Here is a 55,897-nt window from a genome sequence, read left to right on the forward strand (position 1 = left end):
CTACACCTATTAAGTCGTCGGCAGCGTCAGATGGGTATAAGAGACAGGGCGGGGGCGGCGGCGGGTCGAACGACGCCATCTCCCACCGCTGGTACGCGGTGAGGGTGCCCACGCGATCGCTCGCCGAATCAGACATACGCGTCTTCCGCCTTGCCGCCGATCGCGATCTGGCCGCTCTCGGCGAGGTTGCGCACGATCTGCAGGATGCGGCGCTGCTGCGTCTCGACTTCGGACACGCGCACCGGGCCGCGCGCGTCGAGATCCTCGGCGAGCAGTTCGGCCGCGCGCTGCGACATGTTCGCGAGGAACTTCTGGCGCAACGCGGGCGGCGCGCCCTTCAGCGCGACGATCAGCGTTTCCGACTCGACTTCCTTGAGCACCATCTGGATCGCGCGGTCCTCGAGGTCGAGCAGGTTCTCGAACACGAACATCTGGTCGATGATCTTCTGCGCGAGATCGGCGTCGTACTGGCGCACGCTTTCGAGCACGCCTTCCTCGTGCACGCTCGTCATGAAGTTCAGGATCTCGGCCGCGGTGCGGATGCCGCCCATCGGGCTGCGCTTCAGGTTGTCGCTGCCGGACAGCAGGCCCGTCAGCACGTCGTCGAGTTCGCGCAGCGCGGCCGGCTGGATGCCGTCGAGCGTCGCGATCCGCAGCAGCACGTCGTTACGCAGCCGTTCGGTGAAGCACGACGCGATCTCCGAGGCCTGGTCGCGGTCGAGGTGCACGAGGATCGTCGCGATGATCTGCGGATGCTCGTTCTTGATCAGCTCGGCCACCGCGCCCGAATCCATCCACTTCAGGCCCTCGATGCCGCTCGTGTCGCTGCCCTGCAGGATGCGGTCGATCAGCACGCCGGCCTTGTCTTCGCCGAGCGCCTTCGTCAGCACCGAGCGGATGTACTCGCTCGAATCGAGCGACAGCGCGGTGTGCTGCTCGGCTTCCTTCACGAAGTCCTGCAGCACGTCCTCGACCTGCTCGCGCGTGACGTTCTTCAGCGCGGCCATCGCGGCGCCGATCTTCTGGACCTCGCGCGGCGCGAGGAACTTGAATACCTGCGCGGCCTCTTCCTCGCCGATCGACATCAGCAGCAGCGCGCTCTTGGTCAAGCCTTCAGCGTTCATCGGACACCCAGTTCTTCACGACGGTGGCGACGATCTTCGGATCCTGGCGGGCGATCGTGCGCGCGTAGTCGAGGTTGCGTTCGTAGCGGTTCTTCTCGTTTTCGAAGCCGAGCAGCAGCGGGTCCGGTTCCTCCGCCGCCTTGTCCGGCGCTGGCAGGCCGTCGAGCGCGACCGCGTCTTCCGGCGCCGCGAGCGCCGGCGCGGCCGGCTCGGGCGGCGGGAACGCGCGGCGCATCGCCGGGCGCACGAACATGAAGTACAGCGCCGCCGCGGCCGCCGCGATGCCGAGCCACTTCGCGGCTTCCTTCGCCATCGCGATCATGTCGGGCTGGCGCCACCACGGCAGGTCGGCGTACGGGTCGCTCACGGTCGAGAACGCGCTGTTCACGACGTTCACCGAGTCGCCGCGCTTCTCGTCGTAGCCCATCGCGTCCTTCACGAGCTGCTCGACCTGCGCGAGCTTCGCGGGCGGCAGCGGCTGCATCGTCACGTGGCCCTTCGCGTCGGCGACCGGCTGGTAGTTGACGACGACCGCGACCGACAGCCGCTTCACGCTGCCCATCGGCTGTTCGGTATGGCGGATCGTCTTGTCGAGCTCGTAGTTGGTCGTCTGGTCCTTGCGGTCGCTGACCGGCGTGGTCTGCGGCGCGTTTTGGCCGTTGCCGGCGACGATCGGCGCGGAGGCCGGCTGCGGCGGCGTGTTCGACAGCGCGCCCGGCACGCCCGACGCGCCGCCCTGCGCGAGCTCGGTCGCGCTGCTGGTCTGCTGGCTGCGGATCGCGGCTTGCTGCGGCGTGCCGTTCGGGCCGTAGCTTTCCGACGTCTGCTCGATCTTCGAGAAATCGAGATCGGCGCTGACCTGCGAGCGCGCGTTGCCGGCGCCGAAGATCGGCGCGAGGATCGCGTCGATGCGCTTCTGCGTGTTGTGCTCGACCTGCTGCACATACTTGAGCTGGCTCGCGTCGAGGCCGGAAGCGGACGCGGTCTGGGTCAGCAGGTTGCCGTCCTGGTCGACGATCGTCACGTTCTTGGCCGGCATGTCGGGCACGCCGGACGACACCATCCGCGTGATCGCCTGCACCTGGCCCTCGTCGAGCACGCGGCCCGGGTAGAGGTCGACGAACACCGACGCGCTCGGCGCTTCCTTGTCGCGCACGAACACCGACGGCTTCGGGATCGCGAGATGCACGCGCGCGCCGCGCACGGCGTTGATCGATTCGATGGTGCGCTGCAGCTCGCCTTCGAGCGCGCGCTGGTAGTTGATCTGCTCGGCGAACTGGCTGATGCCGAATTTCTGGTTGTCCATCAGCTCGAAGCCGACCGAGCCGCCCTTCGGCAGCCCCATCGCGGCGAGCTTCAGGCGCGTCTCGTGCACCTGGTTCGACGGCACGAGGATCGCGCCGCCGGCATCGGCGAACTTGTAGGGAACGTTTGCCTGCTGGAGCGCGGCGATGATCGCGCCGCCGTCGCGGTCCGACAGGTTGCTGTACAGCACGCGGTAGTCGGGCGCGCGGCTCCACAGCACGAGCGCGGTGATCGCGGCGATCGCGAACGCGACGGCGATCACGAACGGCAGCTTCGGGTTGCCCTTCATCCGCGAGATGCCGGGAATGCGTTCCGCGAAGCCGCCCAGCCCGAAGTCCGCGCCTGCGCCACCCGCGCCCGGCAACGCGGCGGCCGCGGCGGCGCCGGGCGCCGGGCTGAGGCCCGCGCGGGCGTCTGGGTTGATCAGCGAGTTGGCCTGCGAATCCATGCGTCGAGTTTCTCCGGAGCGGGACGACTGAGCTCGCTCGGACGAGCGGGCGGACAATGACACGATGCGATTATCGTGACCGGGGGCGCACTCCGATCGACCGAAAAGAGCGGGGTTTCCCCCGTACTTTCGCGGCTTTGACGCGCGCCGCGCTGCTATCCTTTTTCGCGATCCGGCATGGTGCGCGTGGTGCGGCGCCGGCGGGTCGCCCGGTGCGTCCGGGTCTCTTCTCTATGTCTGGGGACAGCATGACTGCGAACGTCAGCGGAATCGGTTCGGTGTTGCAACAGATGCAGTCGATGGCCGCGCAGGCGTCCGGCGGCGTCGCGAGCCCGACGGCGGCGCTGGCCGGCTCGGGCGCGGCGACGGCCGGCACGTTCGCGAGCGCGATGAAGGCATCGCTCGACAAGATCAGCGGCGACCAGCAGCACGCGCTCGGCGAGGCGAAGGCGTTCGAGGTCGGCGCGCCGAACATCTCGCTGAACGACGTGATGGTCGACATGCAGAAAGCCAATATCGGCTTCCAGTTCGGGCTCCAGGTCCGCAACAAGCTAGTGAGCGCTTACAACGACATCATGCAGATGTCGGTGTGAGGGGACGGCCATCCGGCGACGCGCATCCGGGGTCATCCGCGGACGGTTCAGGGCCTGCCGAACGAGTCCGGCGAGCCGGCATCGCAGGCCCGGCGGCGGCCCCCCGCACCTAAAGCTTTTCAAATCCCTTCCGATAACTCCGGTGAAGGCCGCGCCGTGCAACGCACGGCGGCGGCTCCCGTATAGCAGGCAATAACAAGGAGAAGCGCATGTTTTCCCCAGGACACGCTGGAGCCAGTGCGTACGCGCGTGTCGGCGTCGAGACCGGGGTGATGGGCGCCTCCCCGCACCGGCTGATCGCGATGCTGTACCAGGGCGCGCGGCAGGCGATCGCGCTGGCGCGCATGCATCTGCAGCAGGACAACGTGGCCGGGCGCGGCGAGGCGATCGGCAAGGCGATCCGGATCGTCGAGAGCGGCCTGCAGGCGTCGCTGAACCGCGACGCGGGCGGCGAGATCGCCGACCGGCTCAATGCGCTGTACGCGTATATCGGCCGGCGCCTGCTGGAAGCGAACGCGCAGGCGAGCGACGCGATGCTGGTCGAGGTCGACGGCTTGCTCGCGACGCTCGAGGAAGCATGGACGGGCATCGCCCCGGAAGTCGCGCGGATGGCCGCGCAACAGGTAGCGGAAGCATCACGATGAATCACAAGGCCGAATACTTCGCGCGTTACGAGGCGCTCGCCGCCGTGTCGGGCCGGATGCTGTGCGCCGCGCGCGGCGCCGACTGGAGCGCGTTGCCGGGGTTGCAGGCCGAATTCATGCAGCTTGTCGACGGGTTGAAGGAGGCCGATCCGGGCGTCGCGCTCGACGAATCGGATCTCGGCCGCAAGCTCGACCTGATCCGCCGCATCCTGGCCGACGACGCCGCGATCCGCGATCTCGCGAGCCCGGACGTCGCGCGGCTGTCCGCGCTGTTCGAGGCGCGGCGCTCGACCCAGGTATTGACCGATCTCTACCGCGCGCGCGGGTAGGGCCGGGTTCCGGGAGACGGGTGCGAAGCGTCCGGGCCCGGTGCCGCACGCGGCGCGCGCTGTTCCCGCAGCGGCACCTGCGTGCCGCACCCGGATTCGCAACGATGTGGCTGATATAAGCAGGCTCCGATCATGACCGGTATCGACTCCGTTGCGGCCGCGCTGCTGGCGAGCCGCCTCGACAGCCTGCTGACCGGCACCGTTTCGGCGCCCGCCGGCGGCGGCGCCACCGCGCAGGTCGGCACGCCGGGCGCCGGCGCATCGTCCGCGCCGCCGGCCGGCAGCCCGCCCGCCGCGCCGCCGGCTTCCACGCAGACCGCGCTGTCCGAGGTCGGGCGCGTGCTCGACGCGATCTCGCGCTCGGGCGGCGATGCGACACCGGCGATCGTCGGCCGGCTGCCGCTGCTGGCCGATCCCGCCGTGCTGCTCACCGATACGCCCGTGCCGGCGCGTGCGCCGGCGGCGTCCGGTCCCGCCGCGCCTGCCACGCCGGCTTCGGCTCAAGCGTCGTCCGCCGCGGCCGCGCGCGATGCGCTCGCGCCGCCGGTCGCGGCGCTGCGTGCGGCGCTCGCGCAGGCCGTGAGCGAAAGCGGCCTGTTCTACGAATCCCATCTCGCACAGTGGCTGGCCGGCCAGCGTCCGCTCGCGGCGCTGATGCGGGAGCCGCAGGCACGCCTCGCGACCGCGCTCGCGCCGGTCGACCCGGAAGCCGTCCCGCACGCATCGCCCGACGTGCTCGATGAACTGCTCGCGCAGCGCCCGCTGCTGCCGGCCGCCGCGCGGGCAAGCGCGCAACCGCCGGCGCAGGGCGGCGCACCCGCGCGCGAGCCCGCGCAGCCCGCACTTGCGGCGGCCCGGCAGGGCGCGTCGCTGCCGTCCGACCCGGCCGATCCGCTGGCTGCGCACGCCGATGCGCGCTGGACGCCCGCGCGTGCCGAGCTGGCTGCCGCGTCGCCCGATCCGCAGCCGCCGCTCGCGACCGTGCATCCGGCCGCCGTGCCGCTCGTTCGGCAACAGCTCGACGCGCTCGCGACCGACCAGTTTCGCTGGACCGGCGAGGCGTGGCCCGGCGCGCGGCTCGACTGGACGATCGAACCCGACGAGCGCGGCCACCGTGCGCCGCGCGGCGGCGGGGACGACGACGCGGGCGACGGCATCGCGTGGCGCACGCGCCTGACGCTGACGCTGCCGTCGCTCGGCACGGTCGATGCCGAGCTGGTGCTGAACGGCGCGCAACTCGTCGCGCGGCTGCGCGCGAACCAGACGGGCGCCGACCGTCTCACGCGTAACGAAGCCGCGCTGCGGCAGCGGCTCGAAGGCTCGGGGCTCAAGGTAGGCGGGCTGTCGATCCGTGCGGTCGACGACGGGCCGGACGGCTTCGACCTGTTCGCCGCGCAGGCGGCCGCCGCCGCGTATGCGCGCGGCGCGGCCGGCGGCGCCGACGTGCGGGTGCCGGGTGACGATGACGAGGCGCTGCCATGAGCACGACGTCCCGCAAGCGTGCGGCCGCGCTCGTCTACGACCCGAAAGGCGGCGATGCGGCGCCGCGCGTGGTCGCGAAGGGCTACGGCGTGCTCGCCGAGATGATCGTCGCGCGCGCGCACGATGCGGGGCTGTACGTGCATACGGCGCCGGAGATGGTGTCGCTGCTGATGCAGGTCGATCTCGACGACCGGATTCCGCCGCAGCTTTATCAGGCGGTCGCTGACCTGCTCGCGTGGCTGTACGCGCTCGATCGCGCCGAACCCGCGCCGGATGACGCCGCGCCGCGTTTCCCGCTGCCGCCGTTGCGCTGAACGGCCCGCCGACGGGCGGCTTATTACGAAATGCTGTCCGATGCTTGCGGGATCATTCTGTCGGTATCTGCCTTCGATCGATCGTCATCGCAAGGCAACGCACGCCTTTCCTTCTCGTTCTCGCGCGCCCCCGGCCTTGTCGCTTCGTATGCATACGGATTGAGCCGGCGGTCGATTTATGTAATGATATCCATTCTCATTTTCATGCTGCCCGGGCGGCGCGCACTCCCTGCGCGCCGCCCGTCGTTTTGAACGAATGGATACTTTCGCGTGAACGCGCCCGAAACGATCGACCCGCCCAAGACGGGCATGCCGCGCGCCGGCGTCACCGTGCTGCACCCGGCGGGCCGCCCGCTGAGCGACGACGAACTGGCCGCGCGCCGCCAGCGCTCGCGTCGTGCGACCTTCATCAAGTGGCTGCGCAAGGTGCACGGCTGGGTCGGGCTGTGGGGCGCGGTGCTCGGGCTGTTGTTCGGCGTGACCGGCGTGCTGCTGAACCATCGCGCGCCGCCGCTGAAGATTTCGACCGGCGAGCCGCAGGTCGAGGAGATGCAGATCGCGCTGCCCGATCCGGTGCCGAAGACGCCCGCCGCGATGACGAAGTGGCTGCAGCAGGAGCTGCATTTCGACGGCAAGCCGGGCCGCATGCGCAAGGAGCCCGCGCAGGCCGTCGCATGGGGCGACAAGCGCGTGATGCAGCCCGAGCACTGGCAATTCGGCGTGTTCGGGCCGCACCAGAACCTGCAGGCCGAGTATTGGGTCGGCAACGGCTACGTGTCGGTGAAGCGCACCGGCAACACGTTTCTGACGACGCTGAACAACCTGCATCGCGGTGTCGGGATGAATCTCGGCTGGGTGCTGCTGATGGATACGATCGCGGGCTCGCTGATCCTGCTGTCGCTGACCGGCGTGCTGCTGTGGACCGAGCTGAACAAGCGCCGCACGGTCGGCGTCGTGCTGGTGGTCGGTTCGGTTGCCGCGGCGCTGGCCGCCAGCCTGACCTGAGCGTGGTTCGCGCCGGGGTAGCGGCCGGCGGGCGTGATCGCCCGCCGCCGCCGCGGGTCAGAGGCCGCAGGCCGCGCCGCTGTTCGCCGCGATTTCGCGCGCGGCCTTCGCGCCTTCGACCTGCAGGATCGTCGGCAGCGACACGTTGTTCTTCGCGGCGGTGATCTCCGCGAGGATCGAGATCGCGATTTCCGGCGGCGTCCGGCTGCCGATGTAGATGCCGGCCGGCCCGTGCAGCCGGGCCAGTTCCACTTCGTTCAGATCGAATTCGCGCAGGCGCTCGCGCCGCGCCGCGTTGTTGCGCCGCGAGCCGAGCGCGCCCACGTAGAACGCGGGGGTCTTCAGCGCCTCCATCAGCGCGAGATCGTCGAGCTTCGGGTCGTGCGTGAGCGCGATCACCGCCGAACGCGCATCGAGCTTCATGTCGAGCACCGTGTCGTCGGGCATCGTGTGCACGACGCGCGTGCCCGGCACGTCCCACGCATCCGTGTATTCGTCGCGCGGATCGCAGACCGTCACCTGGTAGTCGAGCCCGACCGCGATCTGGCACAGATAGCGCGACAACTGGCCGGCGCCGATCACGAGCATCCGGTAGCGCGGCCCGTGGATCGTCACGAGGCGTTCGCCGTCGAACGCGAGCCCGTCGGTCGCCTGCGCGGGCGACAGCGACGCGCGGCCGGTCGCGAGCGTCATCGTGCGCGTGACGAGGCGGCCGGCCTCGACTTCCGCGCACAGTGCGGCGATCCCGCTGTCGCGCGTGAGCGGTTCGAGCACCAGCTGGATCGTGCCGCCGCAAGGCAGCCCGAAGCGGTGCGCTTCCTCGGCGGTCACGCCGTACTTGAGCGCTTCCGGGCGCGCATCGGCCGCGATGCCGCTCGCATGCACGCGGGCGATCAGGTCGTCCTCGATGCATCCGCCGGACACGGAGCCGACCACCAGGCCGTCCTCGCGCACGGCGAGCATCGCGCCTTCGGGGCGCGGCGACGAGCCCCACGTCTTCACGACCGTCACGAGCAGCACGCGGCGCCCTTCTTCGAGCCAGCGCGCGCTGGATTTCAGTACATCGAGATCGACGCTTTCCATCGTTTTTTCCTGTTGCCGGACGGCCCGTCGCGCGGCGCCGTCATTCGATGGCCGGATTATGAACCGCCCGGCGCGCGCGTGCAGGCGGCGCGGCGGCGGGGGCGGGCAAATCCGGACGATCGGGCAAGAGATCGCGACGATCGGACACTGATCGCGCGGCGGCCGAGGGTTCGGGAGAGGGGGCGTGCGGAGCCGGGGCGGTTCCGCGTGGGGTTCGTCATCGCGCGCCGCGGCGGCGCGCGATGACGGCGCTCAGTGCGCGTCGGGGTGGCCGTGCGCGAGCTTCGAGTGGTGTCGCGAGTACAGTGCGTAGATCACGAGGCCGATCACGAGCCAGATGCCGAACGCGGCCCACGTGACGGGCTGCAGGTTCAGCATCAGGAACAGGCACGATGCGACCGCGAGGATCGGCACCACCGGCACGCCCGGGCAGCGGAACGCGCGCGGCAGTTCGGGGTGGGTGCGGCGCAGCACGAGCACGGCGATCGACACCATCGAGAATGCCGCGAGCGTGCCGATGTTGATCAGCTCGGCGAGCACGTTGAGCGGCACGAGCGCGGCGATCAGCCCGAAGAACAGGCCGACCAGCCAGGTGGTCAGGAACGGCGTCGCATAGCGCGGATGCACGCGCGACAGCGCGGCCGGCAGCAGCCCGTCGCGCGACATCGCGAAGATCACGCGCGTCTGGCCGTAGCTCATCACGAGGATCACGGTGAGCATGCCGAGCACCGCGCCGAGATCGATGAAGCCCGCGACCCACTTCTCGCCGGCGACCTGCAGCGCGTACGAGATCGGGTGCGAGATGTTCGCGTACTGGGCCGACGGCACGATGCCGGTCGCGACCGCGGCGACCGTCACGTACAGCACCGCGCACACCGCGAGCGACGCGATGATGCCGATCGGCAAATCGCGCTTCGGGTTCTTCACTTCCTCGGCCGCCGACGACACCGCGTCGAAGCCGATGAACGCGAAGAACATCACGGCGGCCGCGCCGAACACGCCGTTCCAGCCGTGCGGCATGAACGGCTTCCAGTTCGCGGGCGTCACGTGGAACAGGCCGACCGCGATCACCAGCAGCACCACCGACACCTTGATGAACACCATGATGTTGTTGATGCGGGTCGATTCGCGGATGCCGATCGACAGCAGCGTCGTGATCACGATCATCACGAGGAACGCGGGCAGGTTGAACCACGTGGTGACGCCCGGCACCGCGCCGGGCGCGGCCGTCAGCACGGTCGGCAGCGACAGCCCGAAGCCCTGCAGCAGCGACTGCAGGTAGCCCGACCAGCCGACCGACACGGCCGACGACGCGAGGCCGTACTCGAGCATCAGGTCCCAGCCGATGATCCACGCGACCAGCTCGCCGAGCGTTGCATACGAATACGTGTAGATCGAGCCGGCGACGGGGATCGTCGACGCGAATTCCGCGTACGACAGCGCGGCGAGGCCGCAGGCGATCGCGGCGATCACGAACGACAGCATCAGCGCGGGGCCGGCCTGGACGGCGCCGGTGCCGGTCAGCACGAAGATGCCGGTGCCGATGATCGCGCCGATGCCGAGGAAGGTGAGGTCGATCGCGCCGAGCGCTTTCTTGAGCCCGGCGGCTTGCGCGCCGGCGATCATGCGATCGACGTTTTTCTTGCGGAAGAGAGACATTGCGGATGAATCGCCATCGCGCGCAGGCACGGCGCGTTGACTGAGTGAAAACCCATAATTTTAGCTGATTTGGCGTGCAAGCCCCGCTGCGGCGCCGCGGTGCGCCGTGGAATCGTCCGATAAAACAAGCGCTTGCGCCCGGAGCGGGCGCGGTTGGGCGCGGCGCGGCGTGCGCCGCGTCGCGGGATCGGACGAATTCGAATGGGCCGGGGGGGCTCAGGCGCCGGCCGTGGGCGCCATGTCGACGAGCCGGTTGCTCATCACGTAGAACGTGAGTTCCGCGTTGTTGGACAGCCGCATCTTCTCGAGCAGCCGCGACCGGTACACGCTCACCGTCTTCACCGACAGCGACAGCGTGTTCGCGATATCGGTGAGCCGCTTGCCGGACGCGAGCATGCAGAGCGTCTGATATTCGCGATCGGACAGCTTCTCGTGCGGCAGCGGTTCGTTCTCGAACGACACGTATTCGGCGAGCGCCTCGGCCATCGCGGGGCTCACGTACTTGCGGCCGGCCGCGACCTGCTGGATCGCGCCGATCATCTGCGCGGCGTTGACCGTCTTCGACAGGTAGCCGGCCGCGCCTGCCTTCAGCGCGCGCACCGCGTACTGATCCTCGCGGTACATCGAGAACATCAGCACCGGCGTGCGCGTCAGCTTGCGCTTGAGGCGCTTGAGCACCTCGATGCCGTTCGTGTCGGGCAGCGAGATGTCGAGCAGGATCACGTCGAATTCCTGCTTGTCGACGGCCGCCATCGCGTCGCCGCCGTTCTCGGCCTCGGTCACGTCGCGCGCGACGCCGCGGTCGATCAGCAACTGGCGGATCCCTTGCCGGACGATCGCGTGATCGTCCACGAGCAGGATGTTCAGGCTCATCGCGACCTCACGAAAGCGACGTGCGGCGTGCCGCGACGGGCACCGCGAGCAGCGAATCCCACGCGAAGCGCGCGGTGACGCGCGTGCCGCGACCGGTTGCCGGCGTGGCCGTCTCGAAGCTGCCGCCGAACGCCTCGCAGCGCGCGCGCATGCCGGCGAGGCCGTAGCCGCTGCGGCGATTGCGCGCGAAACCGGTCCCATCGTCGGTGACACTCAGCGACAGGTGCGTGCCGTCGGTGACGATCCGCACGTCGACCGACGTCGCGCGGGCGTGTTTCGCGACGTTCGACAGCGCTTCCTGCGCGACGCGGAACACCGCGAGCGCGCCGGCGCCGGCGATTTGCGTGAGGCGCGCGTCGGCCGCGCACACGAAGCTCGTGCGCAGGCCGGTGCGCGCCGCATGGGTGTCGATCCACGACGACAGCGCGCCGACCACGCCTGCGTCGAGCGCCGGCGTGTCGCGCTCGTCGATCAGCCGGCGATTCGCGTCGGTCGCGGCGTCGAGCGCCTGCTGCGCCAGCGCCAGCGCGCGCAGGCAGCCTTCCGGCGCATCGGCCGGCAGCCACGTTTGAACGTTTGCGAGCGCGAAGCGGGCAGCGGTCAATTCGGCGCCGAGCCCGTCGTGCAGCTCGCCGGCCAGATGGCGGCGGGCCGCTTCGTCGGCGGCGAGCAACTGGGCGGAAAGTGCCGCGATCCGTGCGGCGGACGCGTCGCGTTTCGATGCGACGTCGGCCAGGGGCGAAGTCGCGGCGCAGCCGGGCATGCGCTGCCGCGACGGGAACGGGGCGTGGGCGCCCGAGGGCGCGTTAAGCGACGTATCCATGACTCTCCCTGCTGTCAGAAAGCGGTTCAGACACCGGCTGGTTGCGTGCACCGGCTGCCGTTTCGATGACGGTCGCCGCCAGAGAATCGCTCCATGCCGAGGTAACAAAAGTTACGTCTTGTAACACTTGCATCCGACCCTTCCACTCTCATCCGAACGGCAACCACGCGCGGCGAATAATATCTCAAAATTTCTGAAAAGGTCATGTCGGGCGGACATTTAAGGGTAAATGTGAATAATCGGAATGAACCTGTTGTAGGAAAAACACTGACACCCGAACACCGGGCGATGACGTATCCAAATGTAACTATTTGAGATGGAATGGTCCCAGTTTGTTACGAATTCGCCAAGTAGGGACGAAAAAAAACCGGAGCTTTCGCTCCGGTTCTTGATGCGGCACAAATTCGGGGATCGATCAGTCCACGAATGCGCGCTCGATCACGTAGTGACCCGGCGCGCTGTTCTTGCCTTCGACGAGGCCGGCCTGCTTCAGCAGGTCGGTCGTGTCCTTCAGCATCGCGGTGCTGCCGCACAGCATCACGCGGTCGTTTTCCGGCGAGAAGGCCGGCACGCCGAGATCCGTGAACAGCTTGCCCGTCGCGATCAGGTCGGTGATCCGGCCCTCGTTGTCGAACGCTTCGCGCGTGACGGTCGGGTAGTAGACGAGCTTTTCCTTGATGATGTCGCCCAGGTACTCGTGGCCCGGCAGGTCGTGCTTGATGTAGTCCATGTACGCGAGCTCGCCCTTCAGGCGGCACGTGTGGGTCAGGATCACCTTGTCGAAGCGGTCGTAGATGTCCGGATCGCGGATGATCGACATGAACGGCGCGAGGCCCGTGCCCGTCGACAGCATCCACAGCGTCTTGCCCGGCAGCAGGTTGTCGGCGACCAGCGTGCCCGTCGGCTTCTTGCCGATCAGCACCGTGTCGCCCACCTTCAGGTGCTGCAGGCGCGACGTCAGCGGGCCGTTCTGCACCTTGATGCTGAAGAACTCGAGATGCTCCTCGTAGTTCGGGCTGACGATCGAATAGGCGCGCGCGAGCGGCTTGCCGTCGACTTCGAGGCCGACCATCGTGAATTCGCCGTTGTTGAAGCGCAGGCTCGCCTCACGGGTGCAGGTGAAGCTGAAAAGCGTGTCGGTCCAGTGATGGACGGATTGGACGGTGGCGGTGTCGTATTTGCTCATGGCTTTGAAAACGGACGCGCGTGGCGAACGCGTGTAACGGGCCCAAAAACGGGCAAAAAACCGAGTGCGACGGCCCGATCGCGGATCGGCCGGCCGGCGCGTCGGACACGCGCCTTCTCGATGACAGACGTTTGAGGAACTCGTTATTTTACCCTGTTGACGCGGATCGCGGGCTTGACCCCCGCGGCTGCGCGGATTTGGCGCAACAGATCCTTTCAACATGCTTTCCATGATCGGCTGCGCGTGTCACGGCGACTGCGGCGTGCTCCGGCAGCGCCGTGACCGGGGGCGCCGCGGGACCGCGGGCGCTACTGCGGATCGAGGCGCAGGCGCGCGATGTACGGCAGGTGGTCCGACAGCCACGCGGCTTCGCCGGACGGCGCACGCCATTCGAGCGGCGTCAGCCCGCGCACGAACATCTTGTCGAGCGCGAGCGCCGGCGAGAACGCGGGGAACGTGCGGCCCGATTCGCCGAGCAGCGTCGCGACCTCGGACAGCCCGATCTCGCCGAACAGCGCGACCGAATCGTTGCGCCAGTCGTTGAAATCGCCGGCGAGCACGAGCGGATCGTCGCCCGCGTTGCGCACGATCCAGTGCGCGATCCAGTGCATCTGGCGCAGCCGCGCGGCGCGCGTGAGCGCCAGGTGCGCGCACAGCAGCGTGACCGGGCGGGCGCCCGCGAGCGTCGCGCGGGCGACGAGCAGCCCGCGCCGCTCGAAGCGGTGCGCGGAGATGTCCCAGCGGCCGCCGAGATCGAGCGGATGCGGCGACAGGATCGCGTTGCCGTGCCGCCACGACGGCTTGAACACGTTCGGCCCGAGCGCGATCTGCCAGTCGAGCGCCTGCGCGATCTCGGTGGCCTGGCAATGCCACACGTCGTCGACCGTGTCGTCCATCGGCGCGCCGAAGCCCGGTGCGAGCATCGGGCGCGGCATGCGGCGCGCCATCGCTTCCTGCAGGAAATACACGTCGGCGTGGGTCGACTGCATCCAGTCGCGCATCGCGTTCCACGCGGTGAAGCCGAGCGGCGAGCGGCCCTTGTGCAGGTTCCAGCTGACGGCGGTGATTTCGTCGGGCGCGGCGTGCGGTTCGGCGAACGGCAGGGAGAGAGCGTCGGCGGACATGACGCTCAGTCCTTCGCGGCGTGCGCGCGCACGCGGTACACGAGATGCGGATGCTGCTCGACGAGCGTCCAGTCGGTCCACGCCTCGCCGCCGACCGACAGACCGGGGTGGCTCGCGACGATTTGCCGCGGCGACGCGGGCACGCACGGATCGCTGCGCGTCGCGTTTTCGTCGTCGAGCGTTTCCTGCACGTCGAGCCCGAGCGACACGGTGTTCGCGTTGGCGTCGACGGCGAGCGGGGCGACCGTCACCGAGCGCGAGCGCTCGGTCGGCACGACGCGCGCGGCATTGCCGCAGCCCACCGGCACGGATGACGGATAGCGATGGGTATCGGTGCGGGACTGGCCCACGGTGGTGTTTTGCTGGAACGTGTCGATCGTCTGACCGTCGCGCACCACCTGGATTTCCCATGCGACGACGGCCGGCGCGGGGCTCTGCGCATGGGCGGCGAGCACGACGCTCGCAAGCAGGACGGCCAGGCCGTGTTTCAGCATGAAACGTCTCCGGAAACGCGGGATAGCGGGGAACGGACGCACATCTTACGCCCGATCGATTTCGGTCGCGATGTGACGGGACGCGCCGCGACGGGTTCGCAGCACGATGCGGTCCTGCTCGACAGGTAAGGACGCGTCATGCGTTTTCAAGCGAAAAAGCGCGCGAACTCGGCGACGCTCGCGCGCTCGGTGACGAGGCGGTTCTCGATCGCGTCGGGGTCCGCATGGCCGAGCGACATGCCGCAGACGAGCTGCTCGTTGGCCGGAATGTCGAGATGTTCGGCGACGATCCGGTGAAACGGCACGAACGCGGCCTGCGGGCAGGTGTCGAGGCCGCGGGCGCGCGCGGCCGTCATCACGCCTTGCAGGAACATCCCGCAGTCGAGCCAGGCCCCCAACGTCATCACGCGGTCGAGCGTGAAGAACAGCGCGACCGGCGCATCGAAGAAACGGAAATTGCGCGCGTGCTGCGCATGCATGCGCGCCTTCTCGTCGCGGCCGATGTTCAACAGGCCGTACAGGTCCCAGCCGACCTTGCGGCGCCGGTCGATATACGGCGACACCCATTCGCGCGGGTAATAGTCGTATTCGGCGACGTATTTCTCGTCGCGCGCGGGATCGTCGTAGGCCGCGGTGAGCGCGGCGGCGAGCGCGTCGCGCGTGGTGCCCGTCGCGACGTACACGCGCCACGGCTGGATGTTGGTGCCCGACGGCGCGCGGCTCGCGGCTTCGAGGATCGCCTCGAGCGTGTCGCGCGGCACGGGCGTCGGCAGGAATGCGCGGATCGCGCGGCGCGACTTGAGCGCGGCGTCGACGGTATCGACGGAACGGATCGCATCGGCGTCGACGCGCGGGGAGGCAGTGGGGACGGACATCGGCAACTCTTCGGGCGAGGCGTCTGGCGCGGTGCAGGAGCAGCGTGTGCGCGGCGCGCGAACGCCAGCGGCGCGCCCGGCGCGAGCGTCGTGAATTGTCGATCATACGCCGCGGCGCACGACCGTGCAGCGCGGGCGCGCTGTTAGCAGCAGACTCCCCCGGCTGCTTGCTTGCACGGCGATGCGGGATCGCTACACTGAAATCGTAAGGGTCTGATGAGTATGTGACGGCAAGGCAGCGAGGTTGGTATGACGACGGCGATGGTGAAACAGGAACTGGCGGTGGCGTCCTTCAGCACGGTGTACGACCTCGAGCAGGTCGAGACGGCGCTGGGCGACCTGAACGAGAGCGCAAGCGACGCACTGCGCTCGACCTACGAGAAGATGCTCAAGACGGGGAATCTGCGCTTTTGCGTGAAGCCGAACCGGATGCCGTCGTTCGACGCGCTCGGCGAGGCGTTGCCGAATTTCGGCGAGCCGCTCGACGACGTGCGCAAGCAGATCGCGCTGTGTCTCGAAACGGACGACCGGCTCGAACTGATGCCGATCCTGCTGCTCGGGCCGCCCGGGATCGGCAAGACGCATTTCGCGAAGGCGCTCGCGCAACTGCTCGGCACCGCGTACCACTACGTGCCGATGAGTTCGCTGACGGCCGGCTGGATCCTGTCCGGCGCGTCGTCGCAATGGAAGAACGCGAAGCCCGGCAAGGTGTTCGACGCGCTCGTGAACGGCAGCTACGCGAACCCGGTGATCGCGGTCGACGAGATCGACAAGGCCGGCAGCGATGCGCAATACGATCCGCTCGGCGCGCTGTATGCGTTGCTCGAGCACGACACCGCGCGCGCGTTCGTCGACGAATTCGCGGAAGTGCCGATCGACGCGGGCAACGTGATCTGGATCGCGACCGCGAACGACGCGCAGGCGATTCCGGAGCCGCTGCTCAACCGGATGAACGTGTACGAGATCGCGCCGCCCGATGCGGCCGGCGCACGCCGGATCGCGCAGACGATCTACGACGAGATCCGCACGTCGCATGCGTGGGGGCGGCGCTTCCCCGAGACGCTCGGCGACGATGCGCTCGACGTGCTGGCCGCGACGCCGCCGCGCACGATGCGCCGCGCGTTGCTGCACGCGTTCGGCGCCGCGCGGCTCGACGGCCGCGACGCGATCGGGCCGGCCGACATCCGCGCCGACGAAGGCGCGGCGAAGCGCCGGCCGATCGGCTTCTGACGCGGCCACGCGCGCCCGGCCGCGGCGCGCGTGGCATTCGTCGCATTCGTGGCCGCATCGTTGTCTGCGCCACCGTCCGCATCGTCGCGACGCGATACGTCGGCGTTCGGCAAGCGGGCGAACCGGGACGTACAATTCTTCTCTCTCCCTTCGACGCGCGAGCAGCGCGAAAAGCCATGGAGCAGACGGATTGTGTCGTGATCGGCGCGGGTGTCGTCGGTCTGGCGATTGCGCGCGAACTGGCCGCGCGCGGGCGTGAAACGATCGTGCTGGAGGCGACCGACGCGATCGGTACGGGCACGAGTTCGCGCAACAGCGAGGTGATTCACGCGGGGCTTTACTATCCGCGCGGGTCGCTGAAGGCGATGTCGTGCGTGCACGGGCGCGACCTGCTGTACGAATTCTGCGAGACCCATCATGTGCCGCACCGGCGTACCGGCAAGCTGCTCGTCGCGACGAGCGCCGCGCAGGTGAAGCAGTTGAAGGCGATCGCCGCGCGCGCCGCCGAAAACGGCGTGCTCGACCTGTTGCCGCTCACGCGCGCCGAGGCGCAGACGCTCGAGCCCGCGCTCGAATGCGTGGAGGCGCTGTTCTCGCCGTCGACCGGCATCGTCGACAGCCACCAGCTGATGCTCGCGCTGCTCGGCGACGCGGAGCGCGACGGCGCCGTGTGTGCGCTGCACGCTCCGGTCGAATCGATCGACGTGCTGCGTGGCGGCCGCTTCATCGTGCGCACCGGCGGCGGCGCGCCGGCCGAGATCGACGCCACCTGCGTGATCAACAGCGCGGGGCTTGGCGCACAGGCGCTCGCGCGCCGCACGCGCGGCCTCGATCCGCGCTGGGTGCCGCCGCTTTATTTCGCGCGCGGCAATTATTTCAGCCTGTCGGGCCGTGCGCCGTTCTCGCACCTGATCTATCCGATGCCCGATCGCGCGGGGCTCGGCGTGCACCTGACGCTCGATCTTGGCGGGCAGGCGCGCTTCGGCCCGGACGTCGAGTGGTGCGATTCGCTGCGCTACGAGGTCGATCCGGCGCGCGCGGGCGCGTTCTACACGTCGATCCGCGCGTTCTGGCCGGGCTTGCCCGACGATGCGCTGCAGCCGGCGTACGCGGGCATCCGGCCGAAGCTCGCGGGGCCCGGCGAGCCGCCGGCCGACTTCATCGTGCAGGGGGCCGCGCAGCACGGCGTGCGCGGGCTCGTGAACCTGTTCGGCATCGAGTCGCCGGGGCTCACCGCGTCGCTCGCGCTCGCGCAGCGGGTGGGCGACATGGTGTCGCGCGCATGATGCGCGGCCCGCGTCCGTGCGGGCCGGCCGCGCGAAACCCGTGTGAAATCCCTTATCTCCGGCATTTCGGCGCGCACATTTATTCACTTGGGCGTTATTCTGTCGAACGGCCGTCGCCAGAACGGCTTTCAAACCAATAACGTTGGAGCGAGTCCCCCTATGAAAGCAACCCGTCGGAGTTTCCTGATTACGAGTATTGGTGCCGTGTCCGCGCTGGCACTGTCGCGTGAAGCGCTGGCCGATGCGCCGATGCTGTCGGAAACCGATCCGACCGCGGCGGCGCTCGGCTACAAGGCCGATGCCACCAAGGTCGACAAGACGAAGTATCCGAAATACGCAGCGGGCCAGGATTGCGCGGTCTGCATGCTGTACCAGGGCAAGAAGGGCTCGACGTCGGGCCCGTGCGGCGCCTTCCCCGGCAAGCAGGTCGCGGCGAAGGGCTGGTGCAGCGCATTCTCGAAGATGGGTTGAGGCCGGTGCGGCATCGTGCGATGCCGCATTGTGGCGAAAACCGCAAAACGCTCGCTGTCGTTCGATGGCGAGCGTTTTTTATTGCTTGAAAACGGTTCCGGCGCTTTCTACACTCGCTGCACACCTGCGCGGCGCGGCATGCCCGCGCGCCGCGCCGCCCGACACGGCGAATTCACGAGGACGAGGCACGCATGGCGACGATTGCGAATTCAACGAAAACGATCCGGCCCGAGCGTGCGCTGAACCGGCGCGCGGTGGCGGCCGCCGTGATCGGCAATGCACTCGAGTGGTACGACTTCACGGTGTTCGGCTTCATGACGGTCGTGATCGCCGAACTGTTCTTCCCCACCTCCAGCGAATACTCGTCGCTGCTGCTGACCACCGCGACGTTCGGCGTCGCGTTCTTCATGCGCCCGATCGGCGGCATCGTGTTCGGGCTGTACGCGGACCGCGCGGGCCGCAAGGCCGCGCTGTCGCTCGTGATCCTGCTGATGACGGCCGGCATCTTCCTGCTCGCGATCGCGCCGCCCTATGCGGCGATCGGCATCGGCGGGCCGATCCTGATCGTGCTCGGCCGCCTGCTGCAGGGCTTCTCGGCGGGCGGCGAATTCGGCAGCTCGACCGCGCTGCTGATCGAAGCGGCGCCGTTCTCGAAACGCGGTTTCTACGGCAGCTGGCAGATGGCGAGCCAGGCGGCCGCGCTGCTGATCGGCGCGCTCGTCGGCGCGGCCGTCACGCGCGGGCTGTCGCACGACGCGCTGCGCAGCTGGGGCTGGCGCGTGCCGTTCGTCCTCGGGCTGCTGATCGGCCCGATCGGCTTCTACATCCGCCGCCATCTCGCCGATTCCGAAGCGTTCCTGCATGCGCAGCAGAACGCGCGCCGCGCGACGCTCGGCGAAGTGTTCACGCGCCACCCGCGCGAGGTGCTGTGCGGGCTCGGCTCGGTGATCGCGCTCACCGTGACGATCTACGTGCTGATCAGCTACCTGCCGACCTTCGCGGTGAAGCAGCTGAAGCTGCCGTATGCGGAATCGTTCTACGCGGTGATCATCGGCAACCTGCTGCTGATGGTGCTGTCGCCGATCGCGGGCGCGTGGTCGGACCGCATCGGCCGCAAGGGGCTGTCGCTGTGGTCGCTCGTGCTGACGCTCGCGCTGATGTACCCGCTGTTCGCGTGGCTCGACGCGGCGCCGAGCATCGGGCGGCTGATCGCGGTGCAGGCCGTGCTGTCGGTGACGCTGGCAGGCTACTACGGGCCGTTCGGCGCGATGATCGCCGAGCTGTTCCCGGCCAACGTGCGCTCGACCGGGCTGTCGATCGCGTACAACGTCGCGGTGATGCTGTTCGGCGGCTTCGGCCAGTTCATCGTCACGTGGCTGATCAAGGTCACCGGCACGCCGCTCGCGCCGACCTACTACGTGATGGCGGGCCTCGCGCTGTCGATCGTCGCGGTCGCGTTCGTGCCCGCGCGCAGCGCCGACCTCGATGCGCCGGCGTGACGACATGACGATTTGAGGACGGTCATCGAATCGTTTCGCCAAACGCAATGATGTGATGCAGAACGCGGGGAAACGGTGTGTCGCCCCTTCGCGTTCGCACCCGAATTGTTTAGTCGTCGAACGAAACATGCCGCGAAATGGACGGAATTGTCGCTCGCGCGCGTGGTTGCATTTTTTACCCACACTAAAAATCGGCAAAAACCCGGCGGGCGTATAGAAGAGTTTTTTCTCCAGCTTGTTGCAGCATCGTTAGCTCAAGTAATATCCGCGTACGCCGGCTCCCTGGCGGGACCGGTTCCGATCTGGAGACCTGGAGGAAACATGGAATACAACCGTCTGTTGCACACCCTGCGTGTTACCGCCATGGCAGGCGTGGCAGCGGCATCGCTCGGCGTCGCGGGTTCTGCATTCGCACAGATCCCGAACAAAACGCTCGTCTACTGCTCAGAAGGCAGCCCGGCGGGTTTCGATTCCGCGCAATTTACGACCGGCGTCGACTTCACCGCCGCCACGTTCACCGTCTACAACCGCCTCGTCGAATTCGAGCGCGGCGGCACGAAGGTCGAGCCCGGCCTCGCCGAGAAGTGGGACGTGTCGTCCGACGGCAAGGTGTACACGTTCCACCTGCGCCACGGTGTGAAGTTCCACACGACCGACTTCTTCAAGCCGACGCGTGAATTCAATGCGGACGACGTCGTGTTCTCGTTCCAGCGCATGCTCGATCCGAACAATGCGTTCCGCAAGGCGTACCCGGTGTCGTTCCCGTACTTCACCGACATGGGTCTCGACAAGCTGATCACGAAGGTCGAGAAGGTCGATCCGTACACCGTGAAGTTCACGCTGGCCGAGCCGAACGCGCCGTTCATCCAGAACATGGCGATGGAATTCGCGTCGATCCTGTCGGCCGAATACGGCGACCAGCTGATGAAGGCCGGCCGTGCCGCCGACATCAACCAGAAGCCGGTCGGCACGGGGCCGTTCATCTTCCGCAGCTACACGAAGGACGCGACGATCCGCTTCGATGGCAATCCTGATTACTGGAAGAAGGGCGAAGTGAAGCTGTCGAAGCTGATCTTCTCGATCACGCCGGATCCGGGCGTGCGCGTGCAGAAGATCAAGCGCAACGAATGCCAGGTGATGAGCTATCCGCGCCCGGCCGACATCGCGACGCTGAAGGCCGATTCGAACGTCGACATGCCGTCGCAGGCCGGCTTCAACCTCGGCTACCTCGCGTACAACGTCGAGCACAAGCCGGTCGACAAGCTCGAAGTGCGTCAGGCGCTCGACATGGCGATCAACAAGAAGGCGATCCTCGAGTCCGTCTACCAGGGCGCCGGCCAGGCCGCGAGCGCGCCGATGCCGCCGACCCAATGGTCGTACGACAAGAACCTGAAGATGGCGGCCTACGACACCGCGAAGGCGAAGGCGCTGCTCGCGAAGGCCGGCTTCCCGAACGGGTTCGAGATCACGCTGTGGGCGATGCCCGTGCAGCGCGCGTACAACCCGAACGCCCGCCTGATGGCCGAGATGATCCAGGCCGACTGGGCGAAGATCGGCGTGAAGGCGAAGATCGTCACGTACGAGTGGGGCGAGTACATCAAGCGTGCGCACGCGGGCGAGCAGGACACGATGCTGATCGGCTGGACGGGCGACAACGGCGATCCGGACAACTGGCTCGGCACGCTGCTCGGCTGCGAAGCGATCAAGGGCAACAACTTCTCGCACTGGTGCTACAAGCCGTTCGACGAGCTGGTCCAGAAGGGCCGCACGACGACGGGCCAGGACGCGCGCACGAAGCTCTACACGCAGGCCCAGCAGATCTTCGCGCAACAGCTGCCGTTCTCGCCGATCGCGAACTCGACGGTCTACCAGCCGGTGCGCAAGAACGTGGTCGACATGCGTATCGAGCCGCTCGGCTATGCTCGCTTCGACGGTGTCGGCGTGAAGTAATACGGCCCGTATAAGCTGTCGCGAAGACCGGCTAACTCATCCGGCGGCGGGAGGCCAAGAGCTTCCCGTCGCCGGTCGCACATTTCCCACAAGAAAATACGAGACGCATCATGTTCAGATTCGTGTTGCGCCGCGTGGGGATGGTGATCCCGACTTTCATCGGCATCACCATCCTGGCGTTTGCGCTGATTCACCTGATACCGGGCGACCCCATCGAAGTGATGATGGGCGAGCGCGGCGTCGATCCCGCGATGCACGCAGAGGCGATGAAGCGCCTCGGGCTCGACCAGCCGCTGCCGCTGCAGTACCTCCACTACGTCGGCCGTGCGCTGCATGGCGACCTCGGCACGTCGATCATCACCAACACGAGCGTCGGCGGCGAATTCTTCGCGCGCTTCCCGGCGACCGTCGAACTGTCGCTGTGCGCGCTCGTGTTCGCGCTCGCGGTCGGTTTGCCGGCCGGCGTGATCGCCGCGCTGCGGCGCGGCTCGGTCGTCGACCACGGCGTGATGGGCACCGCGCTCACCGGCTACTCGATGCCGATCTTCTGGTGGGGGCTGATCCTCATCATGGTGTTTTCGTCGTATCTCGGCTGGACGCCCGTGTCCGGGCGCATCGCGGTCGAATACGATTTCCCGCACCCGACCGGCTTCATGCTGATCGACGCGCTGCTCGCGCCGGACGAAGGCGCGTTCAAGTCGGCGGTGAGCCACCTGATCCTGCCCGCGATCGTGCTCGGCACGATTCCGCTCGCGGTGATCGCGCGGATGACGCGCTCGTCGATGCTCGAAGTGCTGCGCGAGGACTACATCCGCACCGCCCGCGCGAAGGGGCTGTCGCCCGTGCGCGTGGTCGTCGTGCATGCGCTGCGCAACGCGCTGATCCCGGTCGTCACCGTGATCGGCCTGCAGATCGGCACGCTGCTTGCGGGTGCGGTGCTGACCGAGACGCTCTTTTCGTGGCCCGGGGTCGGCAAGTGGCTGATCGATGCGATCGGCCGCCGCGACTATCCGGTCGTCCAGGGCGGCATCCTGTTGATCGCGACGCTCGTGATCGTCGTGAACCTGGTCGTCGACCTGCTGTACGGCGTGCTGAATCCGCGCATCCGCCACACGAGGTAATTCCATGAGCAATCTGCAAAATACCCTGCCGACCGAATCCGCGCCGGCCGGCGGCCGTGCGCTCGCGCTGCGCGAGTTCTGGGCCAACTTCTCGCGCAACCGCGGCGCCGTCGGCGCGGGCATCGTCGTGATCGTGCTGATCGCAGTCGCCTTGCTCGCGCCGCTGATCGCGCCGCACAGCCCGGTCGAGCAATACCGCGACTACGTGAAGATTCCGCCCGCGTGGCTCGCCGGCGGCAACTGGCAATTCATCCTCGGCACCGACGAAGCGGGCCGCGACATCCTTTCGCGGCTGATGTTCGGCGCGCGGATGTCGTTCTGGATCGGCTTCGTGTCGGTCGTGCTCGCGCTGATCCCCGGCATCGTGCTCGGGCTCGTCGCCGCGTTCTTCCAGAAGTGGGCCGACACGCCGGTGATGCGCATCATGGACGTGCTGCTCGCGCTGCCGTCGCTGCTGCTCGCGGTCGCGGTCGTCGCGATCATCGGCCCGGGCCTCACCAACACGATGTTCGCGATCGCGATCGTCGCGCTGCCGGCCTACGTGCGTCTCACGCGCGCGTCGGCGCTCGGCGAGCTGCAGAAGGAATACGTGACCGCGTCGCGCGTGGCCGGGGCCGGCACGCTGCGCCTGATGTTCTCGCAGGTGCTGCCGAACTGCACGGCGCCGCTGATCGTGCAGGCGACGCTCGGCTTCTCGTCGGCCATCCTCGACGCGGCCGCGCTCGGCTTCCTCGGCCTCGGCGTGCAACCGCCGACCGCCGAGTGGGGCGCGATGCTCGCTTCCGCGCGCGACTACATCGACAACGCGTGGTGGATCGTGACGATGCCCGGCCTGTCGATCCTGATTTCGGTGCTCGCGATCAACCTGCTCGGCGACGGGCTGCGTGACGCGCTGGATCCCAAGCTGAAACGGATGGCATGACCATGACCCAGAACCTACTGACCATCCGCAATCTCGCGGTGAACTTCAACGGCCTGCCCGCGGTCGACCGGATCAACCTGTCGGTCGCACCGGGCGAGGTGGTGGGCGTCGTTGGCGAATCGGGCTCGGGCAAGAGCGTGACGATGATGGCGCTGATGGGCCTGATCGACGCGCCCGGCAAGGTGACGGCAGACGAAGTCACGTTCAACGGCGTGGATCTCTTGAAGGCGTCGCCGAAGGCGCGCCGCAAGATCGTCGGCAAGGACATCGCGATGGTGTTCCAGGACGCGCTGACGAGCCTGAACCCGAGCTACACGGTCGGCTACCAGATCAAGGAAGTGCTGAAGCTGCACGAAGGGCTGCGCGGCGACGCGCTGCACCGGCGCGCGCTCGAACTGCTCGACCAGGTCGGCATTCCCGATGCGAAGAACCGCATCGCGTCGTTCCCGCACCAGATGTCGGGCGGGATGAACCAGCGCGTGATGATCGCGATGGCCGTCGCGTGCAACCCGAAGCTCCTGATCGCCGACGAGCCGACCACCGCGCTCGACGTGACGATCCAGGCGCAGATCATGGATCTGCTCGTGAAGCTGCAGAAGGAGCGCGGGATGGCGCTCGTGCTGATCTCGCACGATCTGGCCGTGGTGTCGGAGGTCGCGCATCGCGTCGCGGTGATGTACGCGGGCGAGATCATCGAAACCAATCGCGTGCCCGACATCTTCCGCGCGCCGCATCATCCGTACACCGAAGCGCTGCTCGCGGCGATTCCCGAGCACAATAAGGGGGCGCGTCGCCTTGCCGCATTGCCCGGCATGGTGCCGGGCCGCGATGATCGCCCGTCCGGCTGCCTGTTCGCGCCGCGCTGCAAGTACGTGGTCGACGATTGCCGCAAGGCGCGGCCGGCGCTCGACACGCTGGTGCCGGCCAACGATGCGATGCGCGCGCGCTGCATCAAGCCGCTCAATGTTTCCAACCTCGACCTGACGGGAGGCGCACGATGAACGCAGTCCAGGATACGCGCCACGCGTCGCACGACGAGGACGTCCTGGTGGCCGACGGCCTCGCGAAGCACTATTCGGTGAAGCGCGGGATGTTCGGGCAGGGCACGGTGAAGGCGCTGAACGGCGTGTCGTTCTCGCTGAAGCGCGGCAAGACACTCGCCGTCGTCGGCGAGTCGGGCTGCGGGAAATCGACGCTCGCGCGCCAGCTCACGATGATCGAGACGCCCACGGCGGGCAGCCTGACGATCGACGGCAAGAACGTGGCCGGCGCGAGCCGCGACACGGTCGCCGACCTGCGCCGCCGCGTGCAGATGGTGTTCCAGAACCCGTTCGCGTCGCTGAACCCGCGCAAGACCGTCGAGCAGACGCTTTCCGAGCCGCTCGAGATCAACGCGAACCTGACGGCCGCCGAGCGCGCCGCGCGCATCGCGCAGATCATGCGCACGGTCGGCCTGCGGCCCGAGCACGCGAAGCGCTATCCGCACATGTTCTCGGGCGGCCAGCGCCAGCGCGTCGCGATCGCGCGCGCGATGATCCTCGATCCGCGCATCGTCGTCGCCGACGAGCCGGTGTCCGCGCTCGACGTGTCGATCCAGGCGCAGATCCTGAACCTGTTCATGGATCTGCAGGAGCAGTTCAAGACGAGCTACGTGTTCATCTCGCACAACCTGTCGGTGGTCGAGCACGTCGCGGACGACGTGATGGTGATGTACTTCGGCAGCGTCGCCGAACTCGGCGACAAGGCGACGATCTACGCACGGCCGCGCCATCCGTACACGCGGGCGCTGATGTCGGCGACGCCGGCGATCTTCGAGGAAGACCGCCGCGTGCAGATCAAGCTGCAGGGCGAACTGCCGTCGCCGCTCAATCCGCCGTCGGGCTGCGCGTTCCACCAGCGCTGCCCGTACGCGGTCGAGCGGTGCCGCGTCGAGGAGCCGCAATTGCGCGAAGTGGACGGCCGGCGCGTGGCCTGCCATCGCGCCGAGGAGGTAGGGGAGGCGAATGCCTGAAGCGTTGGCGGCGCGCGTGTCCGGCGTGCGCCGTGTGGGGACCGGCAGTGCGCGCGTGATGCGCGCGTACCGCTACGCGCGGCGCTGGAGCGTGCGTACCGTCACGGGCGCGGCGCTGGCCGGCGCGTGCGCGGCGGCCAGCGTCGTGGTCTCCGTCGAACCGGCGCGCGCCGAAGGGCGTGCGCCGGCGACTTCGCCGATTCATCCGTCGCAGGTCCCGCCGCCCGGCATGAGCCTGCCGGGCTTCCATGCGCCGGCCGTCTCGGACGGCACGGTGTCGCGCGGCACCGTGCGCGTGCAGCCGGCGCGCATGCCGTTCTACGTCGCGACCAAGGGCAAGGTCACGCTCTACGTGCTCGGCACGCTGCATACGGGCGATCCGTCCGATTACCCGAGCGCGCAGCCGTTCCGGCCGCGCATCCTCGCGGCGCTCGCCGCGTCGCCGACGCTCGCGCTCGAGCTGTCGCCCGACGATCTGCTCGAATCGCAGGACGACGTGTCGAAATACGGCGTGTGCCGCTACCCGTGCCTGCAGCGCCTGCTGCCGGAGCCGCTGTGGCAGCGGCTCGCGGCGCGCCTGCGCGGCAACCCGGCCGCGCTCGCCGAGATCCGCAAGATGCGGCCGTGGCTCGCGGCGCTCGTCGTCGAGACCTACGATTCGCTGTCCGCCGGCCTGCAGACCGAATACGGCACCGAGGCGCAACTGCAGAACGTGTTCCTGAAGAAGAAAGGCGGCCGCGTGATCGGGCTCGAGACGCTCGCCGAACAGATGCGCGCGTTCACCGGGCTGACGCTGGCCGAGCAGCGCGAGATGCTCGCGCAGGACATGGTGCAGACCCCCGCGCAGAACGCCGACGACATCAAGGCGCTGCACCGGCTGTGGCGAATTGGCGACGCCGATGCGATCTCCGCGTGGGCGGTCGCGAAGAGCGAACGGCTCGCCCGTTCGAAGGCGTTGTCGGCGTCGCTCGACAACAAGATCGTGTACGAGCGCAACCGGCGCTTCGTTGCACGGATGACGGCAATCGCCGCGCCGAACCGGCCGCTGTTCGTCGCGATCGGCGCGCTGCATCTGGGTGGCCCGCGCGGCGTGCTCGAATTGTTGCGCCAGCAAGGATACCGGGTCGACGCGAACTGATCGCGGCGCTGATCTTCCCCTGTTTGATCGACGTCGCGCGCGCCGCGCGCCGCGCCTGCACGGCGGTGTCGGTCGATAAGGAAAACCCTTGAATCGTCGGAAAATAGCGTTTAAAACGATTGACATCCCGTTCGGCCGATATCTATTCTTCACCCCACAAGTTGAAAAAATGAAAAGAATAGATAAGTTCTACGGGGTAGCAGAAATAAAGCGCGGGGTGAGCGTCGCCGGCACGTGAAGCGCGTGCCGGCCGCGGAGAGTCTGCATGCACGGCGGGGCCAATCGTCGTCGAACAACACATGCATGCAGGCCGACTTGCACATAAGCGACGTTCCGTCGTCTGACCGGGGAAGGCAGTGATCGGGCGGCGGCGGACGTTTTTTAATCCGGAATGTTTTTCCGGTCACCGTCGAAAGACGGTTTCGGGGGGTGAATCGACAGACGGCGAAGCCGCACCGATTGCACCAACGGAAAAGCGCCACGAGGGCGCTTTTTTCTTTGGTGCGACGAAAACGTGCGGGGCGCGGGCAAGGCGCCCGCTGCGGCGTTACGCGCCTTCGTCGGCCTGCAGCGCGCCGGGCGCGACGACGTCGACGCCGGCGGCTTCGAGCGCCGCGCGGATCCGCTTCGCGAACGCCAGCGCATGCGGCCCGTCGCCATGCAGGCAGACGGTCTGCGCATTGAGCGGCACCCATTCGCCGCTCAGCGCGCGCACCTGCCGGTTGCGCACCATGTCGAGCGTGCGCGCGAGCACCGCGTCTTCGTCGTCGATCAGCGCGCCGGGCAGGCTGCGCGGCACCAGCGAGCCGTCCGCGCGGTAGCCGCGATCGGCGAACACCTCCTCCACCGCCGCGAGCCCTGCCTGCCGCGCGGCCGCGATGAACACGCTGTTCGCGAGCCCGAACACCGCGAGCGACGGATCGAAGTCGTGGATCGCCGACACCACCGCGTCGGCGATCAGCGGATCGCGCGCGGCCTGGTTGTACAGCGCGCCGTGCGGTTTCACGTGCGCGATGCGGCCGCCCTCGGCCTGCGCGATCGCCGACAGCGCGCCGAGCTGGTACAGCACGCCCGCATAGATGTCGCCGGCCGGCAGCTGCATTTCCTTGCGACCGAAATTCTCCGGATCGTGAAAGCTCGGGTGTGCGCCGATCGACACGCCTTTCTGCACGGCCCAGCGCACGCAGTCGCGCATCGCGTTCGCGCCGCCTGCATGCCAGCCGCATGCGATGTTCGCCGACGTGACGAGGTCGAGCAGCGCCTCGTCCGATCCGCATCCTTCGCCGAGATCGGCATTCAGATCGATTTCCATGATGTTCCTCGTCCACTGGTCGCGTGGCGCGTCTTTCGTTGCTGCTTCCGCCATTGTCACGCCGCGCGCGATTGGGCGCGGCGGCGCGCTTCCTCGCGCATCTCGATCGCGACGTCGATCTGCCGCAGGTACGCCCGTTCCGCGATGAGGGCGGCGCGCGCGGCGTCGGGCGTCGTGCGCACGAAGCGGATCGGCAGGTTGAGCCGCGCCTGCGCGAGCTTCCACAGGTCGGCGCGGATCACCGTGCCGATCTTCGGATAGCCGCCGGTGGTCTGCGCGTCGTGCATCAGCACGATCGGCTGGCCGTTCGGCGGCACCTGGATCGTGCCGGGCAGCACCGCATGCGACAGCAGCTCGACCGGGCGCGCGCGCACGAGCTCGGCGCCGGCGAGCCGATAGCCCATCCGGTTGCTGTTCGCGGTGACGAGCCATTCCTCGTCCCAGAACGCCTGCTGCGAATCGGCCGCGAACGACGCGTAGTCGGGGCCCGGCAGCACGCGCACGGGCATCGCCCACGGCGCATGCGCGGGGCGGTGACGGCGCGGCGGCTCGTCGACGCGCACGAACGCGCACCATGCCGGCGCCTTCACGCCGAATTCGGGCGCATCGGCGGCGAGGCAGCCGGCGCCGGCCGGCGGCACGCCGACCGGGAGCCGGTCGCCGTCGCGCAGCGTGCGGCCGCCGAGGCCGCCGAAGCGCGACGCGAGATCGGTGCTGCGCGAGCCGAGCATCGGCAGCACGTCGATGCCGCCCGCGATGCACAGGTAGCCGCGCATGCCGCGTTTCGCGGCCGGCAGCACGAGCGTCTGCCCGGCGGCGACCGGCAGGCTCCACCACGAATGAACGGGCTTGCCGTCGAGCGTCGCACCGAACTCGGTGCCGGTGATCGCGATGCGCGTGGCGCGCGTGAAGCGGAACGTGGCGGGGCCGATCGTGATTTCGACGGCCGCCGCGTCGGGGCGGTTGCCGACGAGCCGGTTGCCGACTTCGAGCGCGAGGCCGTCGAGCGCGCCGCCCTGCGCGACGCCGAGATGGCGCGTGCCGCGGCGGCCGAGATCCTGCACGGTCGACAGCGGGCCGGCCCGCACGACCTCGATGGTGCCCGGTGCGTGGCTCTGGGTCATCGTGCGTCGACTCCGGCAATGGTGAAGCGCACGCGGTCGCCGGGCAGCAGCAGCGTCGGCTGGGGCCGCGCCGGATCGAACAGCACCTGCGACGTGCGGCCGATCAGTTGCCAGCCGCCGGGCGACGTGGCCGGGTAGATGCCCGTCTGCGCGCCGCCGATGCCGACCGAGCCGGCCGGCACCTCGAGACGCGGCGCCGCGCGGCGCGGCGTGTGCAGCGACGCGTCGAGACCGCCGAGATACGCGAAACCGGGCTGGAACCCGACGAAGAACACGACGTAGGCGCCGGCCGCGTGGCGCGCGACGACCTCGTCGGCCGACAGGCCCGTGTGGGCGGCGACGGCAGCCAGGTCGGGGCCGGCGGCACCGCCGTACTCGACCGGGATCTCGACCTCGCGGCCGTCCGCGTGCTCGACGTCGGCCGTCTCCCACGCGTCGCGCAGCGCGGGCGTGAGCGACTCGGCCGTCGCGGCGAGCGCGTCGAACACGATGGTCAGGTTGTTCATGCCGGGAACGACGTCGATCACGTCGGGCCACGCGCGCGCGGCCTCGGCCACGGCCCAGACGCGGCGTTGGCAATCGAGCGTGGCGGGCGGCGGCACCTCGCAGACGAGGGCGGCATCGCCGAGCGGATAAATGCGGGGTGGCGTCATCGGACTGGCACGGTTCGGACGGCAATGTTAGCGCACATTGTCAATAAAATATCGACAACTTCTCAATAAGCGTTTTCGCCTAGCTCGCCGGCCGGGGCTTCTGGCGTACACTCGGGCACATCCTGTCATCCGGCTTGCGCCTGTCCATGAAGCGTCCTGCGACCAAGATCGTGTCATCCGAACACCTCGTTTCCGATTCGAGCGCGGAGCTGTCGGAGCTCGAATACGGGCTCATCATGGCCGGGAACGCGTTCAACCGCTGGATGGTGCGCTGCATGTCGGCGGCCGGCGCGAAGGACATGACGGCGGTCGAGGTCTCGCTGCTGCATCACGTCAGCCATCGCGAACGCAAGAAGAAGCTCGCCGACATCTGCTTCGTGCTCAATATCGAGGATACGCACGTCGCGACCTATGCGCTGAAAAAACTGATCGCCCGCGGCTATGTGAAGAGCGAGAAGAACGGCAAGGAAGTGTTCTTCTTCGCGACCGACGCGGGCCGCGACCTGTGCCTGAAGTACCGCGAGGTCCGCGAGCATTGCCTGATCGAGACGCTGAAGGACAGCGGCCTCACCAACGAGCAGATCGGCGACGCGGCGCAGTTGCTGCGCCACGCATCGGGCCTGTACGACACGGCCGCGCGCGCGGCGGCATCGCTGTAAACGATTGCGGCAACGGTCGGGCGCGGCGACGCGCTCACGGGCAGGCGGCGCCGAGCGCGGCGCCGCGCTCGGCATTATCCGGCGGCCGGGTAAAGCGCGGCGTCGGTGACGATCCAGCGCAGCGCGAGATCGTGCGCCTCGGCCGGCAGCGCATCGACGCGGCACGCTTCGTACGCGATGCCGACCGTCACGGGCAGCGTGTCGCCCGGCCACGCGGCGAGCGTGCGGTCGTAGTAGCCGCCGCCGTAGCCGAGCCGGTAGCGCTGCGGATCGAATCCCACACAGGGAATCAGCAAAAGATCGGGCACGACGACGATTCCCGACGCCGGTTCGGGAATCCGGTGATGACCTTCGCGCATCGGCGTGTGCGCGTCCCATGCGTGGAACGCGAGCGGCGTGTGACGCTCGCCGATCACCGGCAGCGCGGCGCAGCGGCCGGCCCCTGCCGCGCACCATGCGAGCACCGCATCGCGCGCATCGAATTCGCCCGGCAGCGGCCAGTAGAACCCGACCGTGCGCGGCGCGAGACGGTCGAGCAGCATGCGCAGCCGCGCGTCGAGCGCGGCGTTCGCGGCAGGTTGCGACGCGGCGTCGCGACGGGCGCCGGACAGCGTTTTGCGCAGCGCAACCTTCGGGTTCGGCACAGGGTTGCGTGCTATGCTTTCGCTCACTTCGTGCTCCATTCAAAACGATGTCGAACAGCCTTTTCCGAGTATATCGCGCGGTCGCGCTGGCGCTTTCCGCCGCCGCGCTCGTCGCGGGCACGGCCGCATGTGCCGCACCGAACGACGACACGCTCCCCGGGGATGACCAGATCTTCGTGCAGCTTCGCGAAGCCGCACGCCGCAACGACGCCGCGAAGGCCGCGCAGCTCGCGTCGATGATCCCGAACTATCCGGTTCCGTCCTACGTCGAGTATTTCCAGATCAAGCCGCAGCTGTTCGATTCGACCGGCCGCGCGCGCGTCGATGCGCCGGACGCGCCCGTGCAGTCGTTCCTGCAGCGCTACGACGGCCAGGCGATCGCCGATCGCCTGCGCAACGACTACCTGCTCGTGCTCGGCGCGCGCCACGACTGGCGCAATTTCGACGATCAGTACAAGCGTTTCGTGCTCGACGACGACACGCAGGTCAAGTGCTATGCGCTCGAATCGCGCGCGGCGCGCAACGAGAACGTCGCCGACGCGGCGCGCGCGCTGCTCGTCGAGCCGAAGAACTACGGCGATGCATGCGTCGACCTGATCACCGCGCTCACCGTCAACCAGCAGTTCACGAGCGACGACGTGTGGCAGCAGGCGCGCCTCGCGTACGAGCAGAACTACACGACGCTCGGCGGCAAGATCGTCGATGCGCTCGGCCCGCGCCCGGTCGGCTTCGACCAGGCGACGAGCGCGCCGCCGCTGTATCTCGCGCGCGGCGTCGGGCCCGACGCCGCGTCGCATCAGCTCGCGCTGATCGCGCTCGGCCGCATGGCGCGCAACGATCCGGATGCCGCCGCCGGGATGCTGACGACGGTCGCGCCTTCGCTCACCAAGCAGGAACAGGCGATCGCATGGGGCGCGATCGGCTACCAGGGCGCGATCAAGCGCTCGCCGATGGCATCGGTCTGGTATGCAAAATCGGCGAACGCGCCGCTGTCGAACCCGGGCTACGAATGGCGCACGCGCGCCGCGCTGCTCGCCGGCAACTGGCCGATGGTGCGCTGGTCGATCGAGCAGATGCCGCCGTCGCTGCGCAACGATCCGGCGTGGATCTACTGGCATGCGCGCGCGCTCAAGCAGAGCGGCGACACGCTGCAGGCGAACCAGGAATTCGAGCAAGTCGCCGGCCAGTTCAACTTCTACGGGCAGTTGGCTGGCGAAGAGCTGGGCCAGCGCACGACGATCCCGCCGCGCACGAAGGTGAGCGACGCGGAGATCGACGCGATGGGCAAGATCCCGGGCTTCGCGCTCGCGCAGCGCTTCTATGCGCTGAACCTGCGCCTCGAAGGCAATCGCGAATGGAACTGGCCGCTGCGCGGGATGACCGATCGCCAGCTGCTCGCGGCCGCCGAATACGGCAAGCGCGTCGAGCTGCTCGACCGCACGGTCAACACCGCCGACCGCACGAAGGCCGAGCACGACTTCACGCTGCGCTATCCGTCGCCGTACCGCACGACCGTCGAGCGCTATGCGCAGTCGACGGGCCTCGACGTCGAGTGGGCGTACGGGCTCATCCGCCAGGAATCGCGCTTCATCATCAGCGCGCGTTCGTCGGTCGGCGCGGGCGGCCTGATGCAGCTGATGCCGGCGACGGCCCAGATGGTCGCGAAGAAGCTCGGCATGGGCACGATCTCGCGGGCGCAGATGCACGACATCGATACCAACATCCAGCTCGGCACCTGGTATCTGGCAGACATCTACAACAACTTCGACAGCTCGCCGGTGCTCGCCACGGCCGGCTACAACGCGGGCCCGGGCCGGCCGCGCCAGTGGCGCCAGGTGTTGACGCAGCCGGTCGAAGGCGCGATCTTCGCGGAGACGATTCCGTTCAACGAGACGCGCGACTACGTGAAGAACGTGCTGTCGAACACCGTCTACTACGCGGCGCTCTTCGAGGGCAAACCGCAGTCGTTGAAGAAACGTCTAGGCATGATCTCGCCCTGATACACGAACTGCCGCGCGAGACGCGGCAGTGTTCTTTTTAGGACCCGAACATGGATCGCCAGACCGTTGCGCTGCTGGGCGGCACCGGCTTCATCGGCAGCCGGCTCGTCAATGCGCTGATCGATGCCGGCAAGCAGGTGCGGATCGGTACGCGGCGGCGCGAGCACGCGCGCCACCTGCAGATGCTGCCGGTCGACATCGTCGAACTCGACGCGCTCGATACGCGCACGCTCGCGCGCTTCGTCGCCGGCGCGCACGCGGCGATCAACCTGATCGGCGTGCTGCACGGCGGCCGCGGCACGCCGTACGGGCCGGGTTTCGCGCGCGCGCACGTCGCACTGCCGGCCGCGCTCGCGACGGCCTGCACCGAGGTCGGCGTGCGGCGCCTGCTGCACATGAGTGCGCTCGGCGCCGATCCGCACGGCGCGAGCATGTACCAGCGCTCGAAGGGCGACGGCGAAGCCGCGCTGCATGCGGTCGCGGCTACCGATTCGCTCGCGCTGACGATCTTCCGTCCGTCGGTCGTGTTCGGCCCCGGCGATGCATTCCTCAACACGTTCGCGAACCTGCAGCGCACGGTGCCCGTGCTGCCGCTCGCGATGCCCGACGCGCGCTTCCAGCCGGTATTCGTCGGCGACGTCGTGCGCGCGTTCGTCAACACGCTCGATCTCGCGGGCGCGCACGGCAAGACCTACGAACTCGGCGGCCCGACCGTCTACACGCTCGAGCAACTGGTGCGCTATTGCGGCACGCTGGTCGGCCGGCAGGCACGCATCGTGCGGCTGCCCGACGCGCTTGCGCGGCTGCAGGCGAGCGTGTTCGAATGCCTGCCGGGCGAACCGGTGCTCACGCGCGACAATCTCGCGACGATGTCGGTGCCGAACGTGCTGTCGGGGCCGCTCGCGCCGGAACTCGGGCTCTCGCCCGCGAGTCTCGAAAGCATTGCGCCCGCGTATCTCGGCGACGCGGCCAGGCGCTCGCGGTTCGACTGGTTCCGCTCGCGTCGCTAATACCCGCGGGGCGCCGCCGGCCGGCGCTTCTTTTCCCTTTTCGCATTTTCCGGAACCCCGTCATGAAGCTCGTCATTGGAGACAAGAACTACTCGTCGTGGTCGATGCGGCCGTGGCTGCTGCTCGCGCATTTCGGCATCCCGTTCGACGAGATCGTGGTCGAGCTGCGCCGCGACGACACGGCCGCGCGCATCCGCGAATATTCGCCGACCGGCAAGGTGCCGTGCCTCGTCGACGATCACGGCTTCGCGATCTGGGATTCGCTCGCGATCGCCGAGACGCTCGCCGAGCGCTATCCGCAATTCCCGATGTGGCCGGCCGACCCGCTCGCGCGTGCGCATGCGCGCTGCGTGTCCGCCGAGATGCATTCGGGCTTCATGGCGCTGCGCACGCAGATGGGCATGAGCATCCGCGCGTCGATGCCGGGGCGCGGCGCGACGCCCGACGCGCTCGCCGACGTCGCGCGCATCGACGCGCTGTGGAGCGAATGCATCGAGGCGTCGGGCGGGCCGTTCCTGTTCGGCGAATTCGGGATCGCCGATGCGATGTATGCGCCGGTCGTGATGCGCTTCAACACGTATGCGCCGGCGCTGTCGCCGGAGGCGGCCGGCTATGCGGCGCGGGTGACCGCGCTGCCGGCCGTGCAGCAGTGGATCGACGCTGCACGCCGTGAAACCAACGTGATCGCCGAATACGAACCCCAGCCATGAACATCTACGCAGTAGGCGGCGCGATCCGCGACGAATTGCTCGGCGTGCCGGTGCAGGACCGCGACTACGTGGTGGTCGGCGCGACGCCCGAGCAGATGACCGCGCAGGGCTTCCGGCCGGTCGGCAAGGATTTCCCGGTGTTCCTGCATCCGCAGACGCAGGAGGAGTACGCGCTGGCGCGCACCGAGCGCAAGACGGCGGCCGGCTATCACGGCTTCCAGTTCCACTACGCGCCGGACGTGACGCTCGACGAGGATCTCGCGCGGCGCGACCTGACGATCAACGCGATGGCGCGCGAGGTGAGCCCGGAAGGCGCGCTGGTCGGCCCGGTGATCGATCCGTTCGACGGGCAGGCCGACCTGCGTGCGCGTGTGTTCCGGCACGTGAGCGACGCGTTCGTCGAGGATCCGGTGCGGATCCTGCGGATCGCGCGCTTTGCCGCGCGGTTCGCGGATTTCACGGTCGCGGACGAAACGCTCGCGCTGATGCGGCGGATGGTCGACGCGGGCGAGGTCGACGCGCTCGTCCCCGAACGCGTGTGGCAGGAAATCGCGCGCGGGCTGATGGAGGCGAAGCCGTCGCGGATGTTCGCGGTGCTGCGCGACTGCGGCGCGCTCGCGCGCATCCTGCCCGAGGTCGACGCGCTGTGGGGCGTGCCGCAGCGCGCCGATTACCACCCGGAAGTCGATACCGGCGTGCACGTGATGATGGTCGTCGACTACGCGGCGAAGCAGGGCTATTCGCTGGCGGTGCGCTTCGCGGCGCTCACGCACGATCTCGGCAAGGGCACGACGCCCGCGGACGTGCTGCCGCGCCACGTCGGCCACGAAAGCCGCAGCGTCGAGCTGCTCAAGCCGTTGTGCGAGCGGCTGCGGGTGCCGAACGAATGCCGCGATCTCGCGCTGGTGGTCGCGCGCGAGCACGGCAACCTGCATCGCGTGATGGAAATGGGCGCGGCCGCGCTGGTGCGGCTGTTCGAGCGCAGCGACGCGCTGCGCAAGCCGGCGCGCTTCGCCGAGCTGCTGCAGGCCTGCGAATCGGATGCGCGCGGCCGGCTCGGACTCGATGCGCAGCCGTATCCGCAGGCCGAGCGGTTGCGCGTCGCGCTCGCGGCCGCGCGCAGCGTCGATGCCGGCGCGATCGCACGCGGCATCGGCAGCGACACGGAGAAGATCAAGGAAGCCGTGCATCGCGCGCGGATCCAGGCCGTCGCGCAGGCGCTCGCGATCGGCGAGTAGCCGGCAGGTAGCAGGAGCGGAACAGCGCGCGGCCAGCCGTTACGGTTTCTTCTTACGTGCCGGAGTCGCGGCCGCCGGGCGTTTGCCGGCGGCGGCGCGCGGCTTCGCCGCTCCCTTCTTTTCGGCTGAGCCGGCCCTGGGCGGCCGTGCCGCGGCGGCGTCGCGGTCATCCCGTTTGGACGCCGGTGCGCGCCGGCTCACGCGCGGCTCGCCGGGCTTCGACTGCCTGATTTCCGTCGTCGCGGACACGAATTCCGCACCACTGTCGTCGAACAGCGGCAGCGTGCTGACGGTGATCAGCTCGGCCGGCCCGTCGCCGACATTGGCCACGCGATGCCGCTTGCGCGCGTCGAAGTGCAGCGAGTCGCCGGGCGTCAGCGGGTAATTCTTCTTGCCGACCGTGTAGCAGATGCGGCCCGCCAGCACGTACACGAATTCGTCGCCGCCGTGCGCGACCCATTCCGACCGGTAGCCCTCCATCATCTGCACCTTCAGCGCGTTGATCTGGCTGCCGTCGAAGGTGGTGGACAGCCGCTCGTACCACTGCGACGCGGCGTCGAGCGCGTACGGCTTGCGGCTGCCCTCGTGCGAATCGGGCTGCGCCTGGCGCGGCTGCTCGATCAGCGTGCCGAGCGGCACGCCCAGCGCCTTCGCGACGTTGACGAGCGACGACAGCGAGATGCCCGTCAGATGGCGCTCGACCTGCGACAGGAACCCGACCGACAGGTTCGCTTCGGTCGCCACTTCCAGCAGCGTCTTCTTCGCTTCCCGGCGCAGGCGGCGAATGCGCTGGCCGATACGCATGAGGTCTGAATCCATGAATCTCTTTCGTGGCAACGAGTCGGGGCGCGGGCAGGGGCCGTGCGGCTGCCCGGGGCGGCGAGGCCGGCGCATTGTACCGCGCAGCGTCGCGGGGGCGAATCGGCGTTGTGCGGGGATCCGCATGCGGCACGCCGATTTTAGTCCTACGAAAATCTTGGCTTGACCTCGATTTCGACGTGCTCTAGATTCTGTCGCGCATCAAACAAAGTTAAGTGAGACAAAAATTTTACCGAAGGCCTGCCGGCCGCGCGTCGTGCCGCGCGTGACCTGCGCCGCAACGACGTGCCGTGCCCGGTGCGCGATGCCGCGCCACGCCGCCGGCCGCCGACAACAACGAATAACGGGCATCCGATGATCGATCGACTGAAATACAGCTTCTCCGGCCTTCCCCCGTACGACGCGTCCGTCGCCGACACGCAGGCCGGCCTGTCGCGCCTGCTCGATGCCGCGCGACTCGACGCGGTGGTGATCACGTCGCAGGACGAATACGTGACCGAATACCTGCCGCGCAGCAACAACCCGCGCTACGCGGTGTCCGGCTTCGACGGCTCGGCCGGCTGCGGGATCTTCCTGAGCGCGGCGACCGCGCAGGCGCTCGATCTGCCGCCGTTCGTGCTGTTCGTCGATGGCCGTTATCACTTCCAGGCCGACCAGCAGTGCGATCCGGCGCGCGTGCGCGTCGAGAAGCTCGGCATGAACGTGACGATCTGGCAGGCGATGGCCGACTGGTTGCTCGCGCACGCGAGCCGGCTCGCGCGGGTCGGCTACGACGCGCGGCGGATCAGCGTCGGGCAGCGCAACCGGCTGTTCGAGCAGACGCAGGCCGCGTCGCTCGACTGGACGAGCCTCGCCGATCGCGAGATCGACCGCGCGATCGCGCTGCCGGGCTGGAACGTCGAACGGCCGATCTTCGAGCTCCCGGCAGCGATGACGGGCCTGAGCGTCGCGCAGAACCTCGACGCGCTGAACCGGCGGCTCGCCGCGCATACCGGCGCGGCCGACGGCAAGACCGCGTTCTTCACCTGCGCGTCGGACGATCTCGCGTATCTGCTGAACAGCCGCGGCTATCACATCCCGAACGTGTCGTCGCACCTCGGCTTCCTGTTCGCGATCGGCGAGCAGGTGGTGCTGTTCTTGCCGGAAGGCTGCGACCGCTGCGAGGTCGCGCTCGATTCGTATCCGGCGCTGCAGGTGATCCGGCGCGACGTGGCGGCGCTCGAGCGCTTCCTCGCACGGTTCGCGGTCGAGCACGTGTGCTACGGCTTCGAATCGGTGAACTGCGCGCTCGTCGACGCGGTGAACCGGGTGTGGCCGCATGCGCGGCATGCCGATTTCAACCCGGTCGAGGCGCTGCGGGCGAGCAAGACGTCGGCCGTGCTCGACCGCTTCCGCGACGCGTTCGCGCGCAGCTCCGCGGCGATCGCCGAGACGATGCGCTGGGCGAAGAACGGCGAGCCGGGCGTGCGCCACACCGAGTACGACCTCGCGCGCACGATCAACGACGCGTACGGCGCCCGTTCGGCGGTCGCGCTGACGTTTCCGTCGATCGCGGCGAACGGCGCGAACAGCGCCTTCGCGCACTACACGGCGGCGAGCGCCGACGTCGAGCTGACCGAAGGCGAACTCGTGCTGCTCGACAGCGGCGCGTACTACGAAGCGGGCTTCGCGACAGACTGCACACGCGTCGTGCTGCGTCGCACGCGACCGGACACGGTCGCGCAGCCGTGGCAGCGCGAGATCTACACGGTCGCGCTGAAGGCGTGCATCAAGGGGCTCGTCACGCGCTTTCCGGCCACCGCCACGGGCGGCGACGTCGATGCGCTGGTGCGGCAGGTGTGCCGCGACCATGGCTACGATTTCGGCCACGGCACCGGGCACGGCGTCGGGATTCACGTGCACGAGGGCGGCGTGCGGTTCGCGCCGGGCGCGACCTACGGGCTGGTGCCGAATGCGGTGATTTCGGTCGAGCCGGGCATCTACCTGCCGGGCAAGGGCGGCGTGCGGATCGAGAACATCGTGATCGTGCGGGCGGACGACGCGCAGCCGGACACCGTGACGTTCGAGAACATCGTGACGGTCGGCTACGACTGGGACCTGATCGATCTCGACCTGCTGGACGACGCCGAGCGCGCGTACCTGCGCGACTACGAGCGGCTGTGCGTGGCGCGCGGCACGCAGGTCACCGCGTGTCCGCTGTTGTAACGAAGGGAGAGGCGGGAGCGCGGCCGCCGGGCGGCCGCGCGGCGCGACGTCAGCGCGTCAGCGCCGACACGCGCCCGTCGGGGCCGTACACGCCGGCCGGCGCGGGCGCCGAGCGCAGCACCGCGAGCGCGCGCTCGTTGTAGTCCATCCGGATCCGGATCAGCATTCCGTTGTTCGCGTTGGCCTGGCGCGCGCGTTCGGCGGCCTGTTGCAGCAGTTGCCAGCGGCTGGCGAGGCGCGCATCGCGCTCGGCCGCCTGGTCCATGCCTTTCTTGCCGGCCGGAAAGCCGAGCGCGCAAAGCTGCGTGTCGCGCGTGCGTTCGAGCTGCGCGAGCCGGTCGATCAATGCGCTTTTCTTCTCGACGATCCCGGGCAGCATCTCGAGCGGCTCGGCCGTCGTCAGCGCCTTTTCCTCGTAGACGAGCAGCGACGCGAACGCTTCGACCGTCGCGTGTTCGTCGTTGACCGTGGCCAGCAGCTCTTCTCTCATCGCGTCATGCTCGTCACGCCGGCGCGTGCAGTGCTGCGCACGCCGGCAAACCGGGTGACCCGGCCACGAGGCCGGGAGTTAGCTGCCCGGGCGCTGCTGCTGGAGCAGCTCGCGGGCGGTGTTCAATACGCCGTCGGCGATCTTGTTCGCGTCGATCGTCAGCGTGCCGTTGTTCAGCGCGTCCTTGATCGACTGGACCAGGCCCGTGTCGATATCGGCGTCGCCCGACGCGGATACCGAACGCAGCTGGCCGGACAGACCCGACAGGTTCACGGTCGTGTCGCCGCCGGTCGATCCGGCGTCGCCTGCCTGCGCGGACGACTGGGCCGTGCCGGACGGCGCACGGGCCGCGCCGTTGCCGGTCGGCGCGAGGGGGCTCGGTTTCGGAGTGGAATCGATCTTCACGATGGGTTTCCTGTACGGTTTGACCCAGATAACGGCCGGGTCGGCCCGAACTTTAGCATCGCGAGCCCGAAATGCTCCGAATAAACAATTCTTTACATTCTTGCGGCAGATCCGTCCCTACAGCGGAATTTCCACGGTGCCGGCGTCCTTGACGATCGCCGTGACGATCTGCCCGGCCGCCATCCGCACCCGCACCGACTGGCCGGGCGCCGCATTCGCGAGCACGCTGCCTTCGGCCGAAATCGTGAAGCCGGGGCCGGCCGCGACGACCCGCACCGTCTGCCCGGCCGACACCGACGCCGCGCTCTTCAGCATGTCCTGCCGCAGCGGCAGCCCGGCCGAGATGCGCGCGAGCGCGGTTGCGCCGATCGCCTGCGCCGGATCGGTGATCACCGCGAGCGGCAGCACCGTCAGGTCGCCGTCGCGCGCGACCAGGTCGGCCGCGGAGAGCGGCTCGCCGGGCGCGATCTGGCGCGCGGCGACGTAATAGGTGGCCTGCACGGCGACCTTCGCCTGCAGGTAGACGGTCCACGGCCGCTCGCCCGCGCAGCGCACGCCGACCGTCGTGCGGCCCCACAGGCGCGCGCCGGTCGGCAAAAACGGTTCGAGCGTCGTGCACGCGGCGAGCCCGCGCGGAAAGGCGGTCGTGACGGTCGCGGTGGTCTTGCCGGGCAGGCCGGCGATCTGCTGCTGCAGGAACGCGAGCGCCGCGCGCCGGATCGTTTCGGGATCTTGCTGGCCGGGCGGCGTCGCCGGCCGGGCGGCAGGGGCGGCCGGAGCCGGATTGCCGGAAGCGGCCGCCGTGCGCGGCGCCGCCGCTGATGCCGCACGGGCTGCCGCGAGGCGGGCGGCGGCGGCCGTTTGCGGCGCCGGCCGCGCGGGATTCGATGCAGGCTCGGCCGTGCCGGCGACGACCGTCGCGATCGCGGAAGGATCGACTGCGCGCGACGGCGCACCGTAACCGGCGTTCGGGCGGGCGGCTGCGTAGACGGGGGCCGCCGCAGCGGCCGGCGGCGGGACGCTCGTCACGACCATCTGGCCGGCCGGTTGCGCCGCGTAGCCGGCGCCGGTCGAGGCGCTCGCCCCGCCGGCCGCGCGCTGCGCACCCGAAACCGAAGCGGCGCCCGCATTCCCGCCGAACTGCCCGCCACTCGCCGCATTGGCATGCGCGAGCGCGGTGTCGGCCGTCTCGCCGCGCCCGGGAATCACGATCATCCCGTCGTCGGCGTGGGCGGCAGGCGCGGCGATCCACAGCGCCGCGGCGAGCGCGAACGCACGCCGGACGTGCGCGAGCCGCCCGTTCCTGTCGCGAAGTGCGCCGCCAGTCATCGCCATGCCTCCGATCCGTTGATCCGCTTCGCATTCTAGGGAGCGCGGGCGTCGCGCAAACGATGAATAGAGGGGGCCTTTGCCGCGTTATTCGCCCGATTGCCGGTTGCGTCTCGCGCCTACCATCGCTGTCATGGAAAAAAGCCTCTCGGGTCGCCATCCGGCGCGAGGGGCGTGCAGCGCTTCATACGGAGAGACGCACACATGCTGGACAAACTCGATGCGGAATTCGCGTTCGGCCGACAGGCGCTCGACGTGCGCGCCTATCGGCAGGAACTGCTGTCGTCGAACATCGCGAACGCCGACACGCCCGGCTACCAGGCCCGCGACGTCGATTTCGCGTCGACGCTCGCGCGCTCGCTGAAGCAGACGAGCGGCGGCCTGGCGCCGAGCAACGCCGCGCAACTGCCGATGACGCAGCCGGCCGGCGTGACGAGCGGCATGTCGATGGTGTCGACGGCGCCCGGGCACATGGCCGGCACCGCGAAGCTGATCCCGACCGGCGGCCCGGCGGACGACTACGGCCGTGCGCAATACCGGATGCCGCTGCAGCCGTCGCTCGACGGCAACACGGTCGATCTCGACGTCGAGCGCGTGCAGTTCGCGAACAACGCGCTGCACTACGAGACCGGGATGACCGTGATGACCCAGCAGATCAAGGCGATGATCGCCGCGATCACGACCAACTCGTAAGCGCCGCTTCCGAACCTCGCCCAGCACAAGGAGCTTCCATGCCTTCGTTGATGAACATCTTCGGCGTCGCCGGTTCGGCGCTGTCCGCGCAATCGCAGCGCCTGAACGTCACCGCGTCGAACCTCGCGAACGCCGACAGCGCGACCGGCCCCGACGGCAAGCCGTACAAGGCCAAGCAGGTCGTGTTCGCGACCGACCCGATGGGCGGCGCGCGCACCGCGTCCGGCCAGGGCGTGGGCGGCGTGCGGGTGACCAAGGTGATGGACGACCCGTCGCCGATGAAATCGACCTACGACCCGGCGAACCCGGCCGCCGACGCGAACGGCTACGTGCAGATGCCGAACGTCGATCCGGTGCAGGAGATGGTGAACATGATCTCGGCGTCGCGCTCGTACCAGGCCAACGTCGAGACGCTGAACACCGCGAAGACGCTGATGCTCAAGACGCTGACGATCGGCTCGTAAGCCGCGCGCGGCCCGACCTTACCGACCCGACAGTTCCGACAGAAGGCCACCCAGGATGACTTCCTCCAACACGACGATCGGCAGCAACGGCACCAACGTGTCGACGCTGCCGACCGACACGATGAACACCAACAACGTGTCGTCGACGAACGGCACGTCGGCGAGCGACCTGCAGGCGACGTTCCTGAAGCTGCTCGTCACGCAGTTGCAGAACCAGGATCCGACCAGCCCGGTCGACAGCTCGCAGATGACGTCGCAGCTCGCGCAGATCAACACGGTGAGCGGCATCGCGCAGTTGAACACGTCGCTCACGTCGCTGTCGACGCAGCTCGCGGCCGGCCAGCAGACGCAGGCCGCGCTGCTGATCGGCACCAACGTGCTCGCGCCGGGCAACGGCGTCGCGGTGAAGGGCGGCGCGGCGTCGCCGTTCGGCGTGTCGCTCGCGAATTCGGTGTCGAACCTGACGATCACCGTGAAGAACTCGGCGGGCGCCGTCGTGAACACGATCAACGCGGGCGCGCAGTCGGCCGGCACCGTGCCGTTCAACTGGACGCCGACCGACGCGGCCGGCAACGCGCTGCCGGACGGCACGTACACGGTCAGCGCGTCGTACACCAACAGCGCCGGCACGCCGCAGGCGGCCACGACGCTCGCGGCCGCGACGGTGCAGAGCGTGGTCAAGCAGGCGGACGGCACCGCGGGGCTCGTGCTGTCGAACGGCACGACGGTGGGGCTCACCCAGGTTGCGTCGATCTTCCCGAACACCAAGTCGTCCACGTCCGGCGACACCACTACCAACTGATCGAGCTTTCTCGTAACGGAGACCGAAATGGGTTATCAACAGGGTCTGAGCGGCCTCGCCGGCGCATCGAACGCGCTCGACGTGATCGGCAACAACATCGCGAACGCGAACACGGTCGGCTTCAAGTCGAGCACCGCGCAATTCGCCGACATGTACGCGAACTCGGTCGCGACGTCGGTCAACACGCAGATCGGCATCGGCACGTCGCTGAACTCGGTGCAGCAGCAGTTCGGCCAGGGCACGATCAATACGACGAACTCGTCGCTCGACGTCGCGATCAACGGCAACGGCTTCTTCCAGATGTCGAACAACGGCGTGACGACGTACTCGCGCGACGGCACGTTCCAGCGCGACAAGAACGGCTTCATCGTCGACTCGCAGGGCCGTAACCTGATGGGCTACGCGGCCAACGCGGGCGGCGTGATCAATACCGCGCAGACCGTGCCGCTGCAGGCGCCGACCACCAACATCGCGCCGACCGCGACGACCAAGATCACCGGCCAGTTCAACCTGAACTCGCAGGACACGGTGCCGACCAAGACGCCGTTCAGCGCGACCGACAACACGACGTACAACTACACGACGTCGATCCAGGTGTACGACTCGCTCGGCGGCTCGCAGGCGGTCAACATGTACTTCGTGAAGTCGGCGGCCGGCACGTGGGAAGCGTACGCGGGCGTGCAGGGCGGCGCGACGACCGATCTCGGCACGATCACGTTCGATACGTCCGGCGCGATCCAGAGCACGACGACCGGCACGCCGGCCACGCCGACCGCGTCGCTCGGCCAGTTCCAGTTCACCGTGCCGAACACCGACGGTTCGGCGACGCCGCAGAAGCTCACGCTCGACCTGACCGGCACGACGCAGTACGGCGGCAAGGACGGCGTGAACAACCTCGCGCAGGACGGCTACGCGAGCGGCACGCTGACGACCTACTCGATCGGCGCCGACGGCAAGCTGACCGGCAACTACTCGAACGGCCAGACCGCCGTGCTCGGCCTGATCGCGCTCGCGAACTTCAACAACCCGAACGGGCTGGTGAACCTCGGCGGCAACCAGTATGCGGAATCCGCCGCGTCGGGCGTGCCGCAGGTCTCCGCGCCGGGCAGCACGAACCACGGCACGCTGCAGGGCAGCGCGCTCGAGAACTCGAACGTCGACCTCACGTCGCAGCTCGTCAACCTGATCACCGCGCAGCGCAACTACCAGGCGAACGCGCAGACGATCAAGACGCAGCAGACCGTCGACCAGACGCTCATCAACCTGTAAGCGCGGATAACCGGCAGCCATGGACCGACTGATCTATACGGCGATGACGGGCGCGTCGCAGTCGCTCGACCAGCAGGCGGTGGTCGCGAACAACCTCGCGAACGCATCGACGACGGGCTTTCGCGCGCAACTCGCGACGTATCGCGCGGTGCCGATGAATTTCGGCGACGGCAGCAAGATCGATCCGACGACGACGCGCACCTACGTGCTGTCGTCGACGCCCGGCGCCGACTACGCGCCGGGTCCGATCACGCGCACCGGCAATCCGCTCGACGTCGCCGTGCAGGGCCCGGGCTGGCTGTCGGTGCAGACGGCCGACGGCAGCGAGGCGTACACGCGCGCCGGCAACCTGCATGTCGACGAGAATGGCCAGCTCGTCAACGCGAGCAACCTGCCGGTGATCGGCAACGGCGGCCCGATCTCGGTGCCGCCGAACGCGGAAGTGACGATCGGCAAGGACGGCACGGTGTCCGCGCTGATGCCGGGCGACCCGCCGACGGCCGTCGCGATCGTCGACCAGATGAAGCTCGTCAATCCCGATCCGGCCACGCTCACGCGCGGCAACGACGGGCTGTTCCGCACCGCCGACGGCAATCCGGCCGACGTCGACCCGAACGTGGTCGTCACGCCGAATTCTCTCGAAGGCAGCAACGTGAACCCGGTGACTGCGATGGTCGCGATGATCGACAACGCGCGGGCGTTCCAGCTGCAGTCGAAGCTGATCCAGACGGCCGACCAGAACGAGCAGACGGCGAACCAGTTGCTCAATTTCAGCTGAGCGCCCGCGCCAGCCTAAGCAGGAGACCAGACAAGTGAATCGTTCGCTCTACATCGCCGCCACCGGCATGAATGCGCAGCAGGCGCAGATGGACGTGATTTCGAACAACCTCGCGAACACCAGCACGAACGGCTTCAAGGCGTCGCGCGCGGTGTTCGAGGATCTGCTGTACCAGACCATCCGCCAGCCCGGCGCGAACTCGACGCAGCAGACCGAGCTGCCGTCGGGCCTGCAGCTCGGCACCGGCGTGCAGCAGGTCGCGACCGAGCGCCTGTACACGCAGGGCGGCCTCACGCAGACCGGCAACTCGAAGGACGTCGCGATCAACGGTGCGGGCTTCTTCCAGGTGCTGATGCCGGACGGCACCAACGCGTACACGCGCGACGGCTCGTTCCAGACCAACGCGCAGGGCCAGCTCGTCACGTCGAGCGGCTACCAGGTGCTGCCGGCGATCACCGTGCCGCAGAACGCGCAGTCGCTGACGATCGGCAAGGACGGCGTCGTGTCGGTCACGCAGCCGGGCTCGAGCAACGCGGTCCAGATCGGTTCGCTGCAGATCGCGACCTTCATCAACCCGGCCGGCCTCGAGGCGAAGGGCGAGAACCTGTTCGCGGAAACGACGTCGTCGGGCGCGCCGAACGTGTCGCAGCCGGGGCTGAACGGCGCGGGCGTGCTCAACCAGGGCTACGTCGAGGCGTCGAACGTGAACGTCGTGCAGGAACTCGTCAACATGATCCAGACGCAGCGTGCCTACGAGATCAACAGCAAGGCCGTGACGACGTCCGACCAGATGCTGCAGACCGTCACGCAGATGAAGAGCTAACCGGAAGTCCCGCCGTCGCCATGAAGCAGGTTCGCCTCCCCTCGTCAGCCACCGTCCGCGCCGCGTGCGCGGTCGCGGTGGCGGCGCTCGCCGGTTGCGCGCAGATCCCGCGCGATCCGATCATCCAGCAGCCGATGACGGCGCAGCCGCCGATGCCGATGTCGATGCAGGCGCCCGGCTCGATCTACAACCCCGGCTTCGCGGGGCGGCCGCTGTTCGAGGATCAGCGGCCGCGCAACATCGGCGACATCCTGACGATCATGATCGCGGAGAACATCAACGCGACCAAGTCGTCGGGCGCGAACACCAACCGGCAGGGCAACACCGACTTCAACGTGCCGACCGCCGGCTTCCTCGGCGGGCTGTTCGCGAAGGCGAACCTGTCGGCGACCGGCGCGAACAAGTTCGCGGCGACCGGCGGCGCGAGCGCGGCGAACACGTTCAACGGCACGATCACGGTGACCGTCACCAACGTGCTGCCGAACGGCAACCTCGTGGTCAGCGGCGAGAAGCAGATGCTGATCAACCAGGGCAACGAATTCGTGCGTTTCTCGGGGGTCGTCAACCCGAACACGATCTCGGGCGCGAACTCCGTCTACTCGACGCAGGTCGCCGACGCGAAGATCGAATACTCGTCGAAGGGCTACATCAACGAAGCCGAGACGATGGGCTGGCTGCAGCGCTTCTTCCTCAACATCGCGCCGTGGTGATGACGATGCAGACGACCCTGTTCCACCGCCTGTCGGCCCGCGCGCATGCGGCCGCGCGGCTCGCCGTCGCGTTCGCGGCCGTGGCGGCCGCCTGCGTGCTCGGTGCCGCGCCCGCGCACGCGGAACGCCTGAAGGATCTCGCGCAGATCCAGGGCGTGCGCGACAACCCGCTGATCGGCTATGGCCTCGTCGTCGGCCTCGACGGCACGGGCGACCAGACGATGCAGACGCCGTTCACGACGCAGACGCTCGCGAACATGCTCGCGAACCTCGGCATCTCGATCAACAACGGTTCGGCCAACGGCGGCCCGTCGTCGCTGAACAACATGCAGCTGAAGAACGTCGCGGCCGTGATGGTGACGGCTACGCTGCCGCCGTTCGCCCGGCCCGGCGAGGCGCTCGACGTGACCGTATCGTCGCTCGGCAACGCGAAGAGCCTGCGCGGCGGCACGCTGCTGCTTACGCCGCTGAAGGGCGCGGACGGGCAGGTGTACGCGCTCGCGCAGGGCAACATGGCGGTCGGCGGCGCGGGCGCCAGCGCGAACGGCAGCCGCGTGCAGGTGAACCAGCTCGCGGCCGGCCGGATCGTCGGCGGCGCGATCGTCGAGCGCGCGGTGCCGAACGCGATCGCGCAGATGAACGGCGTGCTGCAGCTGCAACTGAACGACATGGACTACGGCACCGCGCAGCGCATCGTGTCCGCGGTCAACTCGAGCTTCGGCCCGGGCACCGCGACGGCGCTCGACGGCCGCACGATCCAGCTCGCGGCGCCGGCCGATTCCGCGCAGCAGGTCGCGTTCATGGCGCGGCTGCAGAACCTCGACGTGAGCCCGGACAAGGCCGCGGCGAAGGTGATCCTGAACGCGCGCACCGGCTCGATCGTGATGAACCAGATGGTCACGCTGCAGAGCTGCGCGGTCGCGCACGGCAACCTGTCGGTGGTCGTCAACACGCAGCCGGTGGTGTCGCAGCCGGGGCCGTTCTCGAACGGGCAGACGGTGGTCGCGCAGCAGTCGCAGATCCAGCTGAAGCAGGACAACGGTGCATTGAAGATGGTGACGGCCGGCGCGAATCTCGCCGACGTCGTGAAGGCGCTGAACACGCTCGGCGCGACGCCCGCGGACCTGATGTCGATCCTGCAGGCGATGAAGGCGGCGGGCGCGCTGCGTGCGGATCTGGAGATCATCTAAATGGCGGCGAACCTTCCGAACGCAAACGACCTGACGCAGCGCTTCGCGCTCGACGTGCAGGGTTTCGATGCGCTGCGCGCGCAGGCGAAGCAGTCGCCGCAGGCCGGCGCGAAGGCGGTGGCCGGCCAGTTCGACGCGATGTTCACGCAGATGATGCTCAAGAGCATGCGCGACGCGTCGCCGGACGGCGGGCTGTTCGATTCGCATACGTCGAAGATGTACACGTCGATGCTCGACCAGCAGCTCGCGCAGCAGATGTCGACGCGCGGGATCGGCGTCGCCGACGCGCTGATGAAGCAGTTGCTGCGCAACGCGGGCGTCGGCGCGGGCAGCGACACGGCGGCCGACGTCGGCGCGGGCGGCATCGGCGGCCTCGGCACGGCCGGCAACGAAGGCAGCCTCGCCGCGATGAACGCGATGGCGAAGGCCTATGCGAACGCGGCGAACAACGGCGCGCTCGCCGGCGCGCGCGGCTACTCGGCCGGCAGCGCGCTGACGCCGCCGCTGAAGGGCGCGAGCGGCGTGCAGGACGCGGACGCGTTCGTCGACCGGCTCGCGGGCCCCGCGCAGGCGGCCAGTGCGACGACCGGCATCCCGGCGCGGTTCATCGTCGGCCAGGCCGCGCTCGAATCGGGCTGGGGCAAGCGCGAGATCCGCGCGGCGGACGGCTCGACCAGCTACAACGTGTTCGGCATCAAGGCGAACAAGGGCTGGACCGGGCGCACCGTGTCGGCGCTGACCACCGAATACGTGAACGGCACGCCGCGCCGCGTGGTCGCGAAATTCCGCGCGTACGACTCGTACGAGCACGCGATGACCGACTACGCGAACCTGCTGAAGAACAATCCGCGCTATGCGGGCGTGCTGAGCGCGAGCCGCAGCGTCGAAGGCTTCGCGCACGGCATGCAGAAGGCCGGCTACGCAACCGACCCGAATTACGCGAAGAAGCTGATCTCGATCATGCAGCAGATCGGCTGACGGGCCCGCCCGCCACCGATTTGTCCCCCCTTCGGACCGCGCCCGGCACCCCGCCGCGCGCGGTTTCAACGTTTGCGCGAAAAAAATCGCCGTTTCGATCTAAACTTTCGGTCAGCACTGCCGCTAAGTGTGAGAGACCTGCGACCGGGCCCCCGTTCTGGCCCGGTTTTATTGCGCACCGGTTGCCCCGGGCGCCCATGACAAGAAAGACCGGCTAGCCATGAATATCGAAACGTCGACGGACCCCAGCCTGGATGCAGGCCACTCCGGGCCCGACTATGCCCGCCGCAATCCGCTGGAAATCGGCGTGCAGCTGCGCAACCTGGTGAATCGCGGCGATTTCCTGACCGTCCAGTATCCGGGCGGCCAGCTCGTCACGCGCCTGCTCGAGGTCGACGTCGGCGCGCGGACGTTTACGTTCGACTGGGGCGCGCTGTCCGAGCAGAACGCCGGCATCCTCGGCGCGTCGCACTGCACGTTCGCGGCCTCGCCGGAGGGCGTGCGCGTCGAATTCACCACGGGCACGCCGCGCGAGACGCGCTACGAGGGGCTGCCCGCGTTCGTCGCCGATTTCCCCGACGTGCTGGTCTGCATCCAGCGCCGCGAATATTTCCGCGTCGACGCGCCGATCGTCGATCCGTTCCTGTGCCGCGGCAAGCTGCCGGACGGCGAAAGCTTCCTGTTCGAGGTGCACAACCTGTCGCTCGGCGGCGTGGGGCTGCGCACGGCCGACGAGCGTGTCGAGGCGCTCGAGGTCGGCACGCTGCTGCCGGACGTCGAACTCGAGCTGACCGGCCACGGCAAGCTGTCGCTCGACTTGCAACTGGTGTCGCAGCGTTCGACCCAGATGCCGAACGGGTCGCGGCGCTACCAGCTCGGCTTTCGCTACATGTCGCTGCCGGGCAGTGCGGAGAACACGCTGCAGCGGCTGATCACGCAGCTCGAAATGAAGCGCCGCTCGCTCGCGCGGGCCTGACGCGCACCTGGCGGGGCCGCCCGCGCAGCAACGCCGGCGCCCCCGCCGGCCGCTTCGACCGGCGACGCACGCCCGTGCGTCGCACGTGCATTTTTTCCTCAATTTTTTCGATCCGCGGCCGTTATACCGGGAGTCACGCAACCCGGCGGCCGCAGCGCGGCCGGCTCATCAGGATCGCGCATGTCCAACACACTCATGAACCTCGGCGTCAGCGGCCTGAATGCCGCGCTCTGGGGCCTCACGACGACCGGCCAGAACATCAGCAACGCCGCGACGCCGGGCTATTCGGTCGAACGCCCCGTCTATGCGGAGGCAAGCGGGCAGTACACCAGCAGCGGCTACATGCCCCAGGGCGTGAACACCGTCACCGTGCAGCGGCAGTACAGCCAGTACCTGAGCGACCAGCTGAACGGCGCGCAGACGCAGGGCGGCGCGCTGTCGACGTGGTACTCGCTCGTCACGCAGCTGAACAACTACATCGGCAGCCCGACGGCCGGCATCTCGACCGCGATCACGAGCTACTTCACCGGGATGCAGAACGTCGCGAACAGCGCGTCCGACTCGTCGGTGCGGCAGACCGCGATGAGCAATGCGCAGACGCTCGCGAACCAGATCACCGCGGCCGGCCAGCAGTACGACGCGCTGCGCCAGAGCGTGAACACGCAGCTCACGAGCACCGTCACGCAGATCAACGCGTACACCGCGCAGATCGCGCAACTGAACCAGCAGATCGCCGCGGCGAGCAGCCAGGGCCAGCCGCCGAACCAGCTGATGGACCAGCGCGACCTCGCGGTGTCGAACCTGTCGACTCTCGCGGGCGTGCAGGTCGTGCGCAACAGCGACGGCTACAGCGTGTTCATGTCGGGCGGCACGCCGCTCGTCGTCGCGGACAAGAGCTACCAGCTCGCGACCGTCACGTCGCCGTCCGATCCGAGCGAGCTGACCGTCGTGTCGCAGGGCATCGCCGGCGCGAACCCGCAGGGGCCGAACCAGTTCCTGTCCGACGCGTCGCTGTCGGGCGGCACGCTCGGCGGCCTGCTCGCGTTCCGCAGCCAGACGCTCGACCCGGCCCAGGCCCAGCTCGGCGCGATCGCGACCAGCTTCGCCGCGCAGGTCAACGCGCAGAACGCGCTCGGCATCGACCTGTCGGGCAAGATCGGCGGCAACCTGTTTTCGACCGGCGCGCCGATCACCTACGCGAACCAGGGCAATACCGGCAACGCGACGCTGTCCGTGTCGTTCGCGAACGCCGCGCAGCCGACCACCAGCGATTACACGCTCGCGTACGACGGCGCGAATTACACGCTGACCGACCGTGCGACCGGCACGGTGGTGGGGACGTCGACGTCGATGCCGGCCTCGATCGGCGGGCTGAACTTCTCGTTCTCGTCCGGCTCGATGAGCGCCGGCGACAAGTTCACCGTGCAGCCGACGCGCGGCGCGCTGAACGGCTTCGGCCTCGCGACGTCGAACGGCTCCGCGATCGCGGCGGCCGCGCCGTACGTGCCGTCGGCCACGACGACCAACACCGGCAACGGCACGATCGGCGGGCTGTCCGTCACGAGCGCGACGGCCGCGGCCAACGCGCACAACTACACGATCACGATGGGCGGCACCGCGGCCGCGCCGACCTACACGGTCACCGACAACACGGCCGTGCCGCCGACGACCAGCGCCGCGCAGCCGTACCAGTCGGGCTCGCCGATCACGCTGACGGCGGGTGTCACGGTGACGGTGTCGGGCACGCCGGCGGCCGGCGACACGTTCAAGGTCGCGCCGAACACGGGCGGCACGAACGACGGCAGCAACGCGCTCGCGCTGTCGAAGCTCGTCAACTCGAAGGCGTTCGGCAACGGCTCGACCACGCTGACGGGCGCGTACGCGAACTACGTGAACGGCATCGGCAACACGGCGAGCCAGCTGAAGTCGTCGAGCGCCGCGCAGACCGCGCTGGTCGGCCAGATCACGCAGGCGCAGCAGTCGGTGTCGGGCGTGAACCAGAACGAGGAAGCGGCCAACCTGATGCAGTACCAGCAGCTCTACCAGGCGAACGCGAAGGTGATCCAGACCGCGTCGACGCTGTTCCAGACCGTGCTGGGCCTGTTCAACTGATTTCGGGGTTCGAAGCGATGCGGATTTCCACTGCGCAGTTCTACCAGATGAACGTCGCCCAGATGAGCGACCAGCAGGCGCAGCTCTCGCAGCTGTACCAGCAGATCTCGAGCGGCGTGAGCCTCGCGACGCCGGCCGACAACCCGCTCGGCGCGGCGCAGGCCGTGCAGCTGTCGATGACGTCGGCGACGCTGTCGCAGTACGCGGCGAACCAGAACGCCGCACTGTCGTCGCTGCAGAAGGAAGACCAGACGCTCATCAGCGTCAACAACCTGCTGAACAGCATCCACACGGTCGTGATCCAGGCCGGCGACGGCTCGCTGTCGGACAGCGATCGTTCGGCACTGTCGACGCAGCTGCAGGGCTATCGCGACCAGCTGCTGACGCTCGCGAACTCGACGGACGGCGCGGGCAACTACCTGTTCGCCGGCTTCAAGACGGCCACCGCGCCGTTCTCGAACGCGCCGGGCGGCGGCGTGACCTACAGCGGCGACACCGGCTCGCGCGAGGTGCAGATCGCCGACACGCGCTCGATCGCGCAGGGCGACAACGGCGCGAACGTGTTCCTGTCGGTGCCGATGCTCGGCAGCCAGCCGGTGCCGCTCGCCGGCACCGGCAACACCGGCACCGGCACGATCGGCGGCGTGACGATCACGAGCCCGTCGGCCGCGTCCAACGCGCACCAGTTCACGATCGCGTTCGGCGGCACGGCCGCCGCGCCGACCTACACGGTGACCGACAACACCGTCGTGCCGCCGACCACGACCCCCGCGCAACCGTATTCGGACGGCGCCGGGATCGCGCTCGGCAACGGCCTGTCGGTGCCCGTGTCGGGCAAGCCGGCGCCGGGCGACACGTTCACGGTCACGCCCGCGCCGCAGGCCGGCACCGACGTGTTCGCGGCGCTCGACACGATGATCGCCGCGCTGAAGGTGCCGATCAGCAGCAACACGACCGCCGCGACCGCGCTCGCGAACGCGATGACCACCGGCACGACGAAGCTGAACAACATGATGACGAACGTGCTCACGGTACAGGCGTCGGTCGGCGGCCGCGAGCAGGAAATCAAGGCGATGCAGGCCGTGAACCAGACCAACACGCTGCAGGTCAGCAGCAACCTGGCCGACCTGACGAGCACCAACATGGTCGCGACGATCAGCCAGTTCCTGCAGATGCAGAACGCGCTGACGGGCTCGCAGAAGGCTTACGCGCAGTTGCAGAACCTGTCGCTGTTCCAGTACATCAACCCCTGATGCATGACGTGCCGGCCGCGATGTGAGCGCACGCTTACTTCACGGCCGGCGCTCGCCGCCGCACGCGCATCGTGCGCGGGCGGGCACGTCGCCGGCCGGCGCGGTCGCGCACCGGTTCTCTCGCGCGGCCTGCCGCCCCGCACCTCGCTGTTCCGCCCGCCGACGCCGCGTACCGGTTCGCTTGCCAGCCCCATTTCCGCTCCGTAAACTCGCGCCAGATTCCAGACCGGCGCATCCCTGGCAGCCGGCGACCGACGACCGACAGGAGCGCTTTCCCCATGTCCGATTCCTATTTCCCGCGCTGGCGGGTCCAGCCGACCGGCGCGAGCTCGCGCGTGGTCGGTCCCGACGAGCGCCTCGTGTGGCCGCAGATGGTCGCGATGGGCGTGCAGCACGTCGTCGCGATGTTCGGCTCGACCGTGCTCGCGCCGCTGCTGATGGGCTTCGACCCGAACCTGTGCATCTTCATGTCGGGCATCGGCACGCTGCTGTTCTTCGTGCTGGTCGGCGGCCGCGTGCCGAGCTACCTCGGCTCGAGCTTCGCGTTCATCGGCCTCGTGATCGCGGTGACGGGCTACGGCGGCAGCGGCCCGAACCCGAACATTCCGGTCGCGCTCGGCGGGATCGTCGCGTGCGGCGTCGTGTACGTCGCGCTCGGCGCGCTGGTGCAGGCGATCGGCACGCGCTGGATCGAGACGCTGATGCCGCCCGTCGTGACCGGCGCGGTGGTCGCGGTGATCGGGCTGAACCTCGCGCCGATCGCGGTCAAGGGCGTGTCGGGCTCGACCTTCGAATCGGTGATGGCGCTCGTCACGGTGCTGTGCGTCGGCGGCGTCGCGGTGTTCGCGCGCGGAATGATGCAGCGCCTGCTGATCCTGGTCGGGCTCGTGATCGCGTACGTGATCTACGCGATCGCGACCAACGGGATGGGCCTCGGCAAGCCGATCGATTTCGCGATCGTCGCGCATGCGGCGTGGTTCGGCGTGCCGAGCTTCCGCGCGCCGGTGTTCGATCCGCACGCGATGCTGATGCTCGCGCCGATCGCGGTGATCCTGGTCGCGGAGAACCTGGGCCACATCAAGGCCGTCAGCGCGATGACGGGCACCAACCTCGACCGCTACGTCGGCCGGGCGTTCATCGGCGACGGGCTCGCGACGATCGTGTCGGGCAGCGTCGGCGGCACGGGCGTCACCACCTACGCGGAGAACATCGGCGTGATGGCCGTCACGCGGATCTATTCGACGCTGGTGTTCGCGCTCGCCGCGCTGATCGCGATCGGCCTCGGCTTCTCGCCGAAGTTCGGCGCGGTGATCCAGACGATCCCGGGCCCCGTGCTCGGCGGCGTGTCGATCGTGGTGTTCGGGCTGATCGCGGTGACGGGCGCGCGGATCTGGGTCGTCAACAGGGTCGACTTCTCCGACAACCGCAACCTGATCGTCGCGGCCGTCACGCTCGTGCTCGGCGCCGGCGACTTCTCGCTGAAGATCGGCGGCTTCGGGCTCGGCGGGATCGGCACCGCGACGTTCGGCGCGATCATCCTGTACGCGATCCTGCGCAAGGAAAAGGAACCGGGCCCGGTGGTCTGATTCGGGCGCGGGCGGTGCCATGCCGCCCGCCGTCGTCCTGTCGATCCCGGCGGCGCGTGCGCGTTATGCGCCGGTATTCGACTGTCCCTGCAGCCACCCGCAGAACTGCGCGACGAGCGGATCGTCGGCCGGCGCGCCCGGCGCGATCCACCAGTAGCTGCGCGTCGCGATGCGCGGCCCGTCGAGCGGCATCACCAGGCGCCCGCTCGCGAGCTCGTCGTCGATCAGCGGCAACGGGCCGAGCGCGACGCCGAGCCCGTCGACGGCCGCCTGCAGCGCCAGGTAGAAGTGGTCGAACGACTGCCGCTTGCGGCCCTTCATCGCGACGCCGGCCGCCGCGAACCAGTCGCGCCAGCCTTCCGGCCGCGTATCCGAATGCAGCAGCACGTGCCGCGCGAGATCGTCCGCGCGCGTGATCGGCGCGCGCCTGAGCAGCGCCGGGCTGCACACCGGAATCACGCTTTCGTCGAGGAAGTGGCCGCTCGTGCAGTTCGGCCAGTGGCCGGGGCCGCGGCGGATCGCGACGTCGAAGCCGTTCAGCGTGTCGAGCGGCGCGTTCGACGTCGACAGCTTCAGCTCGACGTTCGGCACGTCGCGCTGGAACCGCGACAGGCGCGGCAGCAGCCATTTCATCGCGAAGGTCGGCAGCGCGTTGATGCGCAGCACGCGCGCCGCG

Annotated in this window: 54 protein-coding genes (1 of these 54 cut by a window edge); 35 read left to right on the top strand and 19 right to left on the bottom strand. The window is 68.7% G+C overall.

Going from position 1 to position 55,897, the window contains the following annotated elements; translation table 11 throughout:
• Positions 1–128: 128 nt before the first annotated feature.
• Together fliG and fliF are read right to left on the bottom strand one after the other, a co-directional pair.
• The gene (fliG, locus tag H0X90_RS30545; RefSeq protein WP_006484813.1) at positions 129–1,124 is read right to left on the bottom strand and encodes a flagellar motor switch protein FliG; all 996 of its coding nucleotides are present in this window, start codon (positions 1,122–1,124) and stop codon (positions 129–131) included.
• Positions 1,114–2,877 (bottom strand): flagellar basal-body MS-ring/collar protein FliF, encoded by a 1,764-nt coding sequence (gene fliF, locus H0X90_RS30550; RefSeq protein WP_006495531.1) that lies wholly within the window; start codon positions 2,875–2,877, stop codon positions 1,114–1,116. The genes fliG and fliF overlap by 11 nt, the downstream gene beginning before the upstream one ends.
• Positions 2,878–3,125: 248 nt before the next feature.
• Between fliF and fliE the strand changes: the two genes are divergently transcribed.
• From fliE to H0X90_RS30580, 6 genes are all read left to right on the top strand, one after another.
• Positions 3,126–3,470 (top strand): flagellar hook-basal body complex protein FliE, encoded by a 345-nt coding sequence (gene fliE / locus H0X90_RS30555; RefSeq protein ID WP_006486991.1) that lies wholly within the window; start codon positions 3,126–3,128, stop codon positions 3,468–3,470.
• 209 nt (positions 3,471–3,679) lie between these two features.
• Entirely contained in the window at positions 3,680–4,114 is a 435-nt protein-coding gene (gene fliS, locus H0X90_RS30560; protein WP_006486995.1) for a flagellar export chaperone FliS, read from the top strand.
• Positions 4,111–4,443 carry a flagellar protein FliT gene (locus H0X90_RS30565; RefSeq protein ID WP_006486993.1) on the top strand — a complete coding sequence of 111 codons (333 nt, stop codon included), beginning with the start codon at positions 4,111–4,113 and terminating at the stop codon, positions 4,441–4,443. Before fliS ends, H0X90_RS30565 begins: the two co-directional genes overlap by 4 nt.
• Before the next feature lie 132 nt (positions 4,444–4,575).
• On the top strand, positions 4,576–5,925 hold the full coding sequence (locus tag H0X90_RS30570) for a flagellar hook-length control protein FliK (RefSeq protein ID WP_077189601.1): 1,350 nt from the start codon (positions 4,576–4,578) through the stop codon (positions 5,923–5,925).
• A complete protein-coding gene (locus tag H0X90_RS30575) occupies positions 5,922–6,239 on the top strand; it encodes an EscU/YscU/HrcU family type III secretion system export apparatus switch protein (protein WP_058901893.1) in 318 nt (105 codons plus the stop codon). Before H0X90_RS30570 ends, H0X90_RS30575 begins: the two co-directional genes overlap by 4 nt.
• Before the next feature lie 270 nt (positions 6,240–6,509).
• On the top strand, positions 6,510–7,244 hold the full coding sequence (locus tag H0X90_RS30580; protein WP_077189600.1) for a PepSY-associated TM helix domain-containing protein: 735 nt from the start codon (positions 6,510–6,512) through the stop codon (positions 7,242–7,244).
• 57 nt (positions 7,245–7,301) lie between these two features.
• Here the strand turns inward: H0X90_RS30580 and H0X90_RS30585 are convergent, their stop codons facing one another.
• The 8 genes from H0X90_RS30585 to H0X90_RS30620 form a co-directional block, all read right to left on the bottom strand.
• A complete protein-coding gene (locus H0X90_RS30585) occupies positions 7,302–8,327 on the bottom strand; it encodes an XdhC family protein (RefSeq protein ID WP_006482029.1) in 1,026 nt (341 codons plus the stop codon).
• 252 nt (positions 8,328–8,579) lie between these two features.
• On the bottom strand, positions 8,580–9,986 hold the full coding sequence (locus H0X90_RS30590) for an amino acid permease (RefSeq protein ID WP_006492936.1): 1,407 nt from the start codon (positions 9,984–9,986) through the stop codon (positions 8,580–8,582).
• Between the two features lie 216 nt (positions 9,987–10,202).
• A complete protein-coding gene (gene rqpR / locus H0X90_RS30595) occupies positions 10,203–10,859 on the bottom strand; it encodes a response regulator transcription factor RqpR (RefSeq protein ID WP_006477530.1) in 657 nt (218 codons plus the stop codon).
• A gap of 7 nt (positions 10,860–10,866) precedes the next feature.
• Positions 10,867–11,682 (bottom strand): quorum system sensor histidine kinase RqpS, encoded by an 816-nt coding sequence (gene rqpS / locus H0X90_RS30600; RefSeq protein ID WP_043204981.1) that lies wholly within the window; start codon positions 11,680–11,682, stop codon positions 10,867–10,869.
• A gap of 415 nt (positions 11,683–12,097) precedes the next feature.
• The gene (locus tag H0X90_RS30605) at positions 12,098–12,868 is read right to left on the bottom strand and encodes a ferredoxin--NADP reductase (protein ID WP_006482027.1); all 771 of its coding nucleotides are present in this window, start codon (positions 12,866–12,868) and stop codon (positions 12,098–12,100) included.
• Positions 12,869–13,176: 308 nt separating this feature from the next.
• Positions 13,177–13,992, bottom strand: a complete 816-nt coding sequence (locus H0X90_RS30610; protein WP_006482036.1) for an endonuclease/exonuclease/phosphatase family protein — start codon at positions 13,990–13,992, stop codon at positions 13,177–13,179.
• A gap of 5 nt (positions 13,993–13,997) precedes the next feature.
• Entirely contained in the window at positions 13,998–14,486 is a 489-nt protein-coding gene (locus tag H0X90_RS30615) for a hypothetical protein (protein WP_077189599.1), read from the bottom strand.
• Between the two features lie 146 nt (positions 14,487–14,632).
• Positions 14,633–15,361, bottom strand: a complete 729-nt coding sequence (locus H0X90_RS30620) for a nitroreductase (RefSeq protein ID WP_060267893.1) — start codon at positions 15,359–15,361, stop codon at positions 14,633–14,635.
• Between the two features lie 249 nt (positions 15,362–15,610).
• On the opposite strand from H0X90_RS30620, the gene H0X90_RS30625 reads away from it, so the two are divergent.
• The 10 genes from H0X90_RS30625 to H0X90_RS30670 all read left to right on the top strand — a co-directional run bounded on the left by H0X90_RS30625 (position 15,611) and on the right by H0X90_RS30670 (position 26,989).
• On the top strand, positions 15,611–16,591 hold the full coding sequence (locus tag H0X90_RS30625) for an AAA family ATPase (protein ID WP_006495523.1): 981 nt from the start codon (positions 15,611–15,613) through the stop codon (positions 16,589–16,591).
• A gap of 176 nt (positions 16,592–16,767) precedes the next feature.
• The gene (locus tag H0X90_RS30630) at positions 16,768–17,877 is read left to right on the top strand and encodes an NAD(P)/FAD-dependent oxidoreductase (protein WP_006489140.1); all 1,110 of its coding nucleotides are present in this window, start codon (positions 16,768–16,770) and stop codon (positions 17,875–17,877) included.
• A 159-nt stretch (positions 17,878–18,036) separates the two neighbouring features.
• A complete protein-coding gene (locus tag H0X90_RS30635) occupies positions 18,037–18,348 on the top strand; it encodes a high-potential iron-sulfur protein (RefSeq protein ID WP_077189598.1) in 312 nt (103 codons plus the stop codon).
• Positions 18,349–18,539: 191 nt separating this feature from the next.
• Positions 18,540–19,847 (top strand): MFS transporter, encoded by a 1,308-nt coding sequence (locus H0X90_RS30640; RefSeq protein ID WP_006489148.1) that lies wholly within the window; start codon positions 18,540–18,542, stop codon positions 19,845–19,847.
• Positions 19,848–20,168: 321 nt separating this feature from the next.
• Positions 20,169–21,797 (top strand): ABC transporter substrate-binding protein, encoded by a 1,629-nt coding sequence (locus H0X90_RS30645; protein WP_006489145.1) that lies wholly within the window; start codon positions 20,169–20,171, stop codon positions 21,795–21,797.
• 110 nt (positions 21,798–21,907) lie between these two features.
• Positions 21,908–22,918, top strand: coding sequence for an ABC transporter permease subunit (locus tag H0X90_RS30650; RefSeq protein WP_006495518.1), 1,011 nt, complete (start codon positions 21,908–21,910; stop codon positions 22,916–22,918).
• 4 nt (positions 22,919–22,922) lie between these two features.
• Complete coding sequence (locus H0X90_RS30655) at positions 22,923–23,840, top strand: ABC transporter permease subunit (protein ID WP_006489141.1); 918 nt, start codon at positions 22,923–22,925, stop codon at positions 23,838–23,840.
• A gap of 2 nt (positions 23,841–23,842) precedes the next feature.
• Entirely contained in the window at positions 23,843–24,841 is a 999-nt protein-coding gene (locus H0X90_RS30660) for an ABC transporter ATP-binding protein (protein WP_006489144.1), read from the top strand.
• Entirely contained in the window at positions 24,838–25,851 is a 1,014-nt protein-coding gene (locus tag H0X90_RS30665) for a peptide ABC transporter ATP-binding protein (RefSeq protein ID WP_077189597.1), read from the top strand. The genes H0X90_RS30660 and H0X90_RS30665 overlap by 4 nt, the downstream gene beginning before the upstream one ends.
• Positions 25,844–26,989, top strand: coding sequence for a TraB/GumN family protein (locus tag H0X90_RS30670; protein ID WP_006492839.1), 1,146 nt, complete (start codon positions 25,844–25,846; stop codon positions 26,987–26,989). Before H0X90_RS30665 ends, H0X90_RS30670 begins: the two co-directional genes overlap by 8 nt.
• Before the next feature lie 547 nt (positions 26,990–27,536).
• On the opposite strand, the gene pxpA is transcribed toward H0X90_RS30670, so the two are convergent.
• From pxpA to pxpB, 3 genes are read right to left on the bottom strand one after another with little or no spacing between them, the layout of a single operon-like run.
• Positions 27,537–28,301 carry a 5-oxoprolinase subunit PxpA gene (gene pxpA / locus H0X90_RS30675; RefSeq protein ID WP_006483671.1) on the bottom strand — a complete coding sequence of 255 codons (765 nt, stop codon included), beginning with the start codon at positions 28,299–28,301 and terminating at the stop codon, positions 27,537–27,539.
• A gap of 56 nt (positions 28,302–28,357) precedes the next feature.
• Positions 28,358–29,425: a biotin-dependent carboxyltransferase family protein gene (locus H0X90_RS30680; protein WP_077019719.1), complete on the bottom strand. Its 1,068-nt coding sequence runs from the start codon at positions 29,423–29,425 to the stop codon at positions 28,358–28,360.
• The gene (gene pxpB, locus H0X90_RS30685; protein WP_006483176.1) at positions 29,422–30,078 is read right to left on the bottom strand and encodes a 5-oxoprolinase subunit PxpB; all 657 of its coding nucleotides are present in this window, start codon (positions 30,076–30,078) and stop codon (positions 29,422–29,424) included. The genes H0X90_RS30680 and pxpB overlap by 4 nt, the downstream gene beginning before the upstream one ends.
• Positions 30,079–30,224: 146 nt before the next feature.
• Here pxpB and H0X90_RS30690 point away from each other — a divergent pair, with 146 nt between their 5' ends.
• On the top strand, positions 30,225–30,737 hold the full coding sequence (locus tag H0X90_RS30690) for a winged helix DNA-binding protein (protein WP_006483173.1): 513 nt from the start codon (positions 30,225–30,227) through the stop codon (positions 30,735–30,737).
• Between the two features lie 74 nt (positions 30,738–30,811).
• Here H0X90_RS30690 and H0X90_RS30695 read toward each other — a convergent pair whose 3' ends face one another.
• Positions 30,812–31,420 carry a 5-formyltetrahydrofolate cyclo-ligase gene (locus H0X90_RS30695; protein WP_046337498.1) on the bottom strand — a complete coding sequence of 203 codons (609 nt, stop codon included), beginning with the start codon at positions 31,418–31,420 and terminating at the stop codon, positions 30,812–30,814.
• A gap of 8 nt (positions 31,421–31,428) precedes the next feature.
• Here H0X90_RS30695 and H0X90_RS30700 point away from each other — a divergent pair, with 8 nt between their 5' ends.
• The 4 genes from H0X90_RS30700 to H0X90_RS30715 all read left to right on the top strand — a co-directional run bounded on the left by H0X90_RS30700 (position 31,429) and on the right by H0X90_RS30715 (position 36,339).
• The gene (locus tag H0X90_RS30700; protein ID WP_006483177.1) at positions 31,429–33,381 is read left to right on the top strand and encodes a lytic transglycosylase domain-containing protein; all 1,953 of its coding nucleotides are present in this window, start codon (positions 31,429–31,431) and stop codon (positions 33,379–33,381) included.
• 50 nt (positions 33,382–33,431) lie between these two features.
• Positions 33,432–34,391, top strand: a complete 960-nt coding sequence (locus H0X90_RS30705) for a complex I NDUFA9 subunit family protein (protein WP_006495513.1) — start codon at positions 33,432–33,434, stop codon at positions 34,389–34,391.
• A 62-nt stretch (positions 34,392–34,453) separates the two neighbouring features.
• A complete protein-coding gene (locus tag H0X90_RS30710) occupies positions 34,454–35,101 on the top strand; it encodes a glutathione S-transferase family protein (RefSeq protein ID WP_006495512.1) in 648 nt (215 codons plus the stop codon).
• Complete coding sequence (locus tag H0X90_RS30715) at positions 35,098–36,339, top strand: multifunctional CCA addition/repair protein (RefSeq protein ID WP_060267900.1); 1,242 nt, start codon at positions 35,098–35,100, stop codon at positions 36,337–36,339. The genes H0X90_RS30710 and H0X90_RS30715 overlap by 4 nt, the downstream gene beginning before the upstream one ends.
• A gap of 39 nt (positions 36,340–36,378) precedes the next feature.
• Here the strand turns inward: H0X90_RS30715 and H0X90_RS30720 are convergent, their stop codons facing one another.
• The gene (locus H0X90_RS30720) at positions 36,379–37,158 is read right to left on the bottom strand and encodes a helix-turn-helix domain-containing protein (protein WP_034201250.1); all 780 of its coding nucleotides are present in this window, start codon (positions 37,156–37,158) and stop codon (positions 36,379–36,381) included.
• Positions 37,159–37,512: 354 nt separating this feature from the next.
• Between H0X90_RS30720 and H0X90_RS30725 the strand changes: the two genes are divergently transcribed.
• Positions 37,513–39,363: a M24 family metallopeptidase gene (locus H0X90_RS30725; RefSeq protein ID WP_077189596.1), complete on the top strand. Its 1,851-nt coding sequence runs from the start codon at positions 37,513–37,515 to the stop codon at positions 39,361–39,363.
• A 49-nt stretch (positions 39,364–39,412) separates the two neighbouring features.
• On the opposite strand, the gene H0X90_RS30730 is transcribed toward H0X90_RS30725, so the two are convergent.
• The 3 genes from H0X90_RS30730 to flgA form a co-directional block, all read right to left on the bottom strand.
• The gene (locus H0X90_RS30730; protein ID WP_006495508.1) at positions 39,413–39,853 is read right to left on the bottom strand and encodes a flagella synthesis protein FlgN; all 441 of its coding nucleotides are present in this window, start codon (positions 39,851–39,853) and stop codon (positions 39,413–39,415) included.
• A 78-nt stretch (positions 39,854–39,931) separates the two neighbouring features.
• Entirely contained in the window at positions 39,932–40,258 is a 327-nt protein-coding gene (gene flgM, locus H0X90_RS30735) for a flagellar biosynthesis anti-sigma factor FlgM (protein ID WP_006495507.1), read from the bottom strand.
• A gap of 117 nt (positions 40,259–40,375) precedes the next feature.
• The gene (gene flgA / locus H0X90_RS30740) at positions 40,376–41,587 is read right to left on the bottom strand and encodes a flagellar basal body P-ring formation chaperone FlgA (RefSeq protein ID WP_077189603.1); all 1,212 of its coding nucleotides are present in this window, start codon (positions 41,585–41,587) and stop codon (positions 40,376–40,378) included.
• A gap of 204 nt (positions 41,588–41,791) precedes the next feature.
• Between flgA and flgB the strand changes: the two genes are divergently transcribed.
• The 13 genes from flgB (at position 41,792) to H0X90_RS30805 (ending at position 55,221) form a co-directional block, all read left to right on the top strand.
• Positions 41,792–42,280 carry a flagellar basal body rod protein FlgB gene (gene flgB, locus H0X90_RS30745; protein WP_006485705.1) on the top strand — a complete coding sequence of 163 codons (489 nt, stop codon included), beginning with the start codon at positions 41,792–41,794 and terminating at the stop codon, positions 42,278–42,280.
• Between the two features lie 38 nt (positions 42,281–42,318).
• Positions 42,319–42,744, top strand: coding sequence for a flagellar basal body rod protein FlgC (flgC, locus tag H0X90_RS30750; RefSeq protein ID WP_006485701.1), 426 nt, complete (start codon positions 42,319–42,321; stop codon positions 42,742–42,744).
• A 55-nt stretch (positions 42,745–42,799) separates the two neighbouring features.
• Positions 42,800–43,546, top strand: a complete 747-nt coding sequence (locus tag H0X90_RS30755) for a flagellar hook assembly protein FlgD (RefSeq protein ID WP_006495505.1) — start codon at positions 42,800–42,802, stop codon at positions 43,544–43,546.
• 27 nt (positions 43,547–43,573) lie between these two features.
• Positions 43,574–44,815: a flagellar hook protein FlgE gene (gene flgE, locus H0X90_RS30760; RefSeq protein ID WP_006485700.1), complete on the top strand. Its 1,242-nt coding sequence runs from the start codon at positions 43,574–43,576 to the stop codon at positions 44,813–44,815.
• A gap of 19 nt (positions 44,816–44,834) precedes the next feature.
• Positions 44,835–45,593 (top strand): flagellar basal-body rod protein FlgF, encoded by a 759-nt coding sequence (gene flgF, locus H0X90_RS30765; protein WP_006485699.1) that lies wholly within the window; start codon positions 44,835–44,837, stop codon positions 45,591–45,593.
• Positions 45,594–45,627: 34 nt separating this feature from the next.
• Complete coding sequence (gene flgG / locus H0X90_RS30770) at positions 45,628–46,416, top strand: flagellar basal-body rod protein FlgG (RefSeq protein ID WP_006485706.1); 789 nt, start codon at positions 45,628–45,630, stop codon at positions 46,414–46,416.
• 20 nt (positions 46,417–46,436) lie between these two features.
• Complete coding sequence (gene flgH / locus H0X90_RS30775; RefSeq protein ID WP_006495504.1) at positions 46,437–47,126, top strand: flagellar basal body L-ring protein FlgH; 690 nt, start codon at positions 46,437–46,439, stop codon at positions 47,124–47,126.
• A 5-nt stretch (positions 47,127–47,131) separates the two neighbouring features.
• Entirely contained in the window at positions 47,132–48,316 is a 1,185-nt protein-coding gene (locus H0X90_RS30780) for a flagellar basal body P-ring protein FlgI (protein WP_034195648.1), read from the top strand.
• Complete coding sequence (flgJ, locus tag H0X90_RS30785) at positions 48,317–49,294, top strand: flagellar assembly peptidoglycan hydrolase FlgJ (RefSeq protein ID WP_006495503.1); 978 nt, start codon at positions 48,317–48,319, stop codon at positions 49,292–49,294.
• Positions 49,295–49,514: 220 nt separating this feature from the next.
• Positions 49,515–50,270 carry a flagellar brake protein gene (locus H0X90_RS30790; RefSeq protein ID WP_006477567.1) on the top strand — a complete coding sequence of 252 codons (756 nt, stop codon included), beginning with the start codon at positions 49,515–49,517 and terminating at the stop codon, positions 50,268–50,270.
• A gap of 180 nt (positions 50,271–50,450) precedes the next feature.
• Positions 50,451–52,382, top strand: a complete 1,932-nt coding sequence (gene flgK, locus H0X90_RS30795; protein ID WP_077189595.1) for a flagellar hook-associated protein FlgK — start codon at positions 50,451–50,453, stop codon at positions 52,380–52,382.
• Positions 52,383–52,399: 17 nt separating this feature from the next.
• The gene (gene flgL / locus H0X90_RS30800) at positions 52,400–53,635 is read left to right on the top strand and encodes a flagellar hook-associated protein FlgL (protein WP_006495499.1); all 1,236 of its coding nucleotides are present in this window, start codon (positions 52,400–52,402) and stop codon (positions 53,633–53,635) included.
• 278 nt (positions 53,636–53,913) lie between these two features.
• The gene (locus H0X90_RS30805; protein WP_077189594.1) at positions 53,914–55,221 is read left to right on the top strand and encodes a solute carrier family 23 protein; all 1,308 of its coding nucleotides are present in this window, start codon (positions 53,914–53,916) and stop codon (positions 55,219–55,221) included.
• A 63-nt stretch (positions 55,222–55,284) separates the two neighbouring features.
• On the opposite strand, the gene H0X90_RS30810 is transcribed toward H0X90_RS30805, so the two are convergent.
• Positions 55,285–55,897, bottom strand: partial view of a transcriptional regulator GcvA gene (locus tag H0X90_RS30810; protein ID WP_060267910.1) — the 3' portion only. 272 nt of this gene lie beyond the right edge of the window; 613 of the gene's 885 nt are visible here — the last part of the coding sequence; its start codon lies off the right edge, out of view; it ends in the stop codon at positions 55,285–55,287.

Source organism: Burkholderia sp. 9775_39 (genome assembly GCF_015712225.1).
Taxonomy (GTDB): Bacteria; Pseudomonadota; Gammaproteobacteria; order Burkholderiales; family Burkholderiaceae; genus Burkholderia; species Burkholderia cenocepacia.

Excerpts from the sequence above, each read along its gene's own strand:
- fliG (WP_006484813.1), bottom strand. The coding sequence starts at position 1,124 with ATGAACGCTGAAGGCTTGACCAAGAGCGCGCTGCTGCTGATGTCGATC.
- fliF (WP_006495531.1), bottom strand. The coding sequence starts at position 2,877 with ATGGATTCGCAGGCCAACTCGCTGATCAACCCAGACGCCCGCGCGGGC.
- fliE (WP_006486991.1), top strand. The coding sequence starts at position 3,126 with ATGACTGCGAACGTCAGCGGAATCGGTTCGGTGTTGCAACAGATGCAG.
- fliS (WP_006486995.1), top strand. The coding sequence starts at position 3,680 with ATGTTTTCCCCAGGACACGCTGGAGCCAGTGCGTACGCGCGTGTCGGC.
- H0X90_RS30565 (WP_006486993.1), top strand. The coding sequence starts at position 4,111 with ATGAATCACAAGGCCGAATACTTCGCGCGTTACGAGGCGCTCGCCGCC.
- H0X90_RS30570 (WP_077189601.1), top strand. The coding sequence starts at position 4,576 with ATGACCGGTATCGACTCCGTTGCGGCCGCGCTGCTGGCGAGCCGCCTC.
- H0X90_RS30575 (WP_058901893.1), top strand. The coding sequence starts at position 5,922 with ATGAGCACGACGTCCCGCAAGCGTGCGGCCGCGCTCGTCTACGACCCG.
- H0X90_RS30585 (WP_006482029.1), bottom strand. The coding sequence starts at position 8,327 with ATGGAAAGCGTCGATCTCGATGTACTGAAATCCAGCGCGCGCTGGCTC.
- H0X90_RS30590 (WP_006492936.1), bottom strand. The coding sequence starts at position 9,986 with ATGTCTCTCTTCCGCAAGAAAAACGTCGATCGCATGATCGCCGGCGCG.
- rqpR (WP_006477530.1), bottom strand. The coding sequence starts at position 10,859 with ATGAGCCTGAACATCCTGCTCGTGGACGATCACGCGATCGTCCGGCAA.
- rqpS (WP_043204981.1), bottom strand. The coding sequence starts at position 11,682 with ATGGATACGTCGCTTAACGCGCCCTCGGGCGCCCACGCCCCGTTCCCG.
- H0X90_RS30605 (WP_006482027.1), bottom strand. The coding sequence starts at position 12,868 with ATGAGCAAATACGACACCGCCACCGTCCAATCCGTCCATCACTGGACC.
- H0X90_RS30610 (WP_006482036.1), bottom strand. The coding sequence starts at position 13,992 with ATGTCCGCCGACGCTCTCTCCCTGCCGTTCGCCGAACCGCACGCCGCG.
- H0X90_RS30615 (WP_077189599.1), bottom strand. The coding sequence starts at position 14,486 with ATGCTGAAACACGGCCTGGCCGTCCTGCTTGCGAGCGTCGTGCTCGCC.
- H0X90_RS30620 (WP_060267893.1), bottom strand. The coding sequence starts at position 15,361 with ATGTCCGTCCCCACTGCCTCCCCGCGCGTCGACGCCGATGCGATCCGT.
- H0X90_RS30625 (WP_006495523.1), top strand. The coding sequence starts at position 15,611 with ATGACGACGGCGATGGTGAAACAGGAACTGGCGGTGGCGTCCTTCAGC.
- H0X90_RS30630 (WP_006489140.1), top strand. The coding sequence starts at position 16,768 with ATGGAGCAGACGGATTGTGTCGTGATCGGCGCGGGTGTCGTCGGTCTG.
- H0X90_RS30635 (WP_077189598.1), top strand. The coding sequence starts at position 18,037 with ATGAAAGCAACCCGTCGGAGTTTCCTGATTACGAGTATTGGTGCCGTG.
- H0X90_RS30640 (WP_006489148.1), top strand. The coding sequence starts at position 18,540 with ATGGCGACGATTGCGAATTCAACGAAAACGATCCGGCCCGAGCGTGCG.
- H0X90_RS30645 (WP_006489145.1), top strand. The coding sequence starts at position 20,169 with ATGGAATACAACCGTCTGTTGCACACCCTGCGTGTTACCGCCATGGCA.
- H0X90_RS30650 (WP_006495518.1), top strand. The coding sequence starts at position 21,908 with ATGTTCAGATTCGTGTTGCGCCGCGTGGGGATGGTGATCCCGACTTTC.
- H0X90_RS30655 (WP_006489141.1), top strand. The coding sequence starts at position 22,923 with ATGAGCAATCTGCAAAATACCCTGCCGACCGAATCCGCGCCGGCCGGC.
- H0X90_RS30660 (WP_006489144.1), top strand. The coding sequence starts at position 23,843 with ATGACCCAGAACCTACTGACCATCCGCAATCTCGCGGTGAACTTCAAC.
- H0X90_RS30665 (WP_077189597.1), top strand. The coding sequence starts at position 24,838 with ATGAACGCAGTCCAGGATACGCGCCACGCGTCGCACGACGAGGACGTC.
- H0X90_RS30670 (WP_006492839.1), top strand. The coding sequence starts at position 25,844 with ATGCCTGAAGCGTTGGCGGCGCGCGTGTCCGGCGTGCGCCGTGTGGGG.
- pxpA (WP_006483671.1), bottom strand. The coding sequence starts at position 28,301 with ATGGAAATCGATCTGAATGCCGATCTCGGCGAAGGATGCGGATCGGAC.
- H0X90_RS30680 (WP_077019719.1), bottom strand. The coding sequence starts at position 29,425 with ATGACCCAGAGCCACGCACCGGGCACCATCGAGGTCGTGCGGGCCGGC.
- pxpB (WP_006483176.1), bottom strand. The coding sequence starts at position 30,078 with ATGACGCCACCCCGCATTTATCCGCTCGGCGATGCCGCCCTCGTCTGC.
- H0X90_RS30690 (WP_006483173.1), top strand. The coding sequence starts at position 30,225 with ATGAAGCGTCCTGCGACCAAGATCGTGTCATCCGAACACCTCGTTTCC.
- H0X90_RS30695 (WP_046337498.1), bottom strand. The coding sequence starts at position 31,420 with ATGGAGCACGAAGTGAGCGAAAGCATAGCACGCAACCCTGTGCCGAAC.
- H0X90_RS30700 (WP_006483177.1), top strand. The coding sequence starts at position 31,429 with ATGTCGAACAGCCTTTTCCGAGTATATCGCGCGGTCGCGCTGGCGCTT.
- H0X90_RS30705 (WP_006495513.1), top strand. The coding sequence starts at position 33,432 with ATGGATCGCCAGACCGTTGCGCTGCTGGGCGGCACCGGCTTCATCGGC.
- H0X90_RS30710 (WP_006495512.1), top strand. The coding sequence starts at position 34,454 with ATGAAGCTCGTCATTGGAGACAAGAACTACTCGTCGTGGTCGATGCGG.
- H0X90_RS30715 (WP_060267900.1), top strand. The coding sequence starts at position 35,098 with ATGAACATCTACGCAGTAGGCGGCGCGATCCGCGACGAATTGCTCGGC.
- H0X90_RS30720 (WP_034201250.1), bottom strand. The coding sequence starts at position 37,158 with ATGGATTCAGACCTCATGCGTATCGGCCAGCGCATTCGCCGCCTGCGC.
- H0X90_RS30725 (WP_077189596.1), top strand. The coding sequence starts at position 37,513 with ATGATCGATCGACTGAAATACAGCTTCTCCGGCCTTCCCCCGTACGAC.
- H0X90_RS30730 (WP_006495508.1), bottom strand. The coding sequence starts at position 39,853 with ATGAGAGAAGAGCTGCTGGCCACGGTCAACGACGAACACGCGACGGTC.
- flgA (WP_077189603.1), bottom strand. The coding sequence starts at position 41,587 with ATGACTGGCGGCGCACTTCGCGACAGGAACGGGCGGCTCGCGCACGTC.
- flgB (WP_006485705.1), top strand. The coding sequence starts at position 41,792 with ATGCTGGACAAACTCGATGCGGAATTCGCGTTCGGCCGACAGGCGCTC.
- flgC (WP_006485701.1), top strand. The coding sequence starts at position 42,319 with ATGCCTTCGTTGATGAACATCTTCGGCGTCGCCGGTTCGGCGCTGTCC.
- H0X90_RS30755 (WP_006495505.1), top strand. The coding sequence starts at position 42,800 with ATGACTTCCTCCAACACGACGATCGGCAGCAACGGCACCAACGTGTCG.
- flgE (WP_006485700.1), top strand. The coding sequence starts at position 43,574 with ATGGGTTATCAACAGGGTCTGAGCGGCCTCGCCGGCGCATCGAACGCG.
- flgF (WP_006485699.1), top strand. The coding sequence starts at position 44,835 with ATGGACCGACTGATCTATACGGCGATGACGGGCGCGTCGCAGTCGCTC.
- flgH (WP_006495504.1), top strand. The coding sequence starts at position 46,437 with ATGAAGCAGGTTCGCCTCCCCTCGTCAGCCACCGTCCGCGCCGCGTGC.
- H0X90_RS30780 (WP_034195648.1), top strand. The coding sequence starts at position 47,132 with ATGCAGACGACCCTGTTCCACCGCCTGTCGGCCCGCGCGCATGCGGCC.
- flgJ (WP_006495503.1), top strand. The coding sequence starts at position 48,317 with ATGGCGGCGAACCTTCCGAACGCAAACGACCTGACGCAGCGCTTCGCG.
- H0X90_RS30790 (WP_006477567.1), top strand. The coding sequence starts at position 49,515 with ATGAATATCGAAACGTCGACGGACCCCAGCCTGGATGCAGGCCACTCC.
- flgK (WP_077189595.1), top strand. The coding sequence starts at position 50,451 with ATGTCCAACACACTCATGAACCTCGGCGTCAGCGGCCTGAATGCCGCG.
- flgL (WP_006495499.1), top strand. The coding sequence starts at position 52,400 with ATGCGGATTTCCACTGCGCAGTTCTACCAGATGAACGTCGCCCAGATG.
- H0X90_RS30805 (WP_077189594.1), top strand. The coding sequence starts at position 53,914 with ATGTCCGATTCCTATTTCCCGCGCTGGCGGGTCCAGCCGACCGGCGCG.